The sequence below is a fragment of the Acidimicrobiales bacterium genome (genome assembly GCA_035512495.1).
Taxonomy (GTDB): Bacteria; Actinomycetota; Acidimicrobiia; order Acidimicrobiales; family CADCSY01; genus DATKDW01.
This window is the reverse complement of sequence record DATKDW010000044.1, coordinates 1-50,122: the sequence shown is the minus strand read 5'-3', so window position 1 is coordinate 50,122 and position 50,122 is coordinate 1. Positions and strand designations below refer to the sequence as shown.

General features: G+C 72.7%; 49 protein-coding genes, 3 tRNA genes and 1 other RNA gene. 21 read left to right on the top strand and 32 right to left on the bottom strand.

Annotated elements, in window-relative coordinates:
* The first annotated feature begins 361 nt into the window (after positions 1 to 361).
* Positions 362 to 958, top strand: a complete 597-nt coding sequence (locus VMN58_05910) for a TetR/AcrR family transcriptional regulator (protein HUF32725.1) — start codon at positions 362 to 364, stop codon at positions 956 to 958.
* Between the two features lie 22 nt (positions 959 to 980).
* Here VMN58_05910 and VMN58_05905 read toward each other — a convergent pair whose 3' ends face one another.
* The 11 genes from VMN58_05905 to VMN58_05855 form a co-directional block, all read right to left on the bottom strand.
* Positions 981 to 2,186 carry an aminotransferase class I/II-fold pyridoxal phosphate-dependent enzyme gene (locus VMN58_05905; protein HUF32724.1) on the bottom strand — a complete coding sequence of 402 codons (1,206 nt, stop codon included), beginning with the start codon at positions 2,184 to 2,186 and terminating at the stop codon, positions 981 to 983.
* Between the two features lie 51 nt (positions 2,187 to 2,237).
* Positions 2,238 to 3,206 carry an ROK family protein gene (locus VMN58_05900; GenBank protein ID HUF32723.1) on the bottom strand — a complete coding sequence of 323 codons (969 nt, stop codon included), beginning with the start codon at positions 3,204 to 3,206 and terminating at the stop codon, positions 2,238 to 2,240.
* Positions 3,203 to 4,318 carry a hypothetical protein gene (locus VMN58_05895; protein ID HUF32722.1) on the bottom strand — a complete coding sequence of 372 codons (1,116 nt, stop codon included), beginning with the start codon at positions 4,316 to 4,318 and terminating at the stop codon, positions 3,203 to 3,205. The genes VMN58_05900 and VMN58_05895 overlap by 4 nt, the downstream gene beginning before the upstream one ends.
* Before the next feature lie 74 nt (positions 4,319 to 4,392).
* A complete protein-coding gene (locus VMN58_05890; protein HUF32721.1) occupies positions 4,393 to 4,665 on the bottom strand; it encodes a hypothetical protein in 273 nt (90 codons plus the stop codon).
* Positions 4,662 to 5,852: a TRC40/GET3/ArsA family transport-energizing ATPase gene (locus tag VMN58_05885; GenBank protein ID HUF32720.1), complete on the bottom strand. Its 1,191-nt coding sequence runs from the start codon at positions 5,850 to 5,852 to the stop codon at positions 4,662 to 4,664. Before VMN58_05885 ends, VMN58_05890 begins: the two co-directional genes overlap by 4 nt.
* Before the next feature lie 4 nt (positions 5,853 to 5,856).
* Positions 5,857 to 6,318, bottom strand: coding sequence for an SRPBCC family protein (locus VMN58_05880; GenBank protein HUF32719.1), 462 nt, complete (start codon positions 6,316 to 6,318; stop codon positions 5,857 to 5,859).
* A gap of 79 nt (positions 6,319 to 6,397) precedes the next feature.
* Complete coding sequence (locus VMN58_05875) at positions 6,398 to 6,868, bottom strand: hypothetical protein (GenBank protein HUF32718.1); 471 nt, start codon at positions 6,866 to 6,868, stop codon at positions 6,398 to 6,400.
* Entirely contained in the window at positions 6,868 to 7,989 is a 1,122-nt protein-coding gene (locus tag VMN58_05870) for a glycosyltransferase family 4 protein (protein ID HUF32717.1), read from the bottom strand. The genes VMN58_05875 and VMN58_05870 overlap by 1 nt, the downstream gene beginning before the upstream one ends.
* 57 nt (positions 7,990 to 8,046) lie before the next feature.
* Positions 8,047 to 9,699 carry a septation protein SepH gene (gene sepH, locus VMN58_05865; protein HUF32716.1) on the bottom strand — a complete coding sequence of 551 codons (1,653 nt, stop codon included), beginning with the start codon at positions 9,697 to 9,699 and terminating at the stop codon, positions 8,047 to 8,049.
* Positions 9,700 to 9,831: 132 nt separating this feature from the next.
* Positions 9,832 to 10,080, bottom strand: a complete 249-nt coding sequence (locus tag VMN58_05860) for a hypothetical protein (protein HUF32715.1) — start codon at positions 10,078 to 10,080, stop codon at positions 9,832 to 9,834.
* Positions 10,081 to 10,185: 105 nt separating this feature from the next.
* A complete protein-coding gene (locus VMN58_05855; GenBank protein HUF32714.1) occupies positions 10,186 to 10,395 on the bottom strand; it encodes a hypothetical protein in 210 nt (69 codons plus the stop codon).
* Positions 10,396 to 10,506: 111 nt separating this feature from the next.
* Between VMN58_05855 and VMN58_05850 the strand changes: the two genes are divergently transcribed.
* Positions 10,507 to 12,237, top strand: coding sequence for a DEDD exonuclease domain-containing protein (locus VMN58_05850; protein HUF32713.1), 1,731 nt, complete (start codon positions 10,507 to 10,509; stop codon positions 12,235 to 12,237).
* A 35-nt stretch (positions 12,238 to 12,272) separates the two neighbouring features.
* Here the strand turns inward: VMN58_05850 and trpD are convergent, their stop codons facing one another.
* The 3 genes from trpD to VMN58_05835 all read right to left on the bottom strand — a co-directional run bounded on the left by trpD (position 12,273) and on the right by VMN58_05835 (position 14,013).
* Positions 12,273 to 13,346, bottom strand: a complete 1,074-nt coding sequence (gene trpD / locus VMN58_05845) for an anthranilate phosphoribosyltransferase (GenBank protein HUF32712.1) — start codon at positions 13,344 to 13,346, stop codon at positions 12,273 to 12,275.
* 4 nt (positions 13,347 to 13,350) lie between these two features.
* Positions 13,351 to 13,581 (bottom strand): WhiB family transcriptional regulator, encoded by a 231-nt coding sequence (locus tag VMN58_05840; GenBank protein HUF32711.1) that lies wholly within the window; start codon positions 13,579 to 13,581, stop codon positions 13,351 to 13,353.
* Positions 13,582 to 13,728: 147 nt separating this feature from the next.
* The gene (locus VMN58_05835) at positions 13,729 to 14,013 is read right to left on the bottom strand and encodes a helix-turn-helix domain-containing protein (protein HUF32710.1); all 285 of its coding nucleotides are present in this window, start codon (positions 14,011 to 14,013) and stop codon (positions 13,729 to 13,731) included.
* A gap of 162 nt (positions 14,014 to 14,175) precedes the next feature.
* Here VMN58_05835 and VMN58_05830 point away from each other — a divergent pair, with 162 nt between their 5' ends.
* The 9 genes from VMN58_05830 (at position 14,176) to VMN58_05790 (ending at position 26,111) form a co-directional block, all read left to right on the top strand.
* Positions 14,176 to 15,876 (top strand): glycerol-3-phosphate dehydrogenase/oxidase, encoded by a 1,701-nt coding sequence (locus VMN58_05830; protein HUF32709.1) that lies wholly within the window; start codon positions 14,176 to 14,178, stop codon positions 15,874 to 15,876.
* Positions 15,877 to 15,881: 5 nt separating this feature from the next.
* Positions 15,882 to 17,393, top strand: a complete 1,512-nt coding sequence (locus VMN58_05825; GenBank protein ID HUF32708.1) for an FAD-binding oxidoreductase — start codon at positions 15,882 to 15,884, stop codon at positions 17,391 to 17,393.
* Entirely contained in the window at positions 17,390 to 17,785 is a 396-nt protein-coding gene (locus tag VMN58_05820) for a hypothetical protein (GenBank protein ID HUF32707.1), read from the top strand. The genes VMN58_05825 and VMN58_05820 overlap by 4 nt, the downstream gene beginning before the upstream one ends.
* On the top strand, positions 17,782 to 19,224 hold the full coding sequence (locus tag VMN58_05815; protein HUF32706.1) for an FGGY family carbohydrate kinase: 1,443 nt from the start codon (positions 17,782 to 17,784) through the stop codon (positions 19,222 to 19,224). The genes VMN58_05820 and VMN58_05815 overlap by 4 nt, the downstream gene beginning before the upstream one ends.
* Positions 19,224 to 19,988, top strand: coding sequence for an SGNH/GDSL hydrolase family protein (locus VMN58_05810; protein HUF32705.1), 765 nt, complete (start codon positions 19,224 to 19,226; stop codon positions 19,986 to 19,988). Before VMN58_05815 ends, VMN58_05810 begins: the two co-directional genes overlap by 1 nt.
* A gap of 122 nt (positions 19,989 to 20,110) precedes the next feature.
* Positions 20,111 to 21,106, top strand: a complete 996-nt coding sequence (locus VMN58_05805; GenBank protein ID HUF32704.1) for a hypothetical protein — start codon at positions 20,111 to 20,113, stop codon at positions 21,104 to 21,106.
* Positions 21,103 to 22,692: an ATP-binding protein gene (locus VMN58_05800; GenBank protein ID HUF32703.1), complete on the top strand. Its 1,590-nt coding sequence runs from the start codon at positions 21,103 to 21,105 to the stop codon at positions 22,690 to 22,692. The genes VMN58_05805 and VMN58_05800 overlap by 4 nt, the downstream gene beginning before the upstream one ends.
* 16 nt (positions 22,693 to 22,708) lie before the next feature.
* Entirely contained in the window at positions 22,709 to 23,827 is a 1,119-nt protein-coding gene (locus VMN58_05795; GenBank protein ID HUF32702.1) for a metallophosphoesterase, read from the top strand.
* 4 nt (positions 23,828 to 23,831) lie between these two features.
* Positions 23,832 to 26,111, top strand: coding sequence for an SMC family ATPase (locus tag VMN58_05790; GenBank protein ID HUF32701.1), 2,280 nt, complete (start codon positions 23,832 to 23,834; stop codon positions 26,109 to 26,111).
* Positions 26,112 to 26,132: 21 nt separating this feature from the next.
* Here the strand turns inward: VMN58_05790 and VMN58_05785 are convergent, their stop codons facing one another.
* On the bottom strand, positions 26,133 to 26,525 hold the full coding sequence (locus VMN58_05785) for a hypothetical protein (GenBank protein ID HUF32700.1): 393 nt from the start codon (positions 26,523 to 26,525) through the stop codon (positions 26,133 to 26,135).
* A gap of 65 nt (positions 26,526 to 26,590) precedes the next feature.
* Here VMN58_05785 and VMN58_05780 point away from each other — a divergent pair, with 65 nt between their 5' ends.
* Positions 26,591 to 27,904 carry an adenylate/guanylate cyclase domain-containing protein gene (locus VMN58_05780; protein HUF32699.1) on the top strand — a complete coding sequence of 438 codons (1,314 nt, stop codon included), beginning with the start codon at positions 26,591 to 26,593 and terminating at the stop codon, positions 27,902 to 27,904.
* A gap of 22 nt (positions 27,905 to 27,926) precedes the next feature.
* On the opposite strand, the gene VMN58_05775 is transcribed toward VMN58_05780, so the two are convergent.
* From VMN58_05775 to VMN58_05765, 3 genes are read right to left on the bottom strand one after another with little or no spacing between them, the layout of a single operon-like run.
* Complete coding sequence (locus VMN58_05775) at positions 27,927 to 28,253, bottom strand: hypothetical protein (protein ID HUF32698.1); 327 nt, start codon at positions 28,251 to 28,253, stop codon at positions 27,927 to 27,929.
* 24 nt (positions 28,254 to 28,277) lie between these two features.
* Positions 28,278 to 28,784 (bottom strand): hypothetical protein, encoded by a 507-nt coding sequence (locus VMN58_05770; GenBank protein ID HUF32697.1) that lies wholly within the window; start codon positions 28,782 to 28,784, stop codon positions 28,278 to 28,280.
* Between the two features lie 26 nt (positions 28,785 to 28,810).
* Positions 28,811 to 30,055: an acyl-CoA dehydrogenase family protein gene (locus VMN58_05765; GenBank protein ID HUF32696.1), complete on the bottom strand. Its 1,245-nt coding sequence runs from the start codon at positions 30,053 to 30,055 to the stop codon at positions 28,811 to 28,813.
* Positions 30,056 to 30,112: 57 nt separating this feature from the next.
* Between VMN58_05765 and rnpB the strand changes: the two genes are divergently transcribed.
* Positions 30,113 to 30,469: RNase P RNA component class A (gene rnpB, locus VMN58_05760), an RNA gene on the top strand.
* Between the two features lie 72 nt (positions 30,470 to 30,541).
* On the opposite strand, the gene VMN58_05755 is transcribed toward rnpB, so the two are convergent.
* The 3 genes from VMN58_05755 to VMN58_05745 all read right to left on the bottom strand — a co-directional run bounded on the left by VMN58_05755 (position 30,542) and on the right by VMN58_05745 (position 33,865).
* Complete coding sequence (locus tag VMN58_05755) at positions 30,542 to 31,237, bottom strand: GAF and ANTAR domain-containing protein (GenBank protein HUF32695.1); 696 nt, start codon at positions 31,235 to 31,237, stop codon at positions 30,542 to 30,544.
* Between the two features lie 109 nt (positions 31,238 to 31,346).
* Positions 31,347 to 32,600 carry an aspartate aminotransferase family protein gene (locus tag VMN58_05750; protein HUF32694.1) on the bottom strand — a complete coding sequence of 418 codons (1,254 nt, stop codon included), beginning with the start codon at positions 32,598 to 32,600 and terminating at the stop codon, positions 31,347 to 31,349.
* Positions 32,601 to 32,638: 38 nt separating this feature from the next.
* A complete protein-coding gene (locus tag VMN58_05745) occupies positions 32,639 to 33,865 on the bottom strand; it encodes an aminotransferase class III-fold pyridoxal phosphate-dependent enzyme (protein ID HUF32693.1) in 1,227 nt (408 codons plus the stop codon).
* Between the two features lie 161 nt (positions 33,866 to 34,026).
* Here VMN58_05745 and VMN58_05740 point away from each other — a divergent pair, with 161 nt between their 5' ends.
* Positions 34,027 to 34,290: a histidine kinase dimerization/phospho-acceptor domain-containing protein gene (locus VMN58_05740; GenBank protein HUF32692.1), complete on the top strand. Its 264-nt coding sequence runs from the start codon at positions 34,027 to 34,029 to the stop codon at positions 34,288 to 34,290.
* On the opposite strand, the gene VMN58_05735 is transcribed toward VMN58_05740, so the two are convergent.
* From VMN58_05735 to VMN58_05720, 4 genes are read right to left on the bottom strand one after another with little or no spacing between them, the layout of a single operon-like run.
* Positions 34,287 to 34,865 (bottom strand): histidine phosphatase family protein, encoded by a 579-nt coding sequence (locus VMN58_05735; protein ID HUF32691.1) that lies wholly within the window; start codon positions 34,863 to 34,865, stop codon positions 34,287 to 34,289. The genes VMN58_05740 and VMN58_05735 overlap by 4 nt on opposite strands.
* Positions 34,866 to 34,868: 3 nt before the next feature.
* Positions 34,869 to 35,354, bottom strand: coding sequence for a hypothetical protein (locus VMN58_05730; GenBank protein ID HUF32690.1), 486 nt, complete (start codon positions 35,352 to 35,354; stop codon positions 34,869 to 34,871).
* Between the two features lie 7 nt (positions 35,355 to 35,361).
* On the bottom strand, positions 35,362 to 36,090 hold the full coding sequence (locus VMN58_05725; protein HUF32689.1) for a C4-type zinc ribbon domain-containing protein: 729 nt from the start codon (positions 36,088 to 36,090) through the stop codon (positions 35,362 to 35,364).
* The gene (locus VMN58_05720) at positions 36,090 to 38,270 is read right to left on the bottom strand and encodes a transglycosylase domain-containing protein (GenBank protein HUF32688.1); all 2,181 of its coding nucleotides are present in this window, start codon (positions 38,268 to 38,270) and stop codon (positions 36,090 to 36,092) included. Before VMN58_05720 ends, VMN58_05725 begins: the two co-directional genes overlap by 1 nt.
* A gap of 98 nt (positions 38,271 to 38,368) precedes the next feature.
* Between VMN58_05720 and VMN58_05715 the strand changes: the two genes are divergently transcribed.
* Together VMN58_05715 and VMN58_05710 are read left to right on the top strand one after the other, a co-directional pair.
* Positions 38,369 to 39,304 carry a TIGR03621 family F420-dependent LLM class oxidoreductase gene (locus VMN58_05715; protein HUF32687.1) on the top strand — a complete coding sequence of 312 codons (936 nt, stop codon included), beginning with the start codon at positions 38,369 to 38,371 and terminating at the stop codon, positions 39,302 to 39,304.
* Positions 39,305 to 39,363: 59 nt separating this feature from the next.
* Entirely contained in the window at positions 39,364 to 41,166 is a 1,803-nt protein-coding gene (locus VMN58_05710; protein ID HUF32686.1) for a hypothetical protein, read from the top strand.
* On the opposite strand, the gene VMN58_05705 is transcribed toward VMN58_05710, so the two are convergent.
* The gene (locus VMN58_05705) at positions 41,100 to 41,522 is read right to left on the bottom strand and encodes an SET domain-containing protein (protein HUF32685.1); all 423 of its coding nucleotides are present in this window, start codon (positions 41,520 to 41,522) and stop codon (positions 41,100 to 41,102) included. The genes VMN58_05710 and VMN58_05705 overlap by 67 nt on opposite strands.
* Before the next feature lie 14 nt (positions 41,523 to 41,536).
* Positions 41,537 to 41,610, bottom strand: a tRNA-Val gene (locus tag VMN58_05700).
* Between the two features lie 63 nt (positions 41,611 to 41,673).
* On the opposite strand from VMN58_05700, the gene VMN58_05695 reads away from it, so the two are divergent.
* Complete coding sequence (locus VMN58_05695; protein ID HUF32684.1) at positions 41,674 to 42,870, top strand: M20 family metallopeptidase; 1,197 nt, start codon at positions 41,674 to 41,676, stop codon at positions 42,868 to 42,870.
* Here VMN58_05695 and VMN58_05690 read toward each other — a convergent pair.
* A complete protein-coding gene (locus VMN58_05690; GenBank protein ID HUF32683.1) occupies positions 42,867 to 44,450 on the bottom strand; it encodes an adenylate/guanylate cyclase domain-containing protein in 1,584 nt (527 codons plus the stop codon). The genes VMN58_05695 and VMN58_05690 overlap by 4 nt on opposite strands.
* A 124-nt stretch (positions 44,451 to 44,574) precedes the next feature.
* Between VMN58_05690 and VMN58_05685 the strand changes: the two genes are divergently transcribed.
* Positions 44,575 to 45,516 carry a sigma-70 family RNA polymerase sigma factor gene (locus VMN58_05685; GenBank protein ID HUF32682.1) on the top strand — a complete coding sequence of 314 codons (942 nt, stop codon included), beginning with the start codon at positions 44,575 to 44,577 and terminating at the stop codon, positions 45,514 to 45,516.
* Positions 45,517 to 45,531: 15 nt separating this feature from the next.
* Here VMN58_05685 and murA read toward each other — a convergent pair whose 3' ends face one another.
* From murA to VMN58_05670, 3 genes are read right to left on the bottom strand one after another with little or no spacing between them, the layout of a single operon-like run.
* On the bottom strand, positions 45,532 to 46,845 hold the full coding sequence (murA, locus tag VMN58_05680; GenBank protein HUF32681.1) for a UDP-N-acetylglucosamine 1-carboxyvinyltransferase: 1,314 nt from the start codon (positions 46,843 to 46,845) through the stop codon (positions 45,532 to 45,534).
* Between the two features lie 12 nt (positions 46,846 to 46,857).
* Positions 46,858 to 47,397, bottom strand: coding sequence for an NUDIX domain-containing protein (locus tag VMN58_05675; GenBank protein HUF32680.1), 540 nt, complete (start codon positions 47,395 to 47,397; stop codon positions 46,858 to 46,860).
* Positions 47,398 to 47,407: 10 nt separating this feature from the next.
* A complete protein-coding gene (locus VMN58_05670; protein HUF32679.1) occupies positions 47,408 to 48,166 on the bottom strand; it encodes an inositol monophosphatase family protein in 759 nt (252 codons plus the stop codon).
* Between the two features lie 49 nt (positions 48,167 to 48,215).
* Between VMN58_05670 and VMN58_05665 the strand changes: the two genes are divergently transcribed.
* The gene (locus tag VMN58_05665; protein HUF32678.1) at positions 48,216 to 48,776 is read left to right on the top strand and encodes a hypothetical protein; all 561 of its coding nucleotides are present in this window, start codon (positions 48,216 to 48,218) and stop codon (positions 48,774 to 48,776) included.
* 8 nt (positions 48,777 to 48,784) lie between these two features.
* Here VMN58_05665 and VMN58_05660 read toward each other — a convergent pair whose 3' ends face one another.
* Positions 48,785 to 49,600, bottom strand: a complete 816-nt coding sequence (locus VMN58_05660) for a phosphotransferase (protein ID HUF32677.1) — start codon at positions 49,598 to 49,600, stop codon at positions 48,785 to 48,787.
* Positions 49,601 to 49,936: 336 nt separating this feature from the next.
* Between VMN58_05660 and VMN58_05655 the strand changes: the two genes are divergently transcribed.
* Both VMN58_05655 and VMN58_05650 read left to right on the top strand, forming a co-directional pair.
* Positions 49,937 to 50,012, top strand: a tRNA-Asn gene (locus VMN58_05655).
* Between the two features lie 25 nt (positions 50,013 to 50,037).
* A tRNA-Ile gene (locus VMN58_05650) sits at positions 50,038 to 50,110 on the top strand.
* Positions 50,111 to 50,122 lie beyond the last annotated feature (12 nt).

Below are 50,122 nucleotides of genomic sequence, written 5' to 3'. Positions count from 1 at the left end.
AGGATGACCGGACCCGTCACGGGGACGTGCTCGCGCCCTTCCACCCTCACCCGGTAGGCGAGGTGGAGCACCGGGGTGAGCACCCCTTTGATGACCCAGTAGAGCACGCTCCCCCTCGTGGTTCGCCGTCGTCGCTGCGCGAGCGAGCGTAGGCGGCGCCGAGGCCGGGGGGAAGGGTGTCCCGGGTTCCCGGGATCAGGCGGTCCGCGATCCGAGCTCGACGTCGGCCACCGCGGTTCGCCGACCGAGGGGCGTCGACGCGAGCGCGCCCGACGGTTGCCTGACCGACGGTTGCCTGCGCCCCGGCTTCGCCGCGCCGCTCGTTGACCGGTCGGTCAAGTGCCCGTGTACCCTCCGGGCGATGCGCGAGAAGCTCACCCCGCGCGGCCGTGCCCGGCGCGAGCAGCTCCTCCGGGAGGCGGCCCGGCGCTTCGCGGAGCGGGGCTACCACCCCACGTCGGTCGCCGACGTGGTCGAGGGCTTGGGGGTGGGCAAGGGCGTCTTCTACTGGTACTTCTCCTCCAAGGAGGAGCTGTTCCTCGAGATCCTCCGCGAGGCCCAACACGAGCTGCGCCGGGTCCAGCAGGCCGCCATCGGCGACGAGCCCGACCCGGTGCGACGCATCGAGCGCGGCATCCGGGCCTCGATGGCCTGGCTCGATGATCACCGCGAGCTGTTCAACCTGTTCCAGTTCGCCGCCACCGAGGAGCGCTTCGCACCCGCCATGCAGCGGGGCCAGGACGTCGCGGTGGCCGACGCCGTCCGCCACGTCAAGGACGGCATGGTCGAGGGACGCATGCGCGACGGCGACCCCGAGATCCTCACCCACGCCATCCTCGGGGTCACCAACCACCTGGCTCGGGTCTTCCTCCACGACCGGGGCGTGGCGAGCGACGAGGTCGCCGACGCCGCGGTCGCCTTCTGCCTCGACGGCCTCCTCGGCCCCCGCCCCCGTTAGAGGTCGCCGAAGGCGCCTTCCTCTACAATTTGGTGAGGGCTCGCTTGAGGTTGCGGATCGCCTGGTTGATGCGCTGCTCGTTCTCGATGAGGGCGAAGCGGACGTAGCCGTCGCCACCAGGCCCGAACCCGACCCCTGGCGACGTGGCCACGTTGGCCTCGCGCACGAGGAGGCTGGCGAACTCGATGGAGCCCATCTCACGGTAGGGCTCCGGGATCGGGGCCCAGGCGAACATCGTGCCCTGCGGCTTCTCCATCTCCCAGCCGATGCGGCACAGCCCGTCGATGAGGGTGTCACGGCGGCTCTGGTAGCAGGCGCGCACCTCGGCGGGATAGTCGGGGGCCTCGTTCATGGCCACCGTGGCGGCGATCTGGATGGGCTGGAAGGTGCCGTAGTCGAGGTAGCTCTTGAGCTTGGCCAGCGCAGCCACGACCTCGGCGTTGCCGGCCATGAACGCCACCCGCCACCCTGCCATCGAGAACGACTTCGTCATCGAGTACAGCTCGACGGCGACCTCCTTGGCGCCCTCGGCCTGGAGGATCGAGGGAGGGTCGTAGCCGTCGAAGCCGAGGTCGGCGTAGGCGAAGTCGTGGACGATGACGACCTCGCGCTGGCGGGCGAAGTCGACGACCTTCTGCATGAACTCGAGGTCGACGCAGGTCGTGGTGGGGTTGTGGGGGAACGACAGCACGATGACCCGGGGCTTCGGCCACGAGTACTCGTAGCGCTCCACCAGGGTCTCGAAGAAGTCGGCCTCGGGCGTCCCCATGGCCCCCCCGCTGACGAGCGGACGGCCGAGCGGCATCTCCCGGACATCGGCACCGGCGAGGAGGGGCCCGTAGATGTGGATGGGGTACGACGGTGAGGGCACGAGGGCGGCGTCCCCCGGCTGCAGGAGCGTCCACATCAGGTGGCTGTAACCCTCCTTGGCTCCGATGGTGTTGATGACCTCGGTCTCCGGGTCGAGGCGGACGCCGAACTTGCGCAGGTAGAGGTCGGCGAACGCCTCGCGCAGCTTCGGGATGCCCCGGCTGGCCGAGTAGCGGTGGTTGCGCGAGTTGCGGGCGGCCTCGGCCAGCTTCTCGACCGCGATGTCCGGCGAGGGGATGTCGGGGTTGCCGAAGCCGAGGTCCACGACGTCCTCACCTGCTCGCCGGGCCTCCTTCTTCAGCCCATCGATGATGGTGAAGACGTACGGGGGCAGCGAGGTGACGCGACGGAACTCCACGACCCGATGCTAGAGGGCCCCACCAGGTCGACGATGACGGTGCGCGGCGCGCTACGTGCCGGCGACGCGCTCGGTGTCCCGCGCCAGCAGGGCGGCGCCGATGGCGCCTGCGCTCGCTCCCAGCTCGGCAGGCACGATCGCCACCGTCGGGCGCTGGCGTGGTGTGCCGAGCCGGCGGCCGAAGGCCTCCACGATGGGTGGAAGCAGCACGTCGCTCGCGGTGACCAGCCCGCCACCGACGACGCAGCGCTCGATGTCGAGGATCTGCACCAGGTTGGCGAGGCCGACCGCGAACCAGTCGGCGAAGACGTCGACGAGGGCGAGCGCATCGGGGTCGCCCTCGGCCGCAGCGCGGGTGACGTGCTCGCCCCGCACCGCCATGGGGTCGCCACCCGCCAAGGCGACCATGGCCCTGCCCTGGCCGGCGTCGGCGACCTCACGGGCGAGGCGTCCGAGGCCACTGCCGGACGCATAGCGCTCCCAGCACCCGCTGCGCCCGCACACGCACACGACCCCGTCCACGTCGACGACCATGTGGCCGATCTCGCCGGCGAAGCCGTGGGCGCCCCGGACGAGGCTGCCGGCAGCGATCAGTCCACCGCCGATGCCGGTGCCGAGGGTGACGAGGGCGACGTCGGCGACGCCGCGCGCGGCTCCGAGGAGGTGCTCCCCCCACAGCGCGACAGTGGCGTCGTTGTCGACGCGCCACCGCAGCCCGGTGGCCGCCTCGCCGAGCGACTGCACGTCGAGATCGGTCACCCCGGGCAGGTTCGGGGCGCCGCGCAGCACCCCGTTGCGGTCGACAAGCCCCGGCACGCCTGCCCCGACCGCCGTGGCGGCTCGACCAGCGTCCTCCTGCCGGAGGGCGGCCACCACCTCGACCATGGCATCGACGACCGCGCCGCCACCCAGCGGGGTTGGCCGTCGCACCTCGGCGACCACCTCACCGTCCGCGTCGACGACGACGCCGAGCACCTTGGTGCCCCCGACGTCGACGCCGATCGTCGGCGCGTCGCTCAATACCTGAGGATGGCGCCGATGCCGCCGAGCACGTCGAGGTCGGGGTTGTCACGGCAGGACTGCACGTTGCAGGACTGCACGAGCGCCTCCTCGACCGCCTCCTCGACCACGTCGCCCACGGCGTGCATCTCCGCCTCACAGACCGGGCAGGTGCGGCCGACGCGGGCGATGTGGCCGCAAGCCGCGCACCGCCAGCCCTCGTGGGCGAAGCCGACCGACACGAGCAGGGTCTCGACCCGCCGCTCGACGAGCGCCTTCAGCGTGCTGTCGAGGCCGGCGACCCCCCGTCGGTTGCCGCCGATCTCGTCGCGGAGGCGGGCGACGAGCTCCGCCTCCTTGCGCTGCTCGACCTCCGCTTCGACGGTGCGGGCGGCCTGACGGATCTCCTCGACGCTGGCGCTGGGGGCGACGGGGAGGCGTGCCTCGATGCGCTCCTGGAGGTAGGGGTGCAGGACCGACTCCAGCTCGGACGCGATCTCGTCCGGCGCCCCGATGATGAGGCGCTCGAAGTGTGAGGTCTTGAACACCTCGAAGGCGACCTCAGCGGCGTGGCGCAGGTGCTGGTGGGCGAGTGCCGCGACGTGGCTCTGGTTCTGGTCCTTCGTGTAGCTGTGGTCGGCGTCGTCCCCACGGGGCAGCTGCTCGAACAGCTCGGTGGTCTCCACCAGCTCCCCGAGCTCGAAGACGAACATGCGAGCCCGCTGCTTGTCGGCGAGGAGCACCCCGAAGGGGACGTGCTCGTCGACCACGACCTCCAGCTGGCGCACGTAGGGCGTGTGGTTGACCACCACCTGGTTGCGCACAGCCATCGGCAGCTCGATCACCCGCCAGAAGTCCTGGGCGGCGCAGGAGAAGAACGCCAACCCCCTCGTGTGGGAGCGGTCGATGCCCCCCTTGATGTGCTCCTCGATGCGCTCGAGGTCGGCGGCGACGGAACGGTCGGTGCTGGCGAGGGGCCGCACCGACCGCAACAAGAGGTCGAGCTGGTGGACGACGTCCTCGTGGCGAAGGAGGTGGGCGCCGTCAACATCGAGGTAGCAACTCGTGACCGGCGCCTCCTCTCCCTTGAACAGAGCCAGATCGCGGATGTCGTCCTCGGTGATGGCGACCACGGCACCTCCTGTAGGGGGTTCGGGGAGGCGAGTCTAGATGACGACCGCCTGTCCGCGCCGGGGAGACCAGCTGATCAGGAGACGTGGATGCGGCGCACCGGAGAGGGATCGTCGTCGGCGTCGTCCGCCCCGCGGTCCGCCGGCGTCGGCGCCGGCGGCGGGGCGTCCGGCCGCCTCAGCGTGGTGGCTGCCATGGCCTGCACCGTGCGGACGATCTCGCCCACGGCGCCGGGTTCGCGGACGAGCTCCTCGGCCACGTCGAGGAACGCCCGCGTGGCGGCGATCGCCTCGAGGGCGGCGGCCTGGAGGTGGTCGAGGCCCTCGCGCGTGCGCTCATCGTCGATCATGCGGTTGCCTCCACCGGTCGTCGGGGGCCGAAGCGGACCTCGAGCCGCCCCTCGAGCAGGGCGGCAGCTCCGACGGGCCGACGTCGGAGCGTGTCGGGCAGCACCATGGCACGACGGTGCGGCCCGACCCGGACCAGCAGCTCGTCGGTGTGGAGGCCCAGCTCGAGGTCGTCGTGGGTGGCGCCCGGCAACGGCAGGGAGAGGACCATCTCGTCGCCGTCGCGCTCGATGCCGAACGATTCGCCATCGTGCAGCCGGGCGCCGGCCTCGAGGTCGCCGTACAGGGCGTCGGCGAACCCGCGCAGGGCATCGAGGCCGACGAGCTCTTCGGGTGCCAGCTCGGCCCGCAGCACCGGCACCGGGGCGAAGCCCTCCTCGATGGCCTCCAGGTGGGTCGCGTGGGTGGCCTTCCAGGCCGTGAACCACGGGTCGGAGATCTCGTCGGGGAGGAGCCGGTTGGCGATCACGGCGTCGACCCGGTAGCCGAACAACGAGAGGTAGGTGTGGGTGCGGCGGGCCTCGGCGATGACCATGCGCTCGGGGTTGACCACCAGGCGCACGCTCGTGCGGGCCGGGTCGGTGAGCAGCTCCCGCACCCCGTCGAGGCGGTCGTAGAAGCGCCGGGTGGCCGCGAAGACGGCGTCACCGGCGACCGGCACGGAGCTCATCCGCGACAGGACCGGCCCGACCAGGCGCGTGACCCGGCGACCCATGGGGAAGATGCGGTCCATGTACCACGACAAGATCTCCGGCAACGACAGCAGCCTGAGGGTCTCGGCCGTCGGGGCGCAGTCGACCACCACGACGTCCCACTCCCCCGACTCGGCGTGGGTGCGGATGTCGGCGAGGGCGAAGACCTCGTCGAGGCCCGGCAGGACCGACAGCTCCTCGGCCTCGATCCCGTCGACCCCCGCCCACGAGAGGACCTCCACCAGGTAGGTGCGGATCTCGGCCCACGCCTCCTCCATGCGGTCCTGGGCGTCGAGCTGCTGGCCCCAGAGGTCGTCGCAGACGGGGCTGGCGAGCGGGCCGAGGGGCACGTCGAGGGCGTCGGACAGCGAGTGAGCCGGGTCGGTCGAGAGCACCATCGTCCGCTGGCCGGCCTCGGCGCAGCGCAGCGCGGTGGCGGCCGCCGTGGTGGTCTTGCCGACCCCACCCTTGCCGGTGAAGAGGAGGACCCTCGTCATCGGCTCACGCCGGGTCGACGGCGGTGCCCTCGCAGCGACGCTTCAGCTCGTCGAGGGCGGTGGTCATGATCTTTCCCTCGGCGCGACGCTTCACGAAGCCGGGCAGCGGCACGGCAAGCTCGATCTCGAGGTGGTAGGTCACCGCCGTCGACCCCGGGTCGCCCTCGACCGCCTCGAACAGGTACTCACCGTCGAGGCGTCGCATGATGTCGCCCTCCTCGAGGACCCACGCCAGGCGGCCAGGGGCGCCGTCGTGGTCGTATCGCAGCACGTAGCGGGCGCTGTGACCCATGGCGGCGGCACGGAAGGCCACCCGATCGGGACGACCGGCGTCGTCGCGCTCGAGCACGTCGGCCTCCTTGATGTCCCGGGCCCACTCGGGGTAGCGGCCGATGTCGAGCGCCACCTCGTAGCAGCGCCCTGGTGGCACCGCGATCGTCATGTGCTCGGTCGCCTGATCGGCCATCACCTCGGGTCTCCTCCACGTGCGCGGCGCGGGTGCATCGTGGCACGTCGACCTCGTCGGTGCCCAACAGGAGGCGTGCTCACCGGTCCCTCGCCGGAAACGACCCGTGCCGGGCGGCCCACAACCCGCAGAGGCCGAGGCCGAAGGTCGGCACCAGGATGCCGAACGCGACCGGGGTGAAGGGCCGCACCGACGCCGTGACGAGCGCCACCACCGCCTGGGCGGCGAGCGCACCGAGGAGGATCCGCCGCACCGGGGCCGGGGCCACCCCTCCGGTGAGGAGCCACGTCCCGGGGACCGAGACGACCTCGTACCGGCTGCGCCCCACGACCTGCAGGAACGACCAGACGAACGCGATGCTGCCGACGGCGAAGAGGGCGACGTCGAACACGGCGACGGGGGTGGCGAGCACGTCAGGCCAGATGGCAGCAACGCTGGCAGCGACGACGAAGGTGGCGGTGCCCACCACCGCCGTGACCACGATGAGGTCTCGCTGGAGGCCGGACACCTCGCCAGGCCCCTCGTCTCCCCGTGCGAACGAGCCCAGCATCACACCGTCGCCTCGATCGCCGCCCGGAGCCGGCCGGCCAGGAGGTCGTACGAGAACTCCTCGACGGCGCGGGCGCGCCCGACCGCCGCCATCGCCCGGCGGCGTCCCGGGTCGTCGAGGAGCTGCCCGAGGGCGTCGGCGACCTCGCCCACGTCATCGGGACGGCGCACGACCAGGCCGGTGGTGCCGTGGACGACGGCCTCGTCGGAGCCGCCGCTGGCGCCGGCGACCTGAGGCACGCCGGCGGCCGCCGCCTCGAGGAACACGATGCCGAAACCCTCCTGCTCGAGGCCGGCCCACCGATCGCGGCAGAGCATGGCGAAGACATCGCCGCACCCGTAGAGGGCGGGGAGGTCGTCGTCGGGCACCCGGCCGAGGAAGCGGACGGGGGCTCCCGTCGAGACGACCAGGCGCTCGAGGCGAGGGCGGTCTCGACCGCTCCCGGCGATGGCCACGAGCAGATCGGGACGAGCCGGTGCCAGCCGGGCCGCCGCCCGGATGAGCACGTCCATGCCCTTGCGGGGCACCAGCCGGCTGACGCTCACGATCAGCCGACCGTCGGTCGGGAGCCCGAGCGACCGGCGGGCGGCAGCCCGCGCCTCGTCGTCGAGGGGAACGAAGCGGTCGGCGTCGACGCCCGGAGGCACGACGGTGGTGAGCAGCGACCGGCCGGCGGCACGGTCCGCCTCGGCCGAGGGGTACCCGCCCGCGGCGACGACGTGGGTCGCCCCCCGCAGCACCCGCCGCAGCGCGGTCCGACCCGCGGGCAGTCGACCCGGGACGGTGACCTCGGCGCCGTGGACGACCACGGCGTAGGGACGGTCGAGGTGCGGCCCGATCAGGCCGACCGGCAGCGCCGGGTCGAGCACCACCAGCGACGCTCCCACCTCCTCGGCGAGGGCATCGACGCGGCGAACCAGCGAGCGGCGGGGCAGCAGCACCTTCTCGGTGGTGCGAACCACCCGGAACGGCTGCTCGGCGTCGAAGGCGGCGTCACCCTCGTAGGGCGTGGTGAGGACCGTCACCTCGTCGGGCGGCAGCCGCCGCCAGAGCTCCCACAGGTACGACTGGATCCCCCCGAGCTTGGGAGGGAAGTCGTTCGTGACGAGGAGGTGCGGCACGACGCCATGCTGGCACCGGTCGCCGCGGACCAGCGACCCGGCAGGCAACCGAGCCGGTCAGCGTCCCCGCAGTGGCTCGCGGCGCCTCGGACGCATCGGCAGGGATCCGTCGACCCCGGGGGTGGCGAGTCGGGCCATGTCGGCACGAAACGTCGGCCCACGCCGAGCCTCAGGTCCGGAGGCGGACTCGGACTCGGGCTGGGGCTCGGATGCTGCCGTGGTACCCCGCCGGGAGTCGATGCGCACCACCGGTTCGCCATCGGGCACCTCCACGGGCGGCTCGGCGTCGGAAGGCCACGAGCCGACGGAGCCGTCCTGCGCCGGGCCCACGGCTGGGACGGCGTCGGTGACCGGACCTGCCGGCTCGACAGCGCCCGGCAGGTGGCCGGGAGCAGGAGGGACGACGGGCTCGGATGGAGCGACCGGCGAGGCCGGAGTCGGCGCGACGGTCGGCGCCGACCGGAGCGGCCCGGCCACCGGAGCGGCCGCCAGTAGCGGTGCCGCGACCCGCCCCGTGGCCACGACGGTCGATGCCGGCGACGTGGCGCCCGAGGCCTGACGCCGCGGGGCGGCGGGAACCGTTGCCGCGGCCTTGGTCGCCCGCCCGGCCCAACCGTCCCGAGTCCCTCGGCGGGCGGTAGCCACCGACCGCCCGGTGCGCCGCGTCGTCGCAGCGCGCCTCGTGACCGGGGCCTTCCTGGCGGGAGCCCTCTTCTTCTTCTTCGCCGCCGCCTTCCTGGCGGGAGCTTTCTTCTTCGCAGCGCTCCTCTTGGCCGCCACCTTCTTGGCCGCCTTCTTCTTCGCAGCGCTCCTCTTGGCGGGAGCCTTCTTCTTCGCAGCGCTCCTCTTGGCCGCCGCCTTCTTCGCCGCCGCCTTCTTCACCGCCGCCTTCTTCACCGCCGCCTTCTTCACCGCCACCTTCTTCACCGCCACCTTCTTGGCCGCCGCCTTCCTCGCCGCCGCCTTCTTCGCCGTGCTCCTCTTGGCGGCAGCCTTCTTCTCCGCTGCGCTCCTCTTGCCAGCAGCCTTCCTCGGGGCGGACGTGCGGGAGGCGCTGCGTCGGGTCGCCGTGGACGTCCCACGCCGGGCGCCGACGTGGCCCAGCTGCGAGCCGAGGCGGTTGTGGGAGCGCAGCGTCCCCGCCGTCTGGTCGAGCAGCCACTCGGCCCGCTGCTCCCGGCCCCGTGAGGTGTAGACGAAGCGCACGACCCAGAGGTCGTCGTCGAGCTGGTACGCCCCCCACGCGGCCTCGACCTCGTCGTCGGTCATGCGCACACCCCGGCCCGCGATGTTCCGGCGGACCGAGGGGCCGAGGGGGCGGCTGGACGGACCGACGCGAGGCTTGTCGAAGGTCAGGTCGAGCGCATGGCCGACCACCCTCGCCTGCTCGGCCAGCACGGGGGCAGCGAAGCGGGCCACCCAGTCGACCTCGGCCCCCGCCTCCCGGGCGACCTCCTCGATGGTCCAGCCGGCACGCAGACGCTCCTGCATCTCTCGCGGGGAGAGGACGCTCTCGGGTGCCGCCGGGCGGGAGGGAGCAGCCTTTGCCCCAACCTCGTCGTCGACATGATCGGCACCTGCCGCGAGGAGTGCCTGCCGGAGCTCGTCATCGACCGGGATGATGAAGCTGCCCGACTTGGCGCCCTGGCGGGTGCTGAAGATCAGGCCGTCGCGCTCCGTCGTGAACCCGACGAGGTGCAGCTCCTGCACGTGATCCCCCGGCCGTCGGGCTCGCTGGTCGAGCCATTCGCGCCGCGACGGTAGCAGCAGCATTCGCTGGCTCCGGGGACCCCGGGCAGGCGCGATCTGGACACATCGTCGAGCCGGAGGGGGATGGCCGGGTCAACCCGTTCGGCGAGCGTGGCGGAGCCGGGGGACGAGCCCCGCGGCCCCGAGCAGGCGCATGGCCCTGACCTCGGCCACGTCGATGATGACGGCCTCGTGGGCCGACCTGCCGCAGATGATGCTGACCACGCAGTCGTCACACGCCAGGGTGGCCTGCAGCTCGCAGTCGGCACAGTCGATCGTGAGCGAGGCGCCGCCCGGTTCCTCGACCGGTCCCCCACCCCACCTGCCTGTCGTCGATGCCATCTGGCCACCTGTCCTCTCCGGTGCTCCCACCGATCGATCCGCCCGCGGCACAACCTACGGAGGGGGTGTGACACCGAAGGTCCAGCAGCCCGAGGAGCCCGACGATCAGCCCTCGGCGGCGATGGCCTCAACGGCCCGGCCGCTCCCGCACCAGCGGCAGGAGACGTCCTCCACCTCCTCCTCCAGCACCTCGGTCTCCTCCACCACGAGGTCGCCGCCGACTGAGTAGTGGTGGAACGATCGTGTGCGGCAGCGCAGCGTCACATCGAAGCGGGTGACGTTGCCGCAGGCGTTGCACCGGTAGCGGGTGGGCATCGCCGGCGAGCGTACCTGCGCGCCGCTACGCCACCGGCCCAGGCCTCACCGCGACCCTCGGCATCGAACGCATGTTTGTCAGCCGAACACCCGTTCGCCTAGGGTCCCGTCATGCCCGCGCCGGCGCAGCGCTCCTTCGACGACCTCGGCACCCCTCTCCACGACGTCACGTTCTGCGTGGTCGACCTCGAGACCACCGGAGGCTCCGCCGCCGACTGCGCCATCACCGAGATCGGCGCGGTCAAGCTGCGGGGCGGCGAGTCCGTTGGTACGTTCGCCACCCTGGTGAACCCCGGCACGCCGGTGCCCCCCTTCATCACCGTCCTCACCGGCATCACCGAGGCCATGGTCCGGCCCGCCCCGCGCATCGAAGCGGTGCTGCCGTCGTTCCTCGAGTTCGCGGCGGGCACGGTGCTGGTCGCCCACAACGCCCGCTTCGACGTGACCTTCCTCGACACCGCCCTCGTCCGGCACGGCTACCCGCGGCTGGCCAACCCGGTCGTCGACACCTGCGCGCTGGCCCGACGGCTCGTGCGAGACGAGGTCCGCAACTGCAAGCTCGCCACGCTCGCCGAGCACTACCGGCTCCCCCACCAGCCAAGCCACCGGGCGCTCGCCGACGCCCTCGCCACCGGCGACCTCCTGCACGTGCTGCTCGAGCGGGCAGGCAGCCTCGGGGTCCTCGGCCTCGACGACCTCCTCTCCCTGCCCACCATCGTGGGCCACCCCGAGGCGGGGAAGCTCCGCCTCACCGACGGCCTGCCTCGCACCCCTGGCGTGTACCTGTTCCGCGACCGCGGCGGGAGGGTCCTCTACGTGGGCAAGGCGACGAACCTCCGGACGAGGGTCCGCTCCTACTTCTCGGGTGACCAACGGCGCAAGGTCGGCCAGCTGCTGCGCGAGACCGTCTCGGTCGACCACATCCCCACCACCAGCGCGCTCGAGGCAGCGGTGCTCGAGGTCCGCCTGATCCACCGTCACCTGCCCCGGTTCAACCGGCAGTCAACCACCTGGAGGCGCTACGCCTACCTCAAGCTCACCCTCGGCGAGCGCTTCCCCAGGCTGTCGGTCGTGAAGGCGGTGCGAGACGACGGCGCCCTCTACCTCGGCCCGCTGTCGTCGTCGTCGGCCGCCCGTCGCCTGGCCGACGCCATCGAGTGCGCGGCGCCGCTGCGCCGCTGCACGGCACGGCCCACGACGCGGGTGCTCCGCGGCGCGGCGTGCGCCCCTGCCCAGCTCGGGGTGGCCACCTGCCCGTGCGCCGGTGACATCAGCGAGGCCGACTACGCCGCCATCGTCGATCACGTGGTGCATGGCCTCACCGTCGACCCGTCGGTCCTCCTCGGAGTCCTCGAGGGGCGCATGCGATCCCTGGCCGTCGCAGAGCGCTACGAGGAAGCAGCCGAGATGCGCGAGCGAGCGGCCACCCTTGCCGGCGCCATCGCCCGCCAGCGGCGCCTCGACGGGCTGCGCCGGGCCGGTCGGCTCGTGGTGGCGCTGCCCGACGGGGCACGCGCCGAGCTGGTCGGCGGGGTCCTCTCGCTGGCGTGGGTCGGCGACCAACCATCGCTGCCGGCCTCGGCCGCCACGCCGGCACCCCTCGTGGTCCCCGGCGCCCCCCTCGACCGGGAGGCCGCCGACGAGGTGGCCTGCGTTGCCGCCTGGCTCGACAAGGAGGCCCACCGGGTGCGGGTGGTGTCGTGCGACGGCGAGCTCACCTCACCCGTCGTTGCGCTGCCCCGCTTCCAGCCGGTCGAGCCCGTCGTCGCCGGGGGCGCGGCAGCCAAGCGGGTCACCGTGCGGGCCCGGCCCGCGACGTCGTCGCCCTTCTTGGCTCGCTGAGGTGCCCCACGACGACTTGAGCGTGCCGAGAAGGCTCAGGTGTCGCCGATCTCGCCGCGCACGGCGTGCGAGACCGACGCCAGACGGGTGAGCGTGCGGGCGGCGGCGCCGGAGTCGACCGCCGCGGTGGCGGCGGCGTGGCCAGCAGGGAGGTCGTCGGCCACCCCGGCAGCCACGAGGCCGGCGGCGGCGTTGAGCAGCACCACATCTCGGTGCGCCCCGGCCTCGCCGTCGAGCACCCGGCGGGCAAGGTCGACGTTGGCGGCGACATCACCACCGGCGACGTCGCCACCGTGGCGCGGGATGCCGAGGTCGGCGGGATCGACCACATAGGTCCGCACCGCGTCGCCATCGATCTGGTGGACCGTGGAGGTGGTGGTCACCGTCAGCTCGTCGAGGCCATCGTGGCCGTACACGACCAGCGCCCGCTCCACCCCCCGGGCCTGGAGCACGCCGACCACCTTCTCGGCCAGGGAGGGGTCGCTCACCCCCAGGACCTGGCGTCGCACCCGGGCCGGGTTGCTGAGCGGGCCGAGGAGGTTGAACACCGTCGGCACCCCGAGGTCGCGGCGGACCGGCGCAGCGTGTCGCATGGCGGGGTGGAAGCGGGGGGCGAAGCAGAACGCCATGCCCACCTCCTCCAGGCAGCGCCGGACCCCGCGGGGCCCGAGGTCGGTGGCGACGCCGAGTGCCTCGAGCAGGTCGGCCGAGCTGCTGGTGGCGGTGGCCGCCCGCCCACCGTGCTTGCAGACCGGCGCACCGGCACCGGCCACCACGATGGCAGCGACGGTGGAGACGTTGAACGCAGCGGTGCGACGGGCGGCAGAGCCGCCGGTTCCGCAGGTATCGACCGGTGACATCCCCGGCGGGAGCTCGACCGGCTCGGAGGCGTCGAGCATGGCGGCGACGAGGCCGCTGAGCTCGTCGACGGTCTCGCCCTTCATGCGCAGGCCGATCACCAGGGCGGCGATCTGGCCCTCGCTGGCCCGCCCGGCCAGGACCTCGGTCAGGGCGGCCCCGCTCTGGGTGGAGGTGAGGTCCTCGCCCGCCACCAGCTGCCTCAGGACAGCCGGCCACCCACCGAGCTCGGAGAGGGTGACCGCGCCCACCGAATCAGGCCGTGCGACGGCGCTGGCGGATGATGCGGCGGCGCTCACGCTCGGTGGCTCCGCCCCACACCCCTTCGCGCTCCCGAGACGTCAGGGCGTACTCGAGGCACGCCTGGCGGACGGAGCACTGCTCGCACACGGCCTTCGCTGGCTCGGCCTCCTCGTCGGAGACCGGGTAGAAGACGTCCGGGTCGATTCCCCGGCACGCTGCGTGCTCGCGCCATTTCTTCGTCATCTTGGGGGGGTTCGTTCCTTGCGGTCGACGGCCGTACGGAAGGGCCGGCGAGGATCGTGATCGACCCGCGCTGCGGAGGTGGCAGTATTGACCAGCCCGGTCGGCTGAGTCCAGATGACGCCCGCCGCACCCCTCGACGCACGCGTCCTAGAGCTGGGCGCCTCCCTCGGCCGCCTCGGCGCCGCCCTCCGACGCCATGAGCAGCGAACGCACCTGCTCGGCTGGGTAGCGCCGGTGCCCGCCCGGCGTCCGCACCGAGGGGATCCGGCCCTTGCGGGCCCAGTCGGTCACAGCCCGCTCGGACACCTGGAACAGCAGGGCGACCTCCCTCGTCCGCAGGAGGCGGCCCTCGAAGCGCGACGGGACGTGATCGTCCCCGAAGAGCTCGACCACGAGGGCCTCCCGTTCGCTGCTGCCCGCTGTGGTCGCCACTCCCCCCCTGCCGTCTCTTCCGACGCTGCCGGTTGTGGCCCGCATCAGTGTGACCAGGCCACCACCGGCGGACAAGACCCGAGCAGGCCATTTCTGATGACCATCGTGACAATGGTCACACCGCACCGGGAGTATGCGTCCCGCACCGGTAGGTTCCCGGACATGACCTTCGACCGTCCCACGGCGCTGCGACGCCTCGCCGACGAGCACTTCGACGTGCTCGTCGTCGGTGGCGGCGTCACCGGCGCCGGCACCGCCCTCGACGCCGCCTCCCGAGGCCTTCGCACCGCCCTCGTCGAGCGACACGACTTCGCCTCGGGCACGTCGTCCAAGTCGTCCAAGCTGGTCCACGGCGGGCTGCGCTACCTCCAGCAGCGGGAGTTCCGCCTCGTCTACGAGGCCCTCGCGGAGCGCCAGAGGCTCCGACGCACCGCCCCCCACCTGGTGCGCCTGCTGCCCTTCCTGATCCCGGTGCTGGGCAAGGGCGGGGTGATCCACCCCAAGCTGGCCAAGGCGCTCAACAGCGCCCTGTGGCTCTACGACCTCACCGGCGGAGCCCGCATCGGCAAGCTCCACCAGCGGATCTCGGCCGAAGAGACGCTGGCCCACATGCCCACGCTGCGCGCCGAGCGCGTCGTCGGCGGCTTCGTGTACTACGACGCCCAGACCGACGACGCCCGCCTGACCCTGACCCTCGCCCGCACCGCCGCCGACCACGGCGCGGCCGTGGCCAACCGTTGCAGCGTCGTGGGCATCACCAAGGGCCTCGACGGCCGGGTGGCCGGCGTGACCGTCCGCCCCGAGGAAGGCGGCGCCGACATCGAGGTGGCAGCCTCAGTGGTGGTCAACGCCACCGGCGTCTGGAGCGACGAGGTCCGGGCCCTCGACGAGGGCGGCGATCCCGACAGCATCAGGCCGGCCAAGGGGATCCACATCACCGTGCCGTGGGACAAGGTCCGCAACGACATCGCCGCGGTCGTGCCAGTGCCCAAGGACAAGCGGTCGGTGTTCGTGGTGCCCGTGGCCAAGGGCGCCGGCACCGCTGACGACGGCCCCGACCGCACCTACGTCGGCACCACCGACACCGACTACGACGGCCCGCTCGACGACCCCCAGTGCACCCCCGACGACGTCGCCTACCTCCTCGGGGCGATCAACGCCTCGGTCTCCGAACCGCTCAGCACCGACGACGTGCTCGGCACGTGGGCCGGCCTCCGCCCCCTCGTCAAGGGTGCCGACGCCGAGAGCCGCACCGCCGACCTCTCCCGCCGGCACAAGGTCGCCGCCTCGGAGACGGGGATGATCACCGTCACCGGCGGCAAGCTCACCACCTACCGCAAGATGGCCGCCGACACCATCGACGCCGCGGTCGACGCCCTCGGCCGGGGCGGCCGGTCCCGCACCAAGAAGCTCCGGCTGCGCGGCGCCGAGGGCTTCACCGAGCTGGTGTCGGAGGCGACGTCGGCCGCCGAGCGCCTCGGCGTGACCGCTGAGCTGCTCGACCACCTCAGCCATCGCCACGGCGGCGACGCCCGGACCGTGGCGGCCATGGTGACCGCCGACCCCACGCTCGGCGAGCCCATCGTCGAGGGCCTCCCCTACGTCCGAGCGGAGGTCGTGTACGCCGTGCGCTACGAGATGGCCCGCACGGTCGACGACGTCTTGACCCGGCGGATGCCCGCGCGGTGGCTCGACGGCCTCGCGTCGGCGGATGCCGCCGATGAGACCGCCCGGCTGATGGCACCCGACCTGGGGTGGTCCCAGGACGAGGCCGCGGCCGAGGCCGAGGCCTTCCGGCGCTCGGTCATGGCCCAGCGGGCGGCCAGCGGGCTCCCCCAGACCACGACCCCAGCAGGACGGTGACCCCGATGAGCCTCCAACCCCTCCCCGGTACGCCCACCGAGCCGATCACCCTCGAGGCGGCGCCGGGCGGCGCCGTCACCAACCGCCTCTCGACCCCAGCTGCCGCCGTGGGCACCGAGGTCGTCGACGCCCTGCGCGCGGCGTGCGCCGAGGTCGAGGCCACCGACGCACGCGGCCTCGCCGAAGCCGGTCGCGACTGGTGGCCGCTCGCCATGCAGTGGGCGCTCGAGGGTCAGGTGCCCGGCCTCCCCTCGGTGATCGCCCGCCCCAGCAGCGCCACCGAGGTGGCGGCTGTGCTGCGGGTGTGCAGTGACGCCGTCGTCCCCGTCACCGCCGCCGGCGGCCGCAGCGGCGTCTGCGGCGCCAGCGTCCCCGTCCACGGAGGGGTCGTCCTCGACCTCACCGCCATGAGCGGGATCGTGTCGGTCGACGACGCATCTCTCACCGCCACGGTGCTCCCCGGCACCTTTGGCGACGCCCTCGAGGACCGCCTCCGGGCGGACCACGGCCTCACCCTCGGGCACTGGCCGCAGTCGATCGCGCTCTCCACCGTCGGCGGGTGGCTGGCCTGCCGATCGGCCGGCCAGCTCTCGACGCGCTACGGCAAGATCGAGGACATGGTCGTCGGCATGGAGGTCGCCTTGGCCGACGGCTCGGTGATCCGCACCGGCGGGGCGCCACGGGCCGCCGTCGGTCCCGACCTCAACCAGCTCTTCGTGGGCTCCGAGGGCACGCTCGGGATCGTCACCGAGGCCACCCTGCGCTGCCATCCCGTGCCGCCCGCCACCGTCCAGGGCGCGTGGGGCTTCGCCTCGTTCACCGAGGGCCTCGAGGCCTGCCGTCGCATCCTGCGCCGGGGCGCCACACCGGCGGTGCTGCGCCTCTACGACGCCACCGAGTCCCACCGCAGCTACGAGACGGGCGAGCGCCACGTGCTCCTCGTCCTCGACGAGGGCGACGCCCACGTGACCGGCGCCACCATGGCCGTGGTCGATGAGGAGTGTGCCGGCGTCGAGCGCCTCGACGATGGCCTCGTCGACCGGTGGATGTCCCACCGCAACGACGTGAGCGCGCTCGAAGGCCTCACCCGCAAGGGCTTCGTGGTCGACACCATGGAGATCGCCGCCCCGTGGGGGGCCCTGGGCGAGATCTACGAGGCGACGACTGCCGCCATCCTCGCCGTCGACGGCGCCATGGTCGCCTCGGCCCACCAGTCGCACAGCTACATCGACGGCGCCTGCCTCTACTTCACCTTCGCCGGCCGCCCCGAGACCGACGACCGGGAGCGCTTCTACGTCGAGGCGTGGGACGCCGGGACCCGAGCCGTGCTGGCCACCGGTGGCGCCCTCAGCCACCACCACGGGGTCGGCCTCAACCGCAGCCGCTTCGTCGCCGAGGCCCTCGGCGGCGGCCTCGACGTGCTCATCGCCCTCAAGGGGGCACTCGACCCCGCCGGTGTGCTCAACCCGGGCAAGCTCGGGCTCCCGAGCCCCTTCGGTGAGGTCGCCTGGCCGTGACCCGGGCTGTCGACCTGCGCGCCGTCGCCCTCGGCGCCACCGTGGTCGTCGCCGTGGCCCTGCCGCTCGCCGTCGCCGATGTGGTGGCTCGCGACGACGGCGAGGCGGGCCCGCTGTCGCTGCTCGCCTTCGTGGGCACCCTGGTGGTCTTCGTCGTGGGCGGGCACCTGGCGGCCCGGCGGGCGCCGGCTTCGCCCTACTCCACCAGCGCCCTCGCCGCCCTCGCCGGCTACGTCGTGGTCGCAGCAATCGGCGTGGCGAGTCGCACCATCCGCGGCGATGGTGTCAGCATCACCCGGATCGCGTTCAACGGGTTGCTGGCCTACGCCTGCGGCCTGCTCGGAGGAGCGCTCGCCAGCCGGCGGGCAGGGAAGGAAGCACCGCAGCCATGAGCATCCTCGTCGTCGACGTCGGCACGAGCGGCGTGCGCGCTGCGGTGGTGCGCGACGACGCCTCCGTCGAGGCCGTCCACCACCGGGAGGTCCTCCCCTCCTCCCCCATGCCGGGCTTCGTCGAGTTCGACGCCGCCGCCATGGCGGCCGGCGCCCTGGAGGTGGCCACGGCTGCTCTCGAGGCCGGGGGGCCGGTGGCCGCGGTCGGCATCGCCGCCCAGCGCGCGTCCACCATCGTCTGGGACCGCGCCACCGGCGAGCCGGTCGGGCCGGGTGTGGGTTGGCAGGACCTGCGCACCGCGGGCACGTGCCTCATGCTCCAACAGCAGGGGATCCGCGTCGCCCCCAACGCCAGCGCCACCAAGGCCGCCTTCCTGCTCGACATGGCCGATCCCGACCGGGCACGCGACCTGTGCGTCGGGACCGTCGACTCCTGGATCGCCTGGCACCTCTCCGGAGGCTCGCTGCACATCACCGACCTCTCCAACGCGGCCGTCACCGGGCTCATGCGGGCCGACGGCTCCGGCTGGGCACCCCACATCCTCGAGGCGCTCCGCATCGACGAGTCATCCCTCCCGACGGTCGTCGACTCCACCGGGGTCATGGGCGAGGCAACCGCCCTGCCCGGCGCGCCCCCCATCGCCGGCCTCGCAGGCGACCAGCAGGCCTCGCTCGTCGGCCAGGGCTGCGTGCGACCCGGCATGGCCAAGATCACCTTCGGCACCGGTGGGATGCTGGACCTCTGCGTCGGACCCGACCGGCCGTCGTTCGAGACACGGGGAGGCGGCGGGACGTTCCCGATCGTCGCCTGGCGAGCCGGCGGCGAGATCACCTGGGGCGTGGAGGCGATCATGCTCTCGGCCGGCACCGCCGTCGAGTGGCTCCGTGACGACCTCGGCATCATCGACACCGCCGCCGAGTCCCACGACGTGGCGTCATCGTGCGAGAGCGCCGATGGCGTCTGGTTCGTCCCCGCCCTCCTGGGGCTCGGGACCCCCGACTGGGACCACGGCGCGCGGGGCACCCTCCTGGGCGTTACCAGGGGCAGCGGACGAGCCGAGGTGGTGCGCGCCGTCCTCGAGGGCATCGCCCACCGGGGGGCAGACCTCGTGGAGGCGGCCGAGGCCGACGGCGGGCTCAGCATCCCCACGCTCCGGGTCGACGGTGGGATGAGCGCCAACCCCACCTTCATCCAGGCCCTCGCCGACACCACCCAGCGACCGGTGGAGGTGTCGCCCGTCCTCGAGGCCACCACCCTCGGCGCCGCCTTCCTCGCCGGCCTCGCGGTGGGGACCTGGGGCGGCTGGGACGACATCGCCGAGACCTGGAAGCCGCGGGCGGCGGTGGAGCCAGGGCGTGCCACCGACCGCGACCGCTGGCGAGAGGCACGGCGCCGGGCCGGCGGTTGGGTCCCCGAGCTGTCGGCGCTGGACTTCTGATGAGGCGCCTCACCACCGCCACCACGTCGCGCTGGGCCCTCGCCCTGGCTGCGCTCGCCGCGGGGCTCACCGGGACCACCCTCACCTCCACCGCGTTCGGCGCCTCGCCTGGCTCCCAGCCCGTGCGCATCATGGCCGTGGGCGACTCCATCACCGAGGGGGTGGCGCTCGACGGCACCTACCGCCCCTACCTGTGGCGAGCCCTCGGTGATCGTGGCCACCACGTCGACTTCGTCGGCGATCGCCACGGCATCCGCAACGGCGAGGACCGCCGCTACCGCTTCGACGCCGACCACCAGTCGTGGTCGGGCTGGCGGGCCGATCAGGTGGGGGACACCCTCGCTGCTGCGGCGGCCCGCCACCGACCCGACATCGTCCTCATCCACCTCGGCACCAACGACATCAACCAGCGCCGCAGCATCGGCCGTGCCGCGAGCGCCATCGAGGGCGCGATCAGGGCCGCCCAGGTGGGCAGCCCCGACGCCACCATCCTCGTGGCCCAGCTGATCGGCCGCGCCGGCTACCAGCGCCAGACCGCCGCCCTGAACCGGGCCATCGCCAGAGTGGTGGCCACCTCCTCGACGCCCCGCTCCCTCGTGGTCCTCGTCGACCACCACGACCGCTTCGAACCGAAGCGCCACACCCGCGACGGCACCCACCCCAACGCCGCCGGATCCCGACTGATGGCGCAGCGGTGGCTTGCCGCGGTGGAGGACGCCCTCGACCACCCGGCCCGGCGCATCCCGGCGGTCGCCAGGCGCTGAGCAGGCCGGCCGGGCGGGGTTGGCGGGACATCGCGCCGGTTGGCCCGCCCGCTCCCACCGGCTAGCCGCTGGCGCGAATCACATCCGTGTAACCGTCACACCCCAGTCCGTACCATGGGGGCATGACCGGCGGCGCCTCCACCACGCTCGAGCGCGCCGCGGCGCGCCTGGCCGACCTGCTCACCGGCACCGCCACCACAATCACCGAGCCGCGCCCCCATCCCGGTGCCGCCCTGGAGCTCTTCGACCAGGTCTCACTGCGCCCCCTCGCCCGCACCGAGGCCCCGGTGGAGTGTTGGGCGGTCGACGGCGGCCAGTCCGTGGTGGCCGACGCCCGCTGCCTCCAGCTGCTCGTCACCCGGGCGGCCCGGGTCCGCTACGCCGATGGCGCCTGCACCCTGGAGGACGACGGCACGCTGCGGGCCACGCTCCTCGGGGGCGAGGCGGAGCGGGCGGCAGCGGTCGAGGCCCTCGACGTGGTGGGGATGGACCCGACCACCAGCGTCGACATCAACTTGGTGCGCGACCGGTGGGAGTGGGAGGCCGTCGAGCGGTGCGTTGCCGATGCCACCCCGGGCGCCCTGGTGCTCGTCGACGGCGACCTCCAACCCGACTGGCGCATGCCTTCCACGTTCCTGGCCGAGCTCCTGGCCGAGGCGGCGGCGAGGGGCGTCACCCTTGTGGGCGTGACCAAGCACTCGTCGCTCGCCAGCGGCGGCGCCCCCCTGCTCGGCCGCCTCGAGCGCGAGGCCGAGGCCTCGTTCGGGGAGCGGTCCATGTGGTGGGCGCCCGTCGGGCGCACCCGCGCCGACGTGGGCGGGGTCACCATCGTGGCCGCCCGCCTCGACCCCGACGCCCCCTTCTCGTTTCGCATCGACCTGCCCGCCACTGCCGAGCCCGAGGCCGTGCTCGGCCCCCTAGCGGCGGTGGCCGACGACGCCGCCTTCCCCGGCTATCCCTACCCCCTCTCGGTGGCCGACGGGCTGGCCGCCTGCCCGGGATGGCTGCGTGCCGAGGTCCGCCACGAGCTCGACTCGCTGTTCGACCTCGCCGGCGTACCCACCGACGTTCGGCGCCGTGCCTTCGCCGACCGCCACGACCTGATGGAGCGCTCGTGACCGACCCCACCAGCCACACCCGGGGCCGGCTCTTCGGCAAGAACGTCCTCGAGGGCGAGTTCCGAGCCGCCCCCGACGAGGACCTCTTCCTCGGCGAGCTGTTGGTCGCCATCGATGAGGGCACCGGTCGGCGCTACCTGTTCCGGGTGGTCGACGTCACCTACGGCACCGAGCACCGAGAGCCGGGCTGGGCCGAGCGGGTGGCGGGCACGCTCCTGGCCGACGACGCCCGTGGCGAGCCCGGCGCCCACCCCGTCCACGAACAGGCGCGCCGCACCTACCGCCGGGCCGAATGCCGCTGCCTCGGCTACCTCACCCCCAAGGCCGACGACGGCACCCAGGAGTTCCGCAAGCCGAAGAGCCTTCCCACCCAGTTCAGCCGGGTGGTCGCCCCCGAGCCCTCCGACTTCGAGTTCCTCCGAACCCGCATGGGCGACCTGCCCGTCGGCCGGCTGCGCAGCGGCGAGACCGTGGTCGACTTCGAGGTCGGCATCCCCGGGGCCAGCCTGGCCACCCACGTGGGCATCTTCGCCACGACCGGCATGGGCAAGTCCAACCTCATGCGGGTGCTGGCCGGCGGCGTGCTGCGGGCATCGGGTCGCTACGGGCTCCTGCTGGTCGACCCCCACGGCGAGTACCGCCGCGAGCTGCCCCGCCACCCGTGGGCCGCCGAACGCCTCCGCACCTACGCCGCCCGGCGCCTGCCCAACACCACCAGCCTCCAGGTCAGCCTGGCCGAGCTCACCGTCGACGACCTGCGCACCGCCTACGAGTGGTCCAGGCCGCAGGAGGAGGCTCTCTTCGAGCTCGAGCGCCACTACGGCGGCGACGGCCTGTCGTGGCTGCTGGCCTTCACCCACCTCGACGACCTGCCCGGCTTCCGCGACGTCGAGCTCAACGGCCGGGTGGCCCTCAACACCCTCCAGGTGGTGCACCGCCGGGCCCGGCGCATCGTCGACCTGTCGTGCATCGCCGCCGACCCCGGCGTGTCCGTCGGCGCCGCCGTGGTCCGCGACCTCGAGGACGGCAAGGTGGTGCTCATCGACGTCAGCGGCCTCGGGTCCACCGAGGAGGTGCTGGTGGCCAGCTTCCTCACCCGCAAGGTGATGGAGCGCTGGTCGGGGGCCTACCTCGATGACCCCGAGGTCCACGAGCGCCTCCCCGTGGTGGCCATCGTGCTCGAGGAGGCCCAGCGAGTGTTGTCGCGCAACACCGACCGGGAGTCCAACGTCTTCCCCCGGGTGGCGCGCGAGGGCCGCAAGTTCAAGGTGGGGCTGTGCGCCATCACACAGCAGCCCAAGCTGCTCGACGACGAGCTGCTCAGCCAGTTCAACACCTTCTTCGTCCTCGGCCTGGCCGACGAGAAGGACCGCACCATCCTCCGGGGCTCGTCCAAGCAGGACATCAGCGCCCTCGGCCCCGAGATCCAGACGCTCATGCCGGGCGAGTGCCTCATCATCAACCTCGAGGCCCCCTTCGCCGTACCGGCCACCATCCACCTGTGGTCGCACCTGGTGGCTGCCACCGACCCTCCGCCCGCCCCCTCGCCCACGGCGCCGCCACACATCAGCGCCCTGGTCGACTGAGCACGGGAGGCATCCCATGAAGGTCACCGCCCTCGGCGACGCCCACCTCGGGCGCTCGTACCTCGCCATCACCGACGCCGCCACCGGCGTGAACCAGCGCGAGCGCGACTTCGAGGACAGCTTCACCGCTGCGGTCGACCTCGCCCTCGCCCAGTCGCCCGACCTCATGGTGTGGCTGGGCGACGTGTTCGACCACCCCCGCCCCACCTACCGCTCGTTCCGCGTCGTCCAGCGGGCGCTGCTGAAGGTGCGCGAGCACGGCATCCCGCTCGTCGCCATCAGCGGGAACCACGACACGCCTCGGCTGCCCGGCACCGGCAGCCCCTACTCGGCGCTCGCCGACGCCTTCCCCGAGGTCCACTTCGCCACCCGGCTGGCCTACGAGCGCATCGAGGTGGCCGACCTGGTGGTGCACGCCGTTCCCCAGATGATGACCGTCGACGCCACCCTCGAAGCCCTGGCCGAGGCCGACCAGCGGCGCAGCCTCGATCAGCCCAACCTGCTGCTCACCCACCCGCGGGTCACCCAGGTGGAGCCCCGCTACAGCGACATCAACGAGATCGAAGTCGACGCCGGGCTGATCCGCTCCGACCTGGTGCTGCTCGGCCACTACCACTTCCACACCAAGGTGGCCGAGGCCATGTGGTACGCCGGCTCCACCGACACGTTCAGCTTCGCCGACGACCCCGATCGGGCCAAGGGCATCGTGGTGCTCGACACCGTGGCGGGCACCTGTCGCCACGTTCCCCTCGAGGGCCAGCGCCCCCTCGTGACCATGCCCACGGTGGAGGCCCTCGGCCTCTCGCCCGCCGAGGTGGCCGAGCGGGTCATGGAGCGCGCCGCAGCCGTGCCCGAGGGGGCCGTGGCCCGCCTCTACATCGAGGGCATCGACCCGGAGGCCTATCGCCTCCTCGACCTCGAGGCCGTGCGCGACGCTGCCGGCGGCGCCCTCCACCTGAAGCTCGAGCCCAGGTTCGCCGATGCCGCCATGAGCGTGGAGCTGCCCGACATGGACGCCATGGGTGCCCACTGGGACCGCTACCTCCAGGGCCAGGACCTCATCGGCTACGACCGCCAGCGCATCACCACCCTCGGCCACGACTACCTGGGCCGGGCCGTCGAGGACGCCGGGTGAGGCAGTGAGGCTCACCCGCATCCGGCTGCGCAACTACCGCGTCTACGCCGACGAGCTCGACCTCGAGATCCCCGCCGGCCTCGTCGGCATCTACGGCGCGAACGGGGCCGGAAAGTCGGCGCTCGTCGAGGCCATCCGCTTCAGCTTGTATGGCCGGTCGCGCACGTCGCTCGACGAGGTGCGCACCACCGGCGTGGGTGGCGAGGCGCTGGCCGAGGTCGAGTTCGAGCACGAGGGCCACCTCTACGTGGTGCGCCGCACCATCTCCGGGATCAACCACACCGTCAAGGCCGAGGCCCACTGGAACGGCCAGCAGGTGGCCGAGGGAGCCCGCGACGTCGCCACCTACGTGCAGTCGGTCATCGGCATGGACGACACCGCCTTCCGCGCCTCGGTCTTCGCCGAGCAGAAGCAGGTGGCTGCGTTCTCCGGGCAGACCCCGCAGAAGCGGCGCGACCTGGTGCTGCGCTTGCTCGGCATCACCCCGCTCGACAAAGCGAGGGAGGCGGCCCGGGCCGACGCCCGCAACGCCCGTGCCGACCACGAGCGCCTCCAGGCCCGCCTGCCCGACGTGGAGGCGCTGCAGGCAGCGCTCGCCGCCGCCCAGGCCCGCGCCGACGAGGCCGAGGGGGCCGCCACCGTGGCCGAGGGCACCGCCGCCGAGGGACGCACCGCCCTAGAGGTGGCCGAGGCCCGCTTCGAGCAGGTCGACGACCTTCGCCGGCTCCACGAGGAGCTGGTGGCCGACGGCCGCGGCGTGCGGGATGCGCTCGACACCGCCGAGGAGCGGGTGACAAGCCTCACCACCGAGCTGGCCGACCTGGCCGAGGCCGCCGACCGCCTGGCCGAGCTGGCCCCCGCCGTCGAGCGGCTGCCCGAATTGGATGAGCGACTCGGGCTGCTGCGGGCCGTGGCCGAGGCCGAGGTCGCCCTCCAGCGCATCCCCGAGCTCGTCGAGCCGCCGACCCCCGACGACGCGCCCGTCGCCGCCGCCCGCGACTCGGCGCGCACCGCAGCCGAGACGGTGGCCGAGGCCGCCGCACGACTGGCCGGCGCCGAGGCCGGTCTCGTACGCGCCTCTGAGGCCGCCGAGCGCACCGCCCAGCTGGCCGGTGAGGGCGACTGTCCGGTGTGCGGCCAGGAGCTGGGCGAGTCGTTCGAGCAGGCCCAAGCCCACCGTGCCCAGGAGGTCGCGGTCGCCGAGACGAGCGTCGCCGACCAGCGTGCGGCGCTGTCCGCCGCCCGGGCCGCGGCGGCCGACGCCGAGCTGGCGCTCGCCGGTGCCGAGACGGCGCTGAAGGAGGCCCAGGCGGCCCGATCGGCCTACGACGTGGCGGCCGAACGGCGTGCCGCCGCCCTCGAGCGGGTGGCCGAGGCCATCGCCGCTGCCGGCCGGGAGCCCGAGGAGGGCGAGCTGGTGGCGCTGGCCACCGAGCTGGCCGTCTGCCAGGCCGCGGCGGCGGAGTCGCAGCGGCTGGCCGGTCGCCTGGAGCGGCGGGCGGCGGTGGAGGAGCAGCTGGAGGTGGCGCGCCTCCGGGTGGTGGAGTCCACCGAGCGCCGTCAGGTCCTGCTCGACAAGGTGACCTCCCTCAGCTTCGCCCCCGACGACCTCGCCGCCGCCCGAACCGCGCGCGACGACGAGCGTGCCCGCAGCCGGGCCGCCGACGACGCTGCCAACGCCGCCCGCATCGGGGCCGTGCAGGCCCGAGGGGCAGCCGAGACCGCTGCCACCACCCTCGAGGCCGGTCGTGAGCAGCACCGCTCCATCGCCGACCTGGCCGATACCAGCCGCCACATCGGCCGCCTCGCCGACCTCCTGTCTGACTTCCGCAACCAGGTGGTCCAGACCGTTGGGCCCCGTCTCGCCGCCCATGCCGCCGACCTCTTCGCCGAGCTCACCGACAACGAGTACGACCGCCTCGAGGTCGACCCCGAGACCTACGAGCTGCAGATCCGCGACGCCGGCATCCTGCACGGCATCGACCGCTTCTCCGGCTCCGAGACCGACCTGGCCAACCTCGCCCTGCGCGTGGCCATCAGTGAGCACGTGCGGTTCCAGTCGGGCGGGGCCGTTGGGCTGCTGGTGCTCGACGAGGTGTTCGGCCCGCTCGACAGCGACCGCAAGGAGCGCATGCTCCTCGCCCTCGAGCGGCTTCGAGGCCGGTTCCGGCAGGTGCTGGTGGTCACCCACGACGCCGAGATCAAAGAGCAGCTCCCGAGCGCCATCGAGGTGATCAAGCTCCCCGGCCGCCGGGCCACGGCCCGGGTGCTGTCGGGGGTGTGAAGAGCCGACGGCCGGTGAGCGTCAGGCCGTCCCTGCGCCGGGCACCATGTCCTGCCCCCGGGGGCTGAGCACCAGCACGCCGACTGCGCCCACCTCGTCGTCGACCGACTCCCACAGCTGCAGCTCGAACCCTGACGCCTGCTTCCACTGCACCACCACGGCCAGTCGCCGTTCGAGTGCACTGATCACCGTGGCGAGAAGCCCCGCCGACAGCGACGGGGGCAGGGCGACGACCGCCTCACGGGCCAGGGCGGGGTCGAAGCGCTGGCCGGGGTCGAACAGCCCTGCCCGCTCAGCCGCCCCCTCGAGATCCGGGGCGTTCACAAGAACCTGCAGGGTGGCCTCGGTCAACTCCTCGTCCTGCCAGTCGAGCAGGCGGTTCACACTGGTGAGGAAGGCGAGTCGGTGTGGCATGGCGCGACGGTACCCGGTACCGGTTCCCGCTCGCCATGCTCGGCGGGGTGGGGCACAATCACCCCGTGCCCGAGACGCGGTATGCGGTAGCGGGCGATGTCCACGTCGCTTACCAGGTGCTGGGCGAAGGGCCGCGCACGGTGGTGATGGTGATGGACTGGTTCGGCAACGTCGAGCTGATGTGGGAGTCCAGCGACCTGGCGGCGGTGCTGGAACGGTTGGCGTCGATCTGCCGGGTGGTGGTGTTCGACAAGCGGGGCGTGGGCCTGTCCGATCCGGTCAGCCGGGACGGGCTCCCGCCCCTGGAGACATGGATCGACGATGTGTCGACCGTGCTCTCCAGCGTCGGCGCCGATCGCGCCACCCTGCTGGGCGTGGGTGCCGGAGGGCCGATGGTGATGCAGTTCGCGGGCACCCACCCGGAGAGGGTCGACCGGTTGGTCCTGGTCAACACCTACGCCCGCTTGGCCCGGGCGGCGGACTACCCGGCCGGCGTGCCGGAAGCGGTGCGGGACCGGATCCTGGCCGTCCCCTACGACGACGACGCCACCGCCGACACCCTCGCCGGGGCCAGCCGTGATCCCAGCTTCCGGAGCTGGTGGCGGCGCTACCAGCGGCAGTCGGTGAGCCCCAGCACCGCCCGAGCCATGCGGGAGATGCTGTTCCAGGTCGACGTGCGCTCGGTGCTCGGGTCGATCCAGGCCCCCACCCTGATCCTGCACCGCCGGGACAACCCCTGGATTCGGGTGGCCCACAGCCGCCACCTCGCCCAGCACATCGAGGGTGCCGAGCTGGTGGAGCTGGACGGGGACGAAGACCTGTTCTTCCTCGGTCAGGTCGACGAGCTGGTCGACCACGTCGAGGCCTTCCTGACCGGATCGGTGCCGTCGTCGCGCTCCGAGCGGGTGCTGGTCACCGTGCTGTTCACCGACCTGGTCGGCTCGACCGAGGTGACAGCGCAGTTGGGCGACGCCCGGTGGCGCCGACTCCGGCAGCACCACGACACCATCGTGGCCCGTTGCCTGCAACGTCACCGGGGCCGCTTGGTCAGCACCGCCGGCGACGGGACCTTCGCCGTCTTCGATGGTCCCGGGAGGGCCATCCGCTGTGCTCGCTCGATCGCCGAGGAGCTGGAGCCCATCGGCCTTCGGGTCCGGGCCGGGGTCCACACCGGCGAGGTGGAGCTGTCGGGCGACTCGGTGGACGGCATCGCCGTCAACATCGGTGCCCGGGTGGCGGCGATGGCGGGGGCGGGTCAGGTCCTGGTGACCTCGACGGTGCGGGACCTGATGTCCGGGTCGGGTCTGTCGTTCCGCAGCCTGGGTGGCCACACCCTCAAGGGTGTTCCCGAACCGTGGCAGATCCTGGCCGTGGAGTGACGTCGCCGCCGGCCCTCGACGATCAGGTGCCGTCCCGTTGCCCCAGCATTGCGGCCACGATCGGGCTCGGCTCGGAGGGCTGCCAGGCCTTGTAGGCCTCACCCCGCGGCTGCGGCCACTCGATGTCGAGGTCGACCCGGGTGCCGGCACGAGAGGCCCCGGCGAGGACCACCAGGGCCGCCTCGAGGACCCGGCGCTGCACGGCACGGCCGGCCGGCATCCCGAAGGGGTGGCCGAACGGGAACTCCACCCCGACGATGCGGGGGGTGCGCAGCTGCTCGGCCACCGACGGCATCATCGTCACCACCACGGTGGGGATGCCCTCGGCCTCGATGCGACGTGCCAGCACGGGCACGTTCTTGCAGCAGTCCGGTCAGACCGGGGCCAGCACCACGCCGTCGGCGCCCTCGTCGCGCAGGTGGGCGGCGATATCGGGGGCGGTGCGGCTGCGCCAGACGTCCAGGCCCGCCTCCTGGTAGCCCATGACCGACACGTGGTGCTCGGTCTGGCCACCGACCACCCCATCGTCGACCAACCCGGCCAGCACGCGGGCGGGCAGGGCCACGTCCGGGTCGGCCAGCACATCGGCAGGGTTCACGTGGAGGTGTGCCATCCCGAGCGGCCGATCGGCGGCATCGGCCGGGAGGATCCGGTGGGAGGGGTCGCCCCAGGTGGGCTCCCGGCGTTCCCGGTCCAGGTCGAACGAGGGCTGCGCACCGTCGAGGTAGAGCCCTGCCGAGCTCACCAGGGCAATGCGGGCGTCGGCGAGGCGTCCTTCGAAGGGCGCCCACACCTCGTCGTCCTCGCCCGGGAGCGGCTCGGCCGACTCGTAGAGCGGGGCGAAGCTGCGCGGCAGGAAGCGGAGGCTGTCGACGAGCACGGCACGACCTTAGGTCGCGGTGGCGGTCAGTTGGTCCGCACCTCGCGAAAGGGGAGCTCGACGTCGCTCCCGGGCTCCTTGGGCAGCCCGAGCACCCGCTCGCCGATGATGTTCCGCTGGATCTCGTCGGTCCCGCCGGCAATGGAGATGGCGGGGACCGAGACGAGCACCTCAGCGACGGTGCCGCCCTCGGGTGACTCGGGGCCGGTCAGCATGGCTGCCGCTCCGGCGATGGCCGAGTGGGCGGCCGACGAGACCCGGGCGACCTCGCTGGCCGCCAACTTCGACAGCGAGCCCTCCGGCCCCGGCGGCCGACCCTGGGCCCGGACCACACGGGCTCGCTCGGCGGTCCAGCGGGCGGCGCGCTGGCGGGCGACGACGGCGGCGACCTGCTGACGGACCACCGGGTCTGCGCCGCGCCCGGTGGCTTCGGCTCGTCGCGCCAGCAGGTCGGGACGCCCGGCGCGCTGGGGGTACCAGACGTAGGTCCGGGCATAGGCCTCCGCCTCCGCCGCCGCCTCCCGGACGGTGCGACCGGCGGCATCACCGACGCCGGACGGAACCTGCGGCGGCGCCATCCCCCGCTCATGGGCCAGCGTCGTCAGTGCCACTGCCCACCCGCCGCCGACCTCGCCGACGACGTGGTCGTGCGGGACGCGCGCGTCGGTGAGGAAGACCTCGTTGAACGAGGCATGGCCGTTCATCTGGCGAACCGACCGCACCTCGACGCCGGCCTGGCGCATCGGGAAGGCGAAGTAGGTGATGCCCCGGTGCTTTGGCGCGTCCCAGTCGGTGCGGGCGAGCAACATCCCGTAGGCCGCGGTGTGGGCGCCGGTGGTCCAGAGCTTCTGGCCGTTGACCACCCACTCGTCGCCGTCGCGGTCGGCCCGGGTGGTGAGCCCGGCCACGTCGGAGCCGTTGCCGGGTTCGCTGAAGAGCTGGCACCAGGTGTGCTCGCCGGTGATGATCGGGCGCAGGAGGCGTCGGCGCAGCTCGGTCGAGCCGTGCTCGAGGATGGTCGGCGCCGCCAGCGACATCGCCGACCCGCCAGCGGGCCCCACCGCACCCACCCGCGCCAGCTCCTCGGCCGCCACCGTGGCGGACGAGGAGGCGAGACCCCGCCCGTGGGCGTCGACCGGCCAGGTGGGGCACCCCCAGCCTGAGTCGGCGAGCAGGGCACGCCACTCGGCCAGCGGCCGCTCAGGGTCCCAGTGCCGGTGCAGCCAAGTCCGCACCTGGTGCCTGACGTCATCGGCGTCGTCGACAGCCATGCCCTGGAGGGTAGGGGCGAGGGAGCCGGCCCGCGCCGGGCATACTGGACCCGACGGTGAGTCGGCCTGGTGGTCGCGGCGTCGCCCGCTCGTCGGGACGGCGTCGAGGAAGGTCGGGGCTCCACAGGGCAAGGGAGCTGGCGAGAGCCAGGGCGGGGCGACCTGTCGGTTCAGGGCAACAGAGAGCAGACCGCCGATGGCCCCGGGAGACCGGGGCACAGGCAAGGGTGAAACGGTGCGGTAAGAGCGCACCAGCGTCCGGGGTGACCCGGGCGGCTCGGCAACCCCCTCCCGGAGCAAGGCCAAGCGTGGGACGACCGGCCCGGTCCATGTCCCCAGGTAGGCCGCTCAGATGGATGACCACCCAGGCGCTCCGGCGCCGGACAGAACCCCGCCTACAAGCCGGCTCACCGTCGCCACACCCCCTGATCAGCCAGGGCTCTTACTGCTCCTCGGCCGTGGTCCCGTCGAGAGGGAGCGTCTCGTTCACTCCAGGTCGCCGAGCGGCTCTCCGTGGGCGATGTGCTTGGCGACGTCCCGCAGCTTCATGTTCATGCGCTGGGAGGCAGACCTCAGCATCTCGAACGCCTGGGCGTCGTCGATCTTCGAGCCAGCCATGAGCAGCCCCTTCGCCCGGCCGATGATGTCACGACTCTCGATCGCCTGGAGGAACTGCTCGCGCTCCTGGGCGTGGACCAAGGCGACCGAGGCGTGGACGGCGAGAACGGAGCCGAGGGCGACCGTGTCGTCGTCGAACGCATGAGCCTGCTTCGAGTACAGGTCGAGCGCTCCCATCGTCCTCTCCTCGGCGAAGAGCCGGAAGCCCATGATGCTCCGCACCCCGGTCTCCTCGAACGCGCGCCGCGAGAAGGTCGGCCAGCGCTCCTCCTGCTCGAGGTCGTCGCTCTGGAACACCTCGTGCTCCTTGATCGCTGACAGGCAAGGCCCCTCGCCTACCTCGGTCTGGATCTTGTCGATGAGCTCGGCGACATCGTCGCTGGGAGCGACCGGGAGGATCTTCCCGTCTTCGACGACGTCGATCCCCGCGTGGTCGCACGAGTCGATCACCTCCATGGCGATCGTGACGATCTTGCGCAGTGTGGCGTCGACATCTTGTTCGGTGAGCAACGCGCGCGCGATGTCGCCGAAGGTCTTGGCCAGCTCCACCTCAGCACTGCTCATCGCCGGCAACCCTAATGGGTGGCCCCCGGAGCGACGAGGTGCTCGTTGGCCGAGGGGAGCCCGCCTCTCCCGAACAGCGCCGGCGCTGACGGCACCGGCTGCGCGGCCGCTACTCCAGCGTGGCGTAGTCGGTCGAGCGGTCGTCGCTGCGGCCGCCGAGGACCTCGTCGACCGAGGCCTGCAGGTCGACGAGGTAGTCCTCGATCACCGGCGCGTTGCCGGCGCTGACCGTGGCGTGCAACGAGTCCGGCGGACCCTGCCGATCGTGGAACCACCCACGCCGCTGGAGGGCGTCGCCCACCGCATAGACGTCGACCCGATCCTCCCATCCCGCCTGGGAGCAGATGGCGACCAGGTGAGCCTCGGGCTCACCGAGCACGTCGAGGCCATCGATGGCACAGATGCCGTCCACCATGCGCCGGGTCGTCTCGATCACCGTGGCGGTGAGGCGCTTGTAGCCGTCCTCCCCGAGGTGGTGCAGCACCGCCCAGGCGGTGGCCATGGGCAGCGCCGGGCGCGTGCCCTGCATCGCCGGCGAGCCGTACATGCCACCGAGCCACGCGTCGAAGACGAACGTCTGGTGGCTACGCAGCGCCTTGCTGCGGTGGAGGATCACCGACGCCCCCTTGGGGGCGTAGCCGAGCTTGTGCAAGTCGGCGGAGATCGAGGTGACACCCTCGACCCGAAAGTCCCAGAGGGGAAGGTCGTAGCCGAGCATCTCCATGAACGGGAGCACGAAGCCCCCCATGCACGCGTCGACGTGGACGTTGATGTCGCGCTCGGCGCCGAGCGCCGCAAGCTCGGTGATGGGGTCGACGACGCCCTGCGGGTACTGCGGTGCCGAGCCCACGATGAGGACGGTGTTGTCGTTCACCGCGGCGGCCATGGCGTCGACGTCGGTCCGGAAGTCGTCGCGCACGGGGACGGTGTGGACCTGCAGTCCGAAGTAGTGGGCGCCCTTGTGGAACGCGGCGTGGGCGCTGTCGGCCACGACCATCTCCGGGGCGGTGATCCCCCGCTCGGCGCGGCCCCGCTCGCGGGCGGCCTTGACCGCCATGAGGATGCTCTCGGTGCCGCCCGAGGTCATGAACCCTCCGGCGCCGTCCGGTGCGTGCATGAGCTCGTTGGCGATGCCGACCACGTCGGCCTGGATCTTGGCGAGGCTCGGGAACGCCTTGGTGTTGAGGGCGTTGTCGTGCAGGAACATCAGCGCGGCAGCCTCCGCGACCTCGTGCACCTCCCGCCCGCCGTCGAACACCATGCCGAACGTGCGACCGTCCTGCCAGCGTGCGTCGTGGGCGCGCGTGGCCTTGAGCGCGGCCACGACCTCGTCCTTGGACATTCCCTGCTTCGGCAGCGTCATGGGCGGATCGTAGGGCTGGGAGCCCGGGCGGTGCGGTGTCAGCCCGCCACCTCGGCCACCGACTCCGCCAGCGCGCCGACGCAACGGTCGAGGTCGACCTCGTCGATCACCAACGGCGGGCAGAACGCGATCACATCGGTGCCGAGAGGCCGCGCGATGACGCCACGGTCGAGCATGGCCCGGTGCACCTCCTGCGCCGTCACCTCCGCGGGCAGCACCGCCGCCCAGATCGCCTGGGTGCCCCGGACCTCGGTGATCACGCCCTGGCGGACCAGCTCCTCCAGCCCGCCGCCGAGCCGGTCGCCGATCGGCCCCGCCCGATCCAGCAGGCCCTCGTCGCGCAGCACCTCGATGTTTGCCAGCGCGGCGGCGCAGGCGGTGGGGTGACCGCTGTAGGTGTGGCCGTGACGCAGCAAGAAGGCGGGCCCGGACTCGAGGGCGGCCCGCACCGCTCGACCCACCAGCACCCCACCCAGGGGCTGGTAGCCCGACGTGACGCCCTTGGCGAAGGTGACGAGGTCGGGCTCGACCCCGTCGCGCTCGGCCCCCCACCAGGCGCCAAGCCGGCCGAAGCCGCAGATCACCTCGTCGAGCACGAGCAGGGCCCCGGACTCATCGCACAGCCGGCGCATGCCCTCGAGGTAGCCGGGAGGCGAGGGGCGAACCCCACCGGCGCCGATCACCGGCTCGGCCAGCACCGCCGCCACCCGTCCCTCCTCGCGCTCGAGCACCCGGGCCAGGTCGTCGAGGTCGTCCCAGAGCACCTGGCGCACCTCCGGGAGCAGGGGTCCGAAGCCCTCCTGGTTGAGGGGGAGTCCCTGGACCGAGAGCCCCCCGAAGGTGACCCCGTGGTACGAGTGCTGGCGGCCCACCACCACGGTCCGCTCGGGGTGGCCGGCGCGTCCCTGGGCCAGGCGAGCGAGCTTGATGGCGCTGTCGACCGCCTCCGAGCCCGACGACGTCAGGAAGACCCGGGCGCCCGCCATCGGGGCCAGTCCCGCCAGCGCCTCGCACAGCGCGTCGGCCGGCTCATTGGTGAAGCGGTCGAAGGCGTGGTAGCCGGCGAGGGTCCGCGCCTGGCGGGCGACGGCGTCGGCGACCTCGGCACGGCCGTGGCCCACGTTGCAGTACCAGAGGCTGGCCAGGGCGTCGACGTAGCGGCGTCCCTCACGGTCGAAGACCGCCGCCCCCTCGCCCCGCACGATGGTCGTGAAGTCGGTGGCGGCAGGGGGCGCGAACGGGTGGAGGAACGCCGGGGGCTCCATGGCCCGAAGGTAGCGCCGGACCGCGCCGGCACGACGGTGTGGCTCGTGCCGGGACATCGCCCCCACCAAGATCGCGTGCCTTCCGCCCCACCGGCAGTACGTTGGAACCCGATCGCTGGCATGCACAGCGGCAGCGGCGTGTCGGACGAGCAGGAGCTTCAGTGTCGGAGACGGACGACGAGCTGATCGCAGTGGTGGCCCACGGGCTGCTCAACTCGATCGCGTCCATCCGCATCAACGCCGACCTGCTCCGGCGTAGCGCCGAGCTCTCATCTGACCAGCAGGAGATGATCGAGGCCATCGAGGTCCAGAGCAAGCACGTCGGCGCCGTGCTCGTCGACCTGACCCGCGTCGCAGGTCCCGAGCTGCTGGCCCAGCTCGACAAGTTGCAGCGCGGCGAGCCGGGCCGGGCCTCCACCGACTAGTTGGCCGGGGGGAGGTGCCCCACCTCATTGAAAGAGGTGAGCACCGGGCCTTGCGGCCGCACCACCACCCGGGCCACGGCCGCGGGGACGACGTGGAGCCGCCACGCCACCTCATCGCCCACACCGATGGCCCACCCCACGGCCGCCTTGATGGGCGACACGTGGGTCACCACCACGACGTCGGTGTCGCGTGCCTCGTCGGCCAGGTCGTCGCACGCCGCCCGGACCCGTCGCCCGAGGTCGGCGAGCGACTCCCCACCCGGCGGGCGGAAGCCGGTGTCGGCCCGCCATCGCTCCCACTCCGCGCCCGGCACCTCCGACACCGGACGACCGTCCCACTGGCCGTAGTCGAGCTCGATCCACCGCTCGTCGACGCTCAATGGGAGCCCGAGCACCTCGGCGGTGGCCATGGTGCGCCGCAACGGGCTGCACACCACCCTGGACGCGCCGGCCACCACCGGGGCGAGCGCAGCGGCCTGGGCTCGTCCCACGGCATCCAGCTCCGGGTCGGCCCTGCCGAGGAGGAGCCCGGCGGCGTTGGCCTCGGTGCGACCGTGGCGGACGATGATCAGCAACGGTCAGCTCACCAGGTCGCGGCCGAAGCGACCGGTCCGGAGGAAGTGCGCCCGCCGCTCGGGCTCCGCCAGGCGGAACCGCCGCCACGCCCACACCACCACGGCCAGGCCGACGAGCTCGAGCGGGATGTTGAGGAGCCCCCGCTCGACGCTCGGGATGGCGGTGTCGGCCAGATCGACCCCGAGGAGCGGCCACCAGAACACCTCGGTGGCCATCCAGGCCCCGTCGAGCACCAGGTGGAGGAAGGTGCCGATGGGCAGGGCCAGGAGCTGGCGGCGCAGCAGCCGCCGCCCCCGCGTCGCCAGCATCACCACGCTGAGGAGGACGACGCTGGCGAGGACGGTGTGGCCCACCCAGGCTCCCCCGGTGGGGGCGTCGATGACGTCGGGGAGGAGGGCACCGGCGACGATCAGGCGGTGGTCGATGGCCGGGTCCCGGAACACCAACCACACGGCGAGGAGGGAGCCTCCGACGAACCAGAGCAGCATCGGCCGCTCAGGTGTCGGGGCGGACGAGGATGCGCCCGCACTCCTCGTGGTAGATCACGGCACCGGACGGCTCCTTGCGCGCCGCGTCGAGCTCGGTGGCGGGGAGGGCCAGGTGACAGCCGGTGCAACGCCCGGCGTCGAGGCGTGCCACCGCCACACCACCAAGGTGGCTCCTGAGCTTCTCGTACGTGCCGACGAGGGGGGCCGGCACGGCACTGACCGCCTCGTCGCGCTGGCGCACCACGACCGCAAGCTCGGCGTCGATCTCCACCTCGGCCTCGTCGATCAAGGCCCGAAGGCGCCCAGACTCGGCGACCGCCTGGTCTCGGCGCTCCTCGAGGGAAGCCAGCTCGGCGTTGACGGGCTCGGCCGCCTCCATGACCTCGAGCAGGTCGTCCTCGAGCATGCTCGCCCGGCGACGCAGGGACTCCACCTCGTGCTGCATGGCCTGGAGCTCCTTCGGTGCCGTGACGGTGCCCGAGTAGAGCGTGCGGTCGGTGTCGGCCGCCTTGGCCTCGATGGTCGCCACCTCGTCCTCCAGCCGGCGCTGGCTGCGGCCGAGCTCGGCGGCTCGTTCGGCCAGGTCGGCGATCTCCGCCTCGAGCCGTGATCTGGCAGCGTCGAGCTCGGCGAGCGCCAGGCGCTCCGGGAGCGAAGCCCGGCGGTGGCGCAGCTGGTCGGCGGAGGTGTCGTGGTCCTGGACCACGAGGAGGGCGTCGAGCGAGAGGTCAGCCACTACTCCCCAGTATCACCTGAACCGGCGTCGGTGCCGGTCGCATCGCCCGTGCCGTCGCCCGTGCCGTCGCCCGTGCCGTCGCCCGGACCGGGTGGCTCCGACGGCTGCTCGGGGGGAGGCGAGGGTTCGGGTTCGGGTTCGGGTTCGGGTTCAGGTTCGGGTTCAGGTTCGGGTTCGGATTCGGGTTCGGGTTCGGATTCGGGTTCGGTCGTGGCCGGGGTGCTGCGGCGCGGGGCCCGGCGCACGACGCGCACGGGCTCCTCTCCCGGGAGGTAGAGCCGGCTCCCGGTCGCCACCTCAGGCATCGGTGGGAACTCCATCGCTTCGGTCTCAGCCATGCCGCCGTGCATCGCCGCCGCCCAGATCCGCGCCGGGTACGACCCACCGGTCACCCGGATGCCCCCGACGTTGGTCATCTTGTCCTCGTTGCCGCGCGGCGAGCCCATCCAGACGGCGGTGGCCATCTGGGGGACGTAGCCCACGAACCAGGCGTCGGCGAAGTCCTGGGTGGTGCCGGTCTTGCCCGCCGCGGCACGACCGTCGGGGAAACGGGCGCGGGTGCCCGTGCCCCGCTGGACGTTGGACACGAGGATGTCGGTCACGATGGCGGCGGTGTCCTCGGAGACGGCCCGCCGGGGAGCGGGCTCGTGGTGGAGGAGCCGCTCACCGCTACGGTCGAGCACCTCCTCGATGAAGTACGGCTCGTTGTAGACGCCGCCGTTGGCGAAGGTGGCGTAGGCGGCGGCCATGTCGATGGGGCGGATCTCGTTGGTGCCGAGCGACATCGACGGGACAGCTGCAACAGGGGACCTCACGCCGAGCGACTTGGTCACCTCGACGACCCGGTCGAGGCCGGCGATGATCCCGAGACGGGTGTAGGCGCAGTTGTTGGACCTCGTGGTCGCCTCCCGCAGGTCGTAGAGGCCGCCTCGGGAGTTGTTGTAGTTGCGGACCTCGTAGGGGTCGGGGACACCGTCGGGGTTGGGCACCGTGCAGGGTCCGGTGCCGTTGATCCTGTCGAGGGGCGTGCCGCCGCTCTCGAGGTGGGTGGCGAGGATGAACGGCTTGAACGCCGAACCTGGCTGGCGGCCGATGCCGCGGGTGGCGATGTTGAACTGCGCCTCCTCGAAGCCCTCGCCGCCGACCAGGGCGCGCACCGCTCCGGTCTGGGGCTCGACGCTGACGATGGAGGCGGTGAAGCGACCCTCGGTGTCGGGCAGCTCCTGGGCCACCGCCACCAGGGAGGCGAACTGCATGCGGGGGTCGAGGGTGGTGGTGATCGAGAGGCCCCCCTCGAACACGACGGCCCGACGCTCGTCGCGGGTCTCGCCCATGCGGGGGTCGGCGAGGAGCCGCTGGACCACCTCGTCGATGAAGTAGTCCTTGGGCGACGGGAGCAGATCGCGGCGCTCGGTGGGGATCGGCTCGGCCTTGAACCGCTCCGCCTCGGATGGGGTGATCTGGCCCACCACCACCAAGCGATCGATGACCTCGTCCCGGCGCTCGAGGGAGGCGTCGGGGAAGCGGAACGGGTCGAGGCCGGTCGGGTGCTGGATGAGGCCGGCGAGGAACGCAGACTCGAGCTGGCCGAGCTCGGTGGCGTCCATCCCGAAGTAGATCTCAGCCGCGGCCTGGATGCCGTACACGCCGCTGCCCAGGTAGACGGTGTTGAGGTAGCGCTCGAGGATCTCGCGCTTGGGCATCTGCTCCTCGAGGCGGATGGCGAGCACCGCCTCGCGCACCTTTCTGTCGAGGTCCTGGTCGGAGGTGAGGAGGTCGTTCTTCACCAGCTGCTGGGTGATGGTGGACCCGCCCTGCCTGACGTCGCCGGCAGCCACGTTGGTGAGCAGGGCACGCGACGTGGCACGCAGGTTGATGCCACCGTGGTGCCAGAAGTCGGTGTCCTCCACCGCCAGCACCGTGTCGACGACCACCTGGGGGAGATCGTCGAGCGCCACCGACTTGCGATTCACACCGCCGTGAAGGACCGCCAGGAGCGACCCGTCGGACGCCAGCACGACCGAGCGCTGGGCGAGGGGGTTGAGGTCGATCTCGGTGACCTCGCTGGACCGGTTCGCGCCGAGGATCGTCCCGATCTGGGGGGTCAGCATCGCCACGCTGCCAGCGGTCAGGGCTCCGGCCAGGACCACGACGACGACGAAGCGAAGCAACCGACTCACGAGACCTCCCACGGTACCGTCCGGTTCGGGGGCCCGGACATCGCCCGCTCCCTGCCCGCCCGGCAACCGCCCGAACCACCACCGCGTACCCTGCGGCCATGGCCCACCACCCCTTCCGCTTCGGCATCCAGCTGGCAAACGCCGCCGACGGCCCCGCCTGGGCGGCGCTCGCCCGCAAGGCTGAGGATCTCGGCTACTCGTCGCTGCTGATGCCCGACCACTTCGGCGACCAGCTGGCGCCCGTGCCGGCCCTGGTGGCGGCAGCGGCGGCGACCACCGAGCTCAAGGTGGGTGCCCTGGTGTGGGACAACGACTACAAGCACCCCGTGGTCCTCGCCAAGGAGGCGGCCACCATCGACGTCCTCTCCGGGGGTCGGCTGGAGTTCGGGATCGGCGCCGGGTGGATGCGATCCGACTACGACGGCGCCGGGATGCCCTACGACCCGCCGGGCGTGCGCATCAGCCGCATGGAGGAGGCCATCACCATCATCAAGGGCCTCCTCGCCGGCGAGACCGTGACCTTCACCGGGGAGCACTACCGCGTCGATGCCATGGAGGGCACGCCCCGGCCGGTGCAGCAGCCCGGGCCGCCGATCATCATCGGCGGCGGTGGCAAGCGGGTGCTCTCGATCGCCGGCCGCGAAGCCGACATCGTGGGCATCAACGTCAACCTCGCCGCCGGCGAGATCGGTCCCGACGCCGGCCCCAACGCGACCGCCGAGGCAACCGCCCAGAAGGTCGCCTGGGTCCGTGACGCCGCCGGTGACCGCTTCGACGAGATCGAGCTCAACGTGCTGGTGTTCCTCGCCATCGTGACCGACGACCGCGAGGGCACCGCCGCAGCAATGGCCGGCGGCTTCAACATCCGGCCGGACCAGGCGCTGCAGGTGCCCCATGCACTCGTCGGCAACGTCGACGAGATCTGCGAGGACCTCCGGCAGCGCCGTGACGACCACGGCCTGTCCTACATCACCTTCAACGAGGGTGCATTCGAGGCGATGGCACCGGTCGTGGCTCGCCTCGCCGGCACCTGAGCAGCCCCGAGCGGGTGGGGCCCCTGGACTGTTACCGCTGGTAACGCTATGATGCCGGCATGACCCAGCTCACCGCTCTCGCCGTCGAGACCGCACGCGGCAGCGCCCTGGCCTCCTGGCGACCCGTGTGGGTCTTCTCCGCCGTGCTGGTGGCGATCATCGCCGCCCTCGCCGCTTCCGGCCGCCGCTCCGAGGGACCCCTGCTCGATCGGATCGTGCTGCGGGTCCCCCGCCGCCTCGAGCGGCTCACCGGTGTCCCGGGCTGGGCGGCGTCCACGCTGCTTCTGAGCATCTACGGCCTCGCCTTCGCCGGCTACGGCTTCTACACCGACGTCGCCTACCACGTGACCTACGGGCGCGATGACGTGCTCTTCACCGCGCCCCACACCGCGATCTTCGCCGGCCTCGTGATCATCGCCTCGGCCCCGCTCGCCGGAATCCTGGTGGCGACCCAGGAGCGAGTCGACACCCCCCTCCGCTGGGGCGGGCTGCGCGTCCCGTGGTCCACCATCCCGCTCGGCGTTCTCGGCATCGCGGCGGTCACCGGGTTTCCCGTCGACGAGCTCTGGCACCAGCAGTACGGCGTCGACGTGACCATGTGGAGCCCCCCGCACCTGGTGATGATCCTGGCCGCGTCGTTCAGCGGTCTCGCGTCGTGGCTCGTGCTCGTCGACGCCGGCGTGCGCCCCGGCCGGGGCACGACGCCCGCCCACCGGCGCTGGGCGCGGGGTCTGCATGTGGTCGCCGCCGCCCTCACCCTCCAGGGCCTCTCGAGCGTCCAGGGCGAGTTCAGCTTCGGCGTCCCCCAGTGGCAGCAGCTCTACCATCCGGTGCTGGTGTGCCTGGCCGCCGGCTTCGCCCTCCTGGCCATCCGCCTCGTCCACGGGCCCTGGTGGGCCCTCGGCATCGCCACGGGCATCTTCCTGTTCGGCGTCGGCGACGTCCTCGGCGACTCGTCGGGCCCGGTGGAGACGCGACCCGGCGCCGTCTACCTCGGCTCGGCCGTGATCGTCGAAGTCCTCGCCCGGTTGCTCGGCACGCAGCGCCGGCTCCGTCTGGCGCTGGCCGCCGGTCTCGGCATCGCCACGGGAGGCCTGGCAGTCGAGTGGATGTGGAACCAGGGGGCCCACCAGCCGTGGACGACTGCCCTGCTCCCCGACGCCCTCCTGGTGGGTGCCCTTGCGGCCGTGTCGGCAGCGGTGCTCGGCGCCGCGGTCGGCGGCGCCCTCAGCGAGGAGGCGGCCCGGCGACGGATCCCCGCCGCAGCCGTCGGGTTTGCCCTCGTGGGCGTCCTCGTCGCGCTCGCCATCCCCGCCCCCCGGCCCGTGGGCGACGTCACCGCCGAGGTCACCCTCGACTGGGTCGACGACGAGCGGGCGGTGGTCTCCGTCCGCCTCGACCCGGCCGACGCCGCCGAAGACGCCCGGTGGTTCACCGCCGGCAGCTGGCAGTGGGGCGGGCGCACCATCGCCCACATGGAGCGGGTCGGTCCCGGCGAGTACCGGGCCCCCGAGGCGCTGCAGCTCACCGGCGGCGCCAAGAGCCTCCTTCGCCTGCACCGAGGCGCCGAGATGATGGCGGTCCCGATCCGCCTGCCAGCCGACGAGGAGTACGGGCTGGATGAGATCCCCGCCGAGGATCGCACCGCCCCCTTCGTCCGGGAGCAGCAGTTCCTCCAGCGCGAGGCCGAAGGCGAGATGGGCGCCTTCGCCGTTGCCGTGCTCGCCATGGTCGCGGTCTTGGGCACGGCGTGGGTGGTCACCCTCGGCCTCGCCGCACGGGCCGTAGCTCGCCGTCAGGAGGGCGGGGGGTCGTCCGTGGAGAACCAGAGCTCGCCGGTGCCGTCGGGGTCACCGGTGTAGTTGACGGTGACCTCCTCGCCGGGGGTGATGGGCCGGACCGCGTAGAAGTCGACGATCCCGAGCTCGACGTCGTGCTCGTAGCGGCAATTGGCGCGCCAGGCGTGGTTGTACAGCGACCCGAACCCGAGCGCGATGGCGACGGCGCCGCCGCCCCAGTCGAAGTAGAAGCCCCACAGGTCGGTCTCCTCCAGCAGTGACTCCTGGGGAGCGGGGCACACCAGCACCGGCGCCCGCTCCACCAGGTCACCCGTTTCGAAGGCACGGGCGGCGAAGACTCCGTTTCCCTGGATCCCCGACGGCGCCACGTAGAGGTCACCGCTTCCGGTGACGACCTCAACCTGCTCAGGACGGTGCATCTCGGTGCCCACGGTGGGCGCGGAGGGACTCGAACCCCCGACCCCCTCCTTGTAAGGGAGGTGCTCTAGCCAGCTGAGCTACGCGCCCGGGAAGGCCGAGACGCTACCGGGCGCCGGGCAGGATCGCGCCGCCGGATGCCATGCTGGCGCCATGACGCCCCGGTCCGACCTCCTCGATGCCGCCGCCTCCGAGATGGAGGCGGCCGTCGACCTGCGCCGGCGCCTCCACCGCCGGCCCGAGCTGGGCCTCGACCTGCCGTGGGCCCAGGAGACCGTCCTCGCCGAGCTGGACGGTCTCGACCTCGACCTGCGCACCGGCACCAGCGTCTCCTCGGTGGTGGCGGTGCTCGACGGCGACCAACCCGGACCCACCGTGCTCCTGCGCGCCGACATGGACGCCCTCCCGATGCCGGAGGACACCGATCTCGAGTTCCGCTCCGAGGTCGACGGCGCCATGCACGCCTGTGGCCACGACGCCCATGTGGCCATGCTCGTGGGCGCCGCCCGCCTGCTGCACGCCCGCCGGGGGCTCCTCCACGGCCGCGTCGTCTTCGCCTTCCAGCCGGGCGAGGAGGGCCACCACGGCGCCCGCTTCATGATCGAGGAGGGTCTCCTCGAGGGCGACACACGGCCCGACAGCGCCTTCGCCATCCACATCACCCCGACGATCCCGAACGGCATGATCGCAACCCGACCCGGCCCGTTCATGGCCTCGGCCGACGTGGTCCGGATCACGGTGACCGGGCGTGGCGGCCATGCCTCGATGCCCCACCAGGCCCTCGACCCCATCCCCGTGGCCTGCGAGATCGTCCAGGCCATCCAGTCGATGATCACCCGCCGGGTCGACGCCTTCGACCCGGCCGTCCTCACCATCGCCAAGATCGAGGCCGGCACCACCAACAACGTGATCCCGGAGGCGGCCCACCTCACCGGCACCCTCCGAGCGGTGTCGGCCCGGACCCGCCAGCAGGTCCTCGACGGCTTGCGCCGGCTGGCCGAGGGGATCGCCGACGCCCACGAGGCCACCGCCACCGTCACGATCGACGAGGGCTACCCGGTGACGGTCAACGACGCTGGGATGGCCGCCACCTCTGCCCGGGTCGCGACCACGGTCGTGGGCGAGCGCGCGGTCATCGAGCTGCCGAGCCCGGTGATGGGGGCGGAGGACTTCTCCTACGTGCTCGAGGAGGTGCCCGGCGCCATGGTGTTCCTCGGGGCGATGCCCGACGGACCACGTCCCCCTGCACCCAACCACTCCAACCGCATGGTGCTCGACGAGTCGGCCATGGCCGCCGGCATCGCCCTGCACACCGCCGTCGCCCTCGACCAGCTGGCACCGATCGGCTAACGCTGCTCCGTCGGGACGACCGGCGCGGTGGTGGCGTCGAGGGGCTCGTAGGTCTCGGTCGGTGCCGCCCGACCACGGAGCTCCACGACGGCACCGGGCTCCCACCACCGGGCCTCCTCGCCCGATGCGGCCACCGCCGCCCGGCTGACCACCAACCGGCCGGGCCGGATCTTGGCTGCCTCGGTGAGCCGGGCCGCCTCGTTCACCGGGTCACCCACCACCGTGTACTCGTAGCGCTCCTCCGCGCCGACGTTGCCGGCCACCGCCACACCGGACGAGACCCCGATCCCGACGTCGAGGTCAGGGTGAGCACCCCGTAGGTCCGCCACCTCCGCGCGCAGCGCGCGGGCCGCCCGAAGGGACCGGGCGGCGTGGTCAGGCTGGTCCTCGGGCGCACCGAACACGCACAGGGCGCCGTCACCCTCGAACTTGTTGACCCAGCCGCCCTCCTCGCCGGCGGCCCGCACGACCGCCCCGAACAGGGCGTTGAGCGTGGCCACCACCTCCGATGCCGGCCTCGTGGCAGCCAGGGCGGTCGAACCGATGAGGTCGACGAAGAGCACGCTCACCTGGCGCTGCTCACCTCCGAGCCCCACCCCGCGCTCCAGGGCCTGCCGGGCGACCTCGTCGCCGACGTGGCGTCCGAAGAGGTCGCGCAGCTGCTGGCGCTCGCGCAGGCCGGCCACCATGGAGTTGAACCCAGCCTGAAGCTGGCCGACCTCCCCACCCTCATCGACCTCGACGCTCACGGCCGTATCGCCCAGCTGCACACGTCGCAGGGCGCGGCGGAGCAGCTTGAGTCGGTCGGCGACGGAGCGAGCCGCCACCGCGATCATGAGCCCCCCCGAGACGAGGCCGATGGCGGCCAGCGACACCAGGGCGGTGACATGGGTGGCGGTTGGATCAGGTCGCCCGAGGGGCGACAGGGCGATGACGACCAGCGGGATGCCCGACCCGGTCGCCCACGAGAAGACCAACCGGACCCGGATCCCAAGCGTCGTGGGACGGGCCAGGGGCGTGCCGGCGAGGGCGAGCGCGAACAGCGGCCGCAGGGCACGGTCGACGAGCAGGTACGTGAGCGAGCAGGTGCTGACGCCACCGATCACCGTGCCCACCGCGATCCGCAGCACCTCCCGGGGGGCGCTGCCGCCGAGCGCGGTGATCCCGCCGAAGAGGAGCGCCCCCAGGACCCAGAGCGCCAGCGACTGGAGGGCGAGGTGGAGCGGGAGGCTCAGGGCAGCCTGGACCTCGCCTGCGTCGGGCTGGCGCTGCTCGTCGACCCAGGACAGGGCCCGGCCGATCACCCGGTGGGCGGCACCGAAACCGACTGCGATCGCCCCGACCATGTAGGCACCGAAGACGGCCAGCAGCAAGGAGTCGCTCAGCGCGCCCGGCGCGTCGTCGAAGGGCTGGGAGAGCTGGTTCAGGAAGACGAAGACGAAGACGGCACCGGCCAGGTTGGCCAGGGCCACCCAGCGCAGCGCCGGCGCCTCGATGTCCCACCAGCGCCGGGTCGGGCGGGCGTCGGCACCCGACGAGGGCGACGGGCTCACGACCTCACCGGGAGCCCCGTGTGCCATCCGGCGTGCATGAGCCGACCGTAGCCCCCCCCGCCCGCGGGGATCGGCGGCATCCCCCGGGGCAGCGGTCGTTGGCCCTACCGTTCTGGGCGGTGACCACCAGGACCAGGCAAGCAGCGTGACGGTGCGAACGAGGTCCGCGACTGGCGACGACCCGGTGCGGCGGTACCTGAGCGAGCTCGGGGCCCACCCCCTGCTCACCGCGACCGAGGAGGTCTCCCTCGGTCGGGCCATCGTCGCCGGTGACGCCGCCCGGGACCGACTCGCCGATGCCGGGGCCGGTCCCCTCACCCCGGCCGAGCGGTCCACGCTGGAGCACCGGGCCGCCGAGGGAGCGGCCGCCCGTCAACGGTTCATCTCGTGCAACCTGCGCCTGGTCGTCTCGATCGCCAAGCGCTACCAGAGCTCGGGACTCCCCCTCCTCGACCTGATCCAGGAGGGCAACCTCGGCCTCATGCGCGCCGTCGACAAGTTCGATCCGGAGCGGGGATTCAAGTTCTCGACCTACGCGACCTGGTGGATCCGCCAGTCGATCAGCCGGGCAATGGCGGACAAGGGCCGGGCGATCCGCGTGCCGGCCCACGTCGGCGACGCCATCGCCTCGCTGGCCCGCACCACCGCCGAGCTCACCCGCCGGCTGGACCGAGCCCCGACGGTCGCGGAGCTGGCCGAGGCCACCGGCCTCGACCCGGACCGGGTCATCACGTACCGCCATGCCATCCGGGAGACGGTGTCGCTCTCGGTGCCCCTCGGGGACGACAGCGGCGAGCTCGCCGACCTGCTTGCCGACGAGGGCGCCGAGGAGCCCTTCGCCGCGGCAGCTGCTCACCTCGAGCACGACGCCCTCGCGCTGGTCCTGCGACGCCTGACCGAGCGCGAGCGCCGGGTGCTGCGGCTGCGCTTCGGCCTCGCCGGCGGCATCCCGTGGACCCTCGAGGACATCGGCAACGAGCTCGACCTCACCCGAGAGCGCATCCGCCAGATCGAGGCCAAGGCCCTCACCAAGCTGCGCCACCCGTGCTCGCCGCCGGCGCTTCGCCACCTGGTCGCGGCCGGCTCCGACTAGCCGCAGGCCGGCGCCTCACCCCTCCTGGCGGGTGATCTCCAGTCCGAGGCCGGCGAAGGCCTCGAGGGGGCGGTGGTACCCACGCTCGAGGTGGTGCACGTCGTGGAGCACCGACGACCCCTCGGCCACCGCGGCGGCGATCACGTAGGCGAACCCGCCACGGATGTCGGGCACGGTGATCTCCGCCCCCCGCAGCTGGGTGACGCCCCGGATGACCGCCGAGTGCATGGCGTTGCTCTCGTTGAACCGGCAGTCGCGCCCGCCGAGGCACACGTCGAAGAGCTCGATCTCCGCCCCCATCTGCTGGAGGGCTCCCACGTAGGGGAAGCGGTCCTCGTACACCGACTCGTGGACCACCGACATGCCGGCGCAGCGGGTGAAGAGCACGACCAGCGGCGACTGCCAGTCGGTCATGAACCCGGGGTGGGTGTCGGTCTGGACGACCGCTGGGCGCAGCGAGTCGGCCTCGACCGACACGGTCTCGTCGGTGATGTCGAAGCGGGCGCCCATCCGCTGCAGGGTGGAGATGGCCGTGACCAGCCGCTCCTGGCCACACCCCCGGACCGTGACCCGGCCGCCGGTCACCAACCCGGCCGCCAGGTAGCTGAACGCCTCGATGCGATCACCGTCGAGGTGGTGGTCCGCTCCCTGGAGCCGCTCGACGCCCTCGATGACGAAGCGCCGGTCGGGCCGAAGCTCGATGCGGGCACCCATCCGCTGGAGGAAGAGCGCCAGCTCGATGACCTCTGGCTCGAGGGCGCAGTTCTCGACCACGGTGCGGCCCTCGGCCAGCGCAGCGGAGAGGAGGACGGTCTCGGTGGCGCCGACGCTCGGGAACGGGAGGCGGATGCGAGCACCGTGCAGTCGCGACGCCTTGGCCTCGAGGCCGTCGGGCGTGACGTCGACCTCGGCGCCCATCGCCCGCAGGGTCGACATGTGGAAGTCGACGGGCCGAGTGCCGATGCGGTCGCCGCCGACGAAGGGCACAAACGCCTCCCCCATGCGGTGCAGGAGGGGCCCCACCAGCAGGATCGGGATGCGGTTGAGGCCGCCGTAGGACAGCGGGACCCGTCCGCTGGAGATGGCGCTGCCGGCCACCGTCACCGTGTCGCCGTCGACCTCCACCTCGCAGCCGAGGTCACCGAGCATCCCCGCGGTGATGTCGATCTCCCCGATCTGAGGGCAGTTGCGGATGGTGGACGGCGTATCGCCCATGACGGCCGCCACCATGTGCTTGGTGACGCCGTTCTTCGAGCCACGGACCACCACCTCACCGGTGAGCGGGCCGACGGGGTCGATGCGCCAGGAGGCGGGAGCGATGTTCGACATGGGCCGTCGAGTCTACGGGTCGGTGGGGCGACGCCCCGGGGGTCGACCCCTGAGCGAGTCTGAGCGCCCGAGATCGCTGCCGTCGGACCGGGCGAGGGCGACGATGGCGGTGGCGGCCTCCTCCTGGAGCTGCGGGAGGTCGTCCGGCGCGAACCAGGCCACCTCCACGATCTCGGGCGAGGCGGCACGCACCGCGGCCGGGTCGGCTCCCCCGCGGGGGCGGGCCCGGAAGACCACGTCGACCCGTCGGGGCGCAGGCTCGACGACGACGGCCGGCTCCCCGACCAGCTCGATGTCGAGGTCGACCTCCTCGAGCGCCTCTCGCCGGGCGCCCACGGTCACGTCCTCTCCCCGCTGGAGCAAGCCACCTGGGAAGCCCCACCGCTCCCGGTAGGAGTGGCGGACGAGCAGCAGCGCTCCGTCCGGACGCTCCACGACGCAGATGGCGCCCACCGTGAACGACGGTGCCAGCCGGTGCACGACGAAGCGCCTCCCGCTCCGCGGGAGTCGGCGGTACAGCCGAAGGAGCATGAGGTGGAGGCGGCGACGCACGGCGGTGAGCCTACGGGTGGGCGCCACCGGCCCCCCACATGCGAACGACGCCGTCGAGCAGCGCGGGCGTGGCGGCGGCGACCGGCGATCGGCGGGCACCGTGGTCGAGGTGGACGAGGGGCTGGCCGCCGGCATCGGTCACCACCGCCCCCGCCTCCTCGCACACCAGCAGCGCGGCGAGGTAGTCCCACACCCCGTGGGCGCTGGGGCTGGTGAGATCGGCGTAGGCGTCGAGCCGGCCGCAGGCCACGGAACAGAGGTCGAGGGCGACCGCCCCCAGGGCCCGATACTGGCGCCACCCGCCGTGTCCCGCCGGCGCGCCCGAGAGGCCGATGACGGCGTCGGCAAGATCGGTGCACCCGGACGGGCGGACGGTCACACCATCACGACGGGCGCCCCCACCGCGGACCGCCTCGAAGCGCTCACCGGTGGCCAAGTTCACCACCAGGGCAACCCTGGGACCGCCCTCGTCGACCGCGCAGAGGCTGGTGGCGTACCACGGGATGCCGAGGCTGGCGTTGGTGGAGCCGTCCACCGGGTCGACCACCACCACGACCTCCCGGTTGGGCTGGTGGAGGCCGCTCTCCTCGCTGAGGACGCCGAGGCCGGCGGCGGTGAGGACCCCGAGTGCGGCGTCGTCGGCCACCAGGTCGATCCGGTACTGGCCGACCCGTTCGGTCCCGGGACGCCAGTCGGTGACCGTGCCCAGCGCCGAGCGCACGGCCTCCACCGCCGCGCCCAGCACCTCGAGGAGGTCGTCGTCGCCCACCTCCGGGACGGTACCGGGGCCACGGAAGGGACCGGTAGCCTCGGCTGCCGTGGCAGTCATCGACGTGGCCGGGTACGTGGCCGAGCTCAAGGACCACGCCGTCGATCACGCCTTCCACGTGCACGACGAGCGCCACTTCGTCGAGACCTACTCGCTGCGCCAGGCGTGGGAGGTCGACCTCCACCCCGAAGAGGCCTGTGGCGGCCCGCTCGACCTCCACCTGGCGCTCGAGGTCGACCCTCGGGCCATGCTGACGTTCGAGGACGTGGTGATGAGCCTCGACGAGAGCGACCTCCCCCCCGACGAGTGGCACTTCCCCCTCACCTTCACCTGGGCGCTGCCCCCGCTGGCCGCTGGGCCCGACCTCTTGCTCCTCGCCACCGAGCTGGCCGGCGTTGGTGGCCTCGAGCTCCCACTCGAGGTGTCGGCGATCGACTCCTACGGCGCCGTCACCGATGCCCCCGAGCGCACCCTCACCATCGTCGCCCGCCAGCAGGTGTCGCTCGCCAAGCTCTTCCGAGGAGAGGTCCTGCTGTGCGAGACCTTCGAGCAGTGCCTCGGCGTGAGCCGCTACCTCCTCGACCACGCCCCCACCTGGATCGGCGACTGACTCGGGCCCTACGCGCCGACCGCTCTCCGCAGCAGGTCGCGGTGGCGCAGGATCCAGGAGGCGCTGCGAGCCCGCCACGCCACCGCCCACATCACCGGGAAGCCCTGACCGTCGACGGCCGTCGTGCTCGTCGGTGTCACGCCGCCCTGCACGGCCTCGTCGGCCGCAGCATGGATGGCCAGCTCGGCCAGCTGGTCCACGAAGCGGTCCCGCCGCTGATGCTCGAGGCCGTAGGCGTCGAGCATGACCCGCAGCTGCGCCGCCCTGCCCGCCGCGTCGGGGAGACCGTTGCGCTCGGCGATGTCGTCGTCATGCAGCTGCACGTTCAGCCAGGCGGCGTCGGCCAGGTCCCACGTAGCGTCGACCGGACCCGCGTTGTCCCAGTCGATGAGCGCGACGGGCACACCGCTGCGGGTGACGATGTTCCACGGGCCCAGGTCGCCGTGGCCGATGACGGGTCGGTCGCCGGGGAGTGCACGGGTGAACCACGGCTGCCAGACAGGCGGCGTCGGCGGATCGAAGCCCTTGCCGGCGTCGTGCAGGTGACGAACCAGCTCACCGACGAGGGCGATGGCTTCGTCGTCCCACGGGTCGGGCTGCTGGATCGCGCCGGGGACGAAGCGCAGCATCTCTCGCCCGTCGGGAGCCAGACCGTCTCCGATCACCTCCGGGGCCGCGGTGAAGCCGTTCGATCGGAGGTGTCGCAGCAGGGCCAGCACGGTGGTGCTCTGCGGCTTGGGCGACCGGTAGACGACGCCATCGCGCTCGTGGACGGTGGTCTGCCACCCGCCCGTCATGCGCCGCTCGTCCGCCTGCTCCCCCACCCACAGAGCCTCCCACGCCAGCCCCATTCGGAACTGCGATTTCCTGCAGGCACCTCGCTGTCGTACCCCATCGTCAGGATGGGTCCATGGGGTACCGCGGCAAGACGGTCGAACGGGCGCGAGCGCGGGAGCTCCGCGGTGAGGGCTGGACCGCTTCTGGTCGTCGCTCACGGGCGTCCCCGTCGAGCAGTTCCACGCCCCCCATCGTCCTGTGGCGGATGCCACCATGAGGCACAACCGGCACAGCCACGGCTGCCCGTCGGTCCAGTACAGCTGCTCGCGCACGCACCGGGCGGTGATGGGGCTCGTGCACGGGCTGCTAGATTGGCGGGCCATTCCGGGGTAGCTCAGTTGGCAGAGCGCCGCACTGTTAATGCGATTGTCGTCGGTTCGAGCCCGACCCCCGGAGCCAGCGTTCGACCGCCGAGCGCCGCCGCGGGCCCGTAGCTCAGTGGTCAGAGCGGGGGACTCATAATCCTTTGGTCGGTGGTTCGATCCCACCCGGGCCCACGAAGTCTGACC

Coding starts and splice junctions, on each gene's coding strand:
- VMN58_05745 (HUF32693.1), bottom strand. CDS start 33,865: ATGGAGCCCCCGGCGTTCCTCCACCCGTTCGCGCCCCCTGCCGCCACC.
- VMN58_05755 (HUF32695.1), bottom strand. CDS start 31,237: ATGAGCAGTGCTGAGGTGGAGCTGGCCAAGACCTTCGGCGACATCGCG.
- VMN58_05910 (HUF32725.1), top strand. CDS start 362: ATGCGCGAGAAGCTCACCCCGCGCGGCCGTGCCCGGCGCGAGCAGCTC.
- VMN58_05875 (HUF32718.1), bottom strand. CDS start 6,868: ATGCTGGGCTCGTTCGCACGGGGAGACGAGGGGCCTGGCGAGGTGTCC.
- VMN58_05715 (HUF32687.1), top strand. CDS start 38,369: ATGGCCCACCACCCCTTCCGCTTCGGCATCCAGCTGGCAAACGCCGCC.
- VMN58_05710 (HUF32686.1), top strand. CDS start 39,364: ATGACCCAGCTCACCGCTCTCGCCGTCGAGACCGCACGCGGCAGCGCC.
- VMN58_05765 (HUF32696.1), bottom strand. CDS start 30,055: ATGGCTGTCGACGACGCCGATGACGTCAGGCACCAGGTGCGGACTTGG.
- VMN58_05830 (HUF32709.1), top strand. CDS start 14,176: ATGACCTTCGACCGTCCCACGGCGCTGCGACGCCTCGCCGACGAGCAC.
- VMN58_05840 (HUF32711.1), bottom strand. CDS start 13,581: ATGACGAAGAAATGGCGCGAGCACGCAGCGTGCCGGGGAATCGACCCG.
- VMN58_05690 (HUF32683.1), bottom strand. CDS start 44,450: ATGGCACACGGGGCTCCCGGTGAGGTCGTGAGCCCGTCGCCCTCGTCG.
- VMN58_05885 (HUF32720.1), bottom strand. CDS start 5,852: ATGACGAGGGTCCTCCTCTTCACCGGCAAGGGTGGGGTCGGCAAGACC.
- VMN58_05805 (HUF32704.1), top strand. CDS start 20,111: ATGACCGGCGGCGCCTCCACCACGCTCGAGCGCGCCGCGGCGCGCCTG.
- VMN58_05825 (HUF32708.1), top strand. CDS start 15,882: ATGAGCCTCCAACCCCTCCCCGGTACGCCCACCGAGCCGATCACCCTC.
- murA (HUF32681.1), bottom strand. CDS start 46,845: ATGTCGAACATCGCTCCCGCCTCCTGGCGCATCGACCCCGTCGGCCCG.
- VMN58_05705 (HUF32685.1), bottom strand. CDS start 41,522: ATGCACCGTCCTGAGCAGGTTGAGGTCGTCACCGGAAGCGGTGACCTC.
- VMN58_05730 (HUF32690.1), bottom strand. CDS start 35,354: ATGCTGCTCTGGTTCGTCGGAGGCTCCCTCCTCGCCGTGTGGTTGGTG.
- VMN58_05795 (HUF32702.1), top strand. CDS start 22,709: ATGAAGGTCACCGCCCTCGGCGACGCCCACCTCGGGCGCTCGTACCTC.
- VMN58_05750 (HUF32694.1), bottom strand. CDS start 32,600: ATGACGCTGCCGAAGCAGGGAATGTCCAAGGACGAGGTCGTGGCCGCG.
- VMN58_05890 (HUF32721.1), bottom strand. CDS start 4,665: ATGATCGACGATGAGCGCACGCGCGAGGGCCTCGACCACCTCCAGGCC.
- VMN58_05850 (HUF32713.1), top strand. CDS start 10,507: ATGCCCGCGCCGGCGCAGCGCTCCTTCGACGACCTCGGCACCCCTCTC.
- VMN58_05810 (HUF32705.1), top strand. CDS start 19,224: ATGAGGCGCCTCACCACCGCCACCACGTCGCGCTGGGCCCTCGCCCTG.
- VMN58_05880 (HUF32719.1), bottom strand. CDS start 6,318: ATGGCCGATCAGGCGACCGAGCACATGACGATCGCGGTGCCACCAGGG.
- VMN58_05860 (HUF32715.1), bottom strand. CDS start 10,080: ATGGCATCGACGACAGGCAGGTGGGGTGGGGGACCGGTCGAGGAACCG.
- VMN58_05815 (HUF32706.1), top strand. CDS start 17,782: ATGAGCATCCTCGTCGTCGACGTCGGCACGAGCGGCGTGCGCGCTGCG.
- VMN58_05855 (HUF32714.1), bottom strand. CDS start 10,395: ATGCCCACCCGCTACCGGTGCAACGCCTGCGGCAACGTCACCCGCTTC.
- VMN58_05785 (HUF32700.1), bottom strand. CDS start 26,525: ATGCCACACCGACTCGCCTTCCTCACCAGTGTGAACCGCCTGCTCGAC.
- VMN58_05695 (HUF32684.1), top strand. CDS start 41,674: ATGACGCCCCGGTCCGACCTCCTCGATGCCGCCGCCTCCGAGATGGAG.